Here is a 57671-nt window from a genome sequence, read left to right as displayed (position 1 = left end):
TGAGGAGGAGAATATTATTGGAGCAACTTCTCTTATTATTGATGAATATAACAAAAAAGGTAAAAAGGGTAGGTTTAGAATATTTCATAGCATAACAAATAATGTAGAAGGTTATAGAAAAATGCTAGGAGAAATATTAAAACATACAGAAGAAATAAATAAGATATTTGTTTTTGTTAAAGAAGAGGATAAAGAGATTATAAATATTCTTAATAGTTTGAATTTTTATATTGAAAGATATTCCTTTTCACTTAAAAGAGATATAGGACCTATAGAAGCAGCAATATTTCCAGAGGCATTTAATCTAAAAACTTTTGAATTTAATAGAGATGAGGAGCATTGGTGTGAAGTTAGAAATGCAGGGTTTGCAAAACTTAAAGGCAGTGAAGCACCTAGAACTCCTGAAATGATAAGAGAAATGCAATATGATAGAGGCCTAATACCAGGAGGTATGAAAATTCTATATAACCTTGATGAGCCTGTTGGAATAGTAGGGGTGTGGAAGGAGATTGAAGAGGACATAGAATATGCATTCATATATTCTCTAGCAGTAAAGCCAGAGTTTCAAGGAAAAGCTCTTGGAAAAAACCTTCTAAGAGCAGCTCTACACTATGGAAAAACTCTTGGTATAGATAGGGGGATGCTTACTGTGAATGGAGAAAATGATAAGGCTTTAAGTTTATATCTTAAGGAAGGCTTTTATAAGGATGAGGTAGTAATTTGCTATAACTATGATATAAGGTAAATTGTTAGTGGATTAGAGATGTTTTTTAGGGCTCAGTAAAAAGAGTTAAATATGTATTGGAGGAACTGTAAATGAATCTAGAATTTAGAAAACCTACAGAAGCTGATTCAAGAGAGGTTGCTACTTGGAAGTTTGAAGGAGAATACTCCTTTTATGATAATGACAAAACAGAATTAAAAAAAGAATGGGCACTAAATCTTCATAAAGAAGAAAATACCTATGCTATATATAATGATGATAATGAATTAATAGGAAACTGTTGCTTTGAATTTGATGAGAAAGAAGTTTCATTTGGAGTTCAGATGAAGCCTTCATTAACAGGTAAAGGCATGGGCATAAAAGTAGTAACAGACATCTTGGAATTTGGAAGAGAAAAGTATAAGTTTGCTGAGATATCCTTACTGGTGGCTAAATTTAACCAAAGAGCCATAAAAGTTTATGAAAGATTAGGATTTACAGTTAGTGAAGAGTTTATGTGGCATGTAAATGGTGAGGACAAGGACTTTTATGAAATGAGAAAGATATTGTAAAAATAGGTGAAAGCTATAAGGAGTTTATTTGTAATAGGAGACAGTATATCAATTCATTATGGTCCATACCTTAAAGAAATGATAAAGGATAAATTTACCTATGATAGAAAAAGAGGATTAGAGCATGCTCTTATAGATTTAGACAAGCCAGTGGGAGCTAATGCAGGAGATAGTAATATGGTTTTAGAGTATCTGCAAGAGGAGCATAGATTAGGAAGTATATATGATGTTTTAATAATAAACTGCGGAATGCATGATCTTAGAAGAGACAGAGAATTTAATAGAGTTCAGATTGAAATAGACAAATATAAAAGTAATTTAGAGGAGATTATTAAACTTTCTAAAAAGATGGCAAAGGAAGTTATATGGATATCTTTAACACCTATCATTGATGAAATTCATAATGAAAGAAAAGCTGGATTTCTAAGATATAATAGTGATGTTGAAAAATATAATGAGATTTCAAGTTGGATTATGAAAGAGGAAAATGTTAAAATTGTAGATTTATATAATTTTACTAAAAATTTAGGTAGAGATATTTACTGTGATCATGTGCATTTCAAAGAAGAAGTTAGAAGATTACAAGGTGCTTTTATTGCAGGATACTTAAATTCAAACGGTAAAACTTGAGGGGCATCAGTAATGGAAAATGAAAAATACTCACAAGAAAAAATTGATATATTTTGGAAGACATTTTTAAGGGAAAGAGGCAGAGATGAAACAACAACATATTTAGATGTATTTCATTTTGAATTAACGGAAAAATGGGCAAATGAATTATTGCGTTTGGTGTTAATTGGGCAAAAGAAAGCTACATCAAGTAGTTTATGGAGCTATGAAATTGAAGGTGAGCGTGTACCTGAACCTGGTGATTTAAGTATTGTCACTGACTGGGAAGGTATACCACGATGTGTTATTGAAACAATTAAAGTAACAATTATTCCATTTTCAGATATTACTTATGATATTTGTAAACGAGAGGGGGAGGATGATACATTAGAATCTTGGCGTGCTGGACATATTCGTTTCTTTAAGGAAGAAGGAGATGAACTTGGATATGAGTTTAGAAATGATATGCCAGTGATTTTTGAAGATTTTGAAATAGTATATTATCAAGAGTAAATCTCCAAATCACGTGCTAAATAAATTAAACTAAACATAAATTTAAATATTAATGATAAATGGGGTATAAAAAATGATAAAAACAGTTTATAAATTTGAGGAAGTAATTGATTTTGCATGGGAATTAAGTCAAAATAATTTACATGCTAGTTATCCAATAAGAAAATCAATGAATGATATTAAAAAAAATATTGAAAGAGCTATCCATTCAAATAATAGAAATATAGTAGCTTGTTATAAGGAAGATGTATTATCAGGAGTTTGTGTTTATTTTTGGGAACATGATGAAAAATATGCACAAACAGAAATGTTTTTAATAAGAGAAAATTATGAACAAATCGCAGAAGAATTAATTAATTATATAAGTAAGCAATTACCAGGACATGAATTATTTATAGGTGTACCAGTTTCTAATGAAAATGCAAATCAATATTTTAAGAAAAAGAATATAGAATGTATCGATGCTAGTTTTGACACAAGATTATATAATTTAAGAATACATTCTATCCAAAGACATAATTGCATAGAAAAAATTACTGGAGATATTTTTGAAGAATATGCTATATTTCATGATAAACATGCTATTCCTTTAGGAATGTATTATAATAGCAAAAATTTGCAAAAGGATATAGATCGCTTTCAAGTATTTGTTTTTAGGCAAAATGAAGGGATTCACGGAAGTATTTTTGTTAAGGCATTACTAGACCCAAAAGAAAAAGAAGTTTTTGGATTATTTGTTGATGAAGAATATAAAAATAGTGGTATTGAAAGTATCTTAATCAATGAAATGTTGATGCAGTTATATAATGAATTTGGTACATTAAAGGAAATTGCATATTTTATTGATGAAGATTGTACTGATGAATTAGATTCAGCCTTAGCTGCAGGTTTTAAGATTAAAGATAAATATAGATGTTATAAATGTATACTTTAGTCTACTAAATTAATATTTAGCAAAAAGTCGCAATTTTCTTATTTTATAAATAAAAGTTATAAGCAAACTAATAAATCATATAGCATACAGATTATATGTATAAAATAAAATTAATCGGTGTATAGAAAGTACACTAGATATTATAAAAAGGGTACAATATATGGATAAAAATTATGAGAAGTATGTCAATAATGCAATTGAGTGGGCTAAAAATCATTTGAATTCTAGAGAATATTGTTATCATTGTTTGGCTTTTGTAGAGGATGCATTAGAGAGAAGTAATGATATTGAAATCTTTGGTGGAGATACTGCAAAGGAATCTGCTGATTTATATGAAGCATATAAGCATACGATATACCTCCAAAAGGAACCTTTATTTTTTATGACTGCTCAGGAGTAATTAATGATGAATATAAAAATTGGGGACATGTTGGTTTGTCTATGGGCAATGGAGAGGTTATCCATGCTTGGGATAAAGTAAGGATTGATAATTACCTTGATATAGAAAAGTTAGTAGCTGCTCCAGGATGGGAAAAACCAAAGTTCATTGGATGGGTGCCACTTGAACGGATTATGCTTGAGTTTCAAAGAAAAACTTATTAGATATAAAATTATCACTATTTATGTAATAGGAGATTATGAATATGGTTGATTTACAGGTATATTGTCTTAGTGATTTACATGAAACAAAAAAACGCGAAACTGTTGAATTATTTGTTGATGGATTTAGAAACATATTCTTATTTACAGAAAATAAGTTCGAATTAATTGAACTTTTTTTACCGTCTTTAGATACTTCAATGATTTATGTTTGTTGTTATAAGGAAAAAATTGTTGGAGTTCTTGGTATTGGCACAAATAAAAAAAGAGTATTTTGTTTTGATATCCAAGTATGCCAAAAAATATTTGGAAAAATTAAAGGAATGATAATATATAAACAGCTTAAGTTGATTGCAGAAACTCCAGCAGTAAAGAAGGATTCTGATTTATATATTGATTACTTAACTACTGATGCAGGTATGCGCGGAAAAGGAATAGCTACAAAGTTGTTAGATTTTGTATACCAATTACCAGAATACGATGAATGTTATTTAGAAGTACTATCAAAAAACACCAATGCAAAACGACTATATGAGAAATTGGGATTTAAGGTGTACAAAAAGAGCTTTAATTTTTTTACTGTTATTCAGGGATTTGGATATCCAATAAAAATGAAAAAGCGAATAAAATGAGTATTTTCTTTTAATTAATATATGGCAATTAAAAAAAGTTTTATAGAATATGTTTGTAAGAGGTAAAAGAGGTGTAATATGTACTTACCAAAAGATATAAAAGACATAGTAGTATTGATGCAGTCTGAAGAATGTAAGGAAGGTATGTCTAGAGCAAATGTGATTCGTTACTATGATACCTGTAAAGAATTCTTTTTAAAAATTGAAAAGATAAATGATGAGGTTATAAGAGAATATGATATGTATCAGTGGCTTATAGGGAAACTACCAGTACCGAAAATTGTTTATAGAGTTGTAGAGGATAATGTTTCATATATGTTAATTAAAGCTGCGAGAGGTAAGATGCTAGAAGATGATACTTATCGCAGTAGGCCAGAAAAGTTAGTAGCATTAGCTGCTAAGGGGATTAAATTATTACAAAGTGTGGATGTTCATGAGTGTCCTTTTGATAGTAGAATAGATGCAAAACTAGAGAAGGCAAGAAAAAGAATTGAAAGTGGCTTAGCAGGAAGAATAGATAAAAATGTATATACAGAGGGACTATATACTCCTGAAGATGTATATAGATACCTTATAGAGAATAAGCCAGAAGAAAAACTGATTTTTTCCCATGGAGACTATTGTTTTAATAATTATTTTACGAATGGAACGGAGATTACAGACTTTATAGATATGGGACGAGCTGGTATAAGTGATTTTTATCAAGATATTGCATTATGTGTTCGCTAACTAATGGATTTTGAACCAAAATACACAGAGATGTTCATAAAAGAGTTGGAGATAGAACCAAATTGGGAAAAGATAAAATATTATATTTTATTAGATGAGTTGTTCTAAGTTTGAGCATGATCTGTAGTTGCTTAATTCATAATATTAGATTTTAAAATCACAAGTAAAAAAGTGAATAATTTATAAAAATACCTTATTATTTAGAAGCTATTATGTTATGTTATGTTATAATCTATTTACAGTATACAGATAAATTTAGAACTTATAAGATGTAAAGGAGAATAATTTATGATTGAATATAAATTTGATACACAGCTATTGATTGAAGGAGAAAGTCTTTCAGAAGATAAAATAAATGAGTATATTACAAAAAATATTGAAGGTGATTGCTTACTTGTGGTAGGTGATGAGGAATTGATTAAAATTCATTTTCACACAAATACCCCATGGAAAGTGCTTGAGTATTGCGCTTCACTAGGTGATATTCATGATATTGTTATAGAAAATATGGAAAGGCAGTCCAAGGGCCTTCAAGGTTAAACATTAAAATATAAATTTTTGCGACTAATTTAATTTTGCTTTAAAATCTATAATTTTGTTATAGACCCCAGGGATGGAAGTTAATGCTGAAAGTTATCATCTACCTCTGAGGAATTTAACCAATTGAGAATTGAGAATGGAAGATTGACAACTGTGGTTGAAATTAATTTTTACAAATTAATTCCTTAAAATGGACTTTTTAATGAAAGTGACTGTGTCACTTCAAAAACAAATCAATTTAAAACTTCTCTTATAAAAGAGAAGTATCCATAATTGTTCATTGTCAATCGTTAATTCTTAATTGTATAAGAGTTCCACTGAGGTGCAGCATAATTTGGAACAAAATTAATGAGTTTAAATTAGAATTATAGAGATATGCAAAAAAATCATTGCAAATTTTAATTTACCTAATTAGAAATATGTAGATTTATATAAACAATTTTAAATAAATTATGAAATAACCTTAATTAATTATAGCAATAAGTCTGTAAATTAGGCTTTTCTTAATATAGATTAGAGGGTTTTTATGGAAAGTAATATTATAAATGATAAATCATTATTTAACATTGGATTAATGCAAGAAGTTAGTGTTAGAGGATTTAAAGAAAGTGATTTTTCTTCTATTTAAAACTTGTATAAAGAAGAAGGATGGATGACATTTATAAATAGAGATAAGGATAGCTTAGAGTCATGGAAAAATTCTAGTATTGCCATTGTAGCTGTTGAAGCAGAGAATATAGAGGAAAAGGTATGGGGAAAGCTTTATTAGATATTTGTCATCAGTTATATCCTAAAACAAGAATAGAATTACTTGCGGACGAAGAGGTCTATGAATTTTATATAAGAAGCAAATTTAGAAAGATTATGGGTTTTAGAAAAAGTTATGAAGTATAAATAAAAAACTATTTAAACTTCATATTACTAATTGGATAAAAAATAATAAAAGGAATTTAGAGCTATACATATAATTATATGTATAGGGTAAAAAGGAGTGATGTTTTATGAGAAATTATAACATATTTAATTGTACTGTAAATGATATGCTTCAAGCAAAGACCATAATGACTCAGTTAGCTATGCTTTGCTTGGAGCCTAATGTATCTATTAGCTAAAAGGCATCTTTAATTAAATATTTTTCTTGAGATGCTAAAAACTAGGCTCCCATAATACATGAGCTTACTTTTTCATAGGTCTTTGCCTTAATTTACAAAAATTAAGGAGGGGCAAAAATATGAAATATGTTAAAGCACACAATGTGTTACCAGAGGAGATAATAGAATTAATTCAAGAATATATAGATGGGGAGTACTTATATATCCCTAGAAAAAGTGAAAATGAAAAAGCTTGGGGCGAAAAAAATGGAACAAGAGACAGCCTTAAGAAAAGAAATAATGAAATTTTTGAAAAATATACTTGTGGAACTAAAGTTTCAGAACTTGCAAGTGAATACTTTCTTTCTGAACAAAGTATAAGAAAAATTATAAGCAGGGAAAGAAAATTAATTTCCTAAATGTAAAATTAAAATCAATAAAAAACGTCTTATTATCAATAAAACTTTGGTAATAAGGCGTTTTTTTGCTCAACTTTAATATAGAACTGTTTTGGCCATATAATATAACTTTATTAAATAGTAAAATTTTAGTAGGTAAATTTATAGCAGTACGAGTTTTTTATAAAAATAATAAACAAAATAATAAGAAGATTTTAGAAAGCGTTACGATTATCTAAATTTTATGACAAAGTAGTGTAAAGTAATAAAGGAGGATTTTAAACATGAATAAATTTGGAATACAATATTTAGATAATAAATCTTTAAGAAAGTTTTCAGGGAAAAAAGATGCATTTAATGATTCAACTGAGAATCATAGAGGCATTAGAGAGGCTCTTAGAAAATTTCAGGTTGGATACACTGAACGTGATATAGAAAAAGTTGATGCTTTTATGGATGAACTTTTTATCATTGAAGAAGAAACCTGCGCTCTTGGAACTTCAACGGAAGAGTTGTTTTTAGGCAGCGAGGAAGTAAAAACGTTGATTAGAGATGACTGGGAATATTGGGGTGATTTCAATATGGATTGGGAAAGGGCACATATTTCTGTTGAAGATGAAGTTGCCTGGTTTGCTACTACAGCTTCTGTGAAATACATTTTTGAAGATACACTAGAAAGACATGATAGCTATGTTAACTTTATAAAAAATAAGGCTGAAGAAACAGAACTTACATTTAAAGAGAAAATTGCTTTTATCAATTGGGTTTTGGCTCTAACTTACCATCAGCGACCAGATGAGAAGAGAGAATATTTATGGCCTGTATGTTTAAGCGGAACTCTATTAAAACGAGAGAGCAAGTGGAAATTTGCTCATCTCCAATTTTCAATACCAAAGTCTAATTTTCCAGATCAACGTTTTGAAGGTTCTAAAGAATATGTGGAAAGTTATAATAAGCTCAATGCTATGGCTTATAAATATAAAAATAATCAAGTGAATATGGAGATAAAATCTCTCTTAAAGAGTCTAGAGACAGAGTTTGTGGGGCAAGAAAATATTTCAAAAGAATTGTTAAGTAAATGTTTTACAACTTATAGTATTGCCTATGTTATGGGACCGGATAACCAATGGTATTATGGGGTGGATCAGATCAAAGAATTCTTTGAAAAGTGCAGCGCTTCAAGTCTTTCTATAGACTTAGAACATGCCATAGCTGCAAAGTCAGGTGAAATGGCTTGGGTCACAGTTTCAGGTACATTGAAACAAGAATTGACATCTGATGAACTTGCTGAAGGCGCCTTAGTAGAACTGGACAACCTATTTAAGTCTAATCTTACCTCAAAAGAAAAACTATTTGCGGCTCACAGAAGTGTATCTTATGCACTAAAAGAGAGTGCAATAGGTACAAACTATACTTGTTCTATCAGATTAACAGCATTAGTTTCAAATTGTGGAGATAAACCTGTATTTAACTATATACATTTTTCATTTCCATTCTATTGGATATTTGAAGGAAAGATAGATAGCATTTAAAGTAAATAAATTTGAGATAAATTTTAAAGTATGATAGTGTAAAAAATTTTATACTAACTAATAAAGTGGGAGGATGGATATGAAAAATAACTCAAAAATAATTAGTCCAAGAATACAGAAATTATACGAGGAGCTAAAAAGTTATAAAGACAAAACTTTAGAAGAATTTTGGAATGAAATTAGAAAAAATGGCTCACCTATCATTGAAAAAACAGAAGAAGCTGATGAAAATTATTTAGTTACATTAATTTGGAGAGAGGATGATCATATAGACACACTAGCTGTATATGGGGAAATGTTTGGTATGAATAGTCAGGATACACAACTTGAAAAGTTAGTAGATACAGATTTGTGGTATAGAACATGGACTGTGAGAGGAGATGGTCATTCTTTATATATTTTCGCAGTTAATGAAAGGCAAGATCAAGAATGGGATGATGTTGATTTTAGGTTAGATCCTTTTAACCTCAAAAAATATGTATGTACAGAGGACGAAAAGAATCCTGGTGATTATTATTTAATTTGTAAAGAAGAATCCTATGTTTGTTTACCTGAATTTAAAGAAAAAAGTTGGACTATTGAAAAAGAGAATGTGCCTAAAGGAAAAGTTGAATTGTTTGAAGACTTTGGAAGTAAGATTTTAAATAATAAAAGAAGGATATGGGTTTATACACCAGCAGGATATAATAAGAACTCTGAACCTCTTGGATTAGCTATTTTTACTGATGGATGGGAGTATATTAATATTACAAAAGTTATTACAACTTTTGATAACTTAATTGCAGAGAAAAAAATTCCAGCTATATGTGCAGTATTTATTGAGTCTAATGACGACAGAATAAAAGAACTGACATGTTCAGAAAAATTTAGTTCCTTTGTTATAAGTGAATTATTACCATGGATGAAGGAAAAGTATAATATTGAAAATAAGGGAGCAAAAAATTTAATTGCAGGTTTTAGTTATGGTGGACTTACGGCAGCTTTTATAGCATTTAAATATCCTGAATTATTCCCAAAGGTATTATGTCAATCAGGTGGTCTATATTGGAATGAAGAAAATGACGACAATAAACAAGGTCTAATATTAACAATGTATGAAAATGGATTAAAGTTACCATTAGATTTTTATATGACCTTTGGAGAATTTGAAAAAGAGGCACAAAAGCACTATAAGGCTAATCTAGATTTTGCAAAGATATTAAGAGATAAGGGATATAATCTTCATTATAAAGAGTTTTATGGTGGACATACCTTTACGGATATTGATATAGAGCTTGGAAATGCAATTGTATATCTTTTGGGCAAAGTAGAATAGTTTTAAATTGATTAAAGTATATATATCGTTAAGTATGATTTGAAGAAGTGATTTTATAGTACTTCCTACTTTGTAATAAATAAGAATTGTAAAGTTGAACTATGAAAAAATATCTTTTAAAAAGGTAATTTAAGAAATTAATGCTGTGGTGAGTATAATGTTTATCACAGCTATTTTTTGTTCAACTTTAATATAGAACTATTTTGGATATATAAGAATTATAAAGAAAATAGTACAATTTTTTTAGTAACAAATGTAGTGGCATCAATATTTTTTATACTGTAAGGAAAATGTAGGGGGAATTTTTTATAAGAGAAATTGTGTATGATAATTATTATTGGCAAAATGATTTAGTGAGATTAAGACCTTGGAGAGAAAAGGATTGGGAATGGATTTATTATACTGGCTTTGATAGTTTCTTAAACAGATTAGCAGGATATAAAGTTGATTTACCACCACCAATTTCAGCTGCAAAAGAATATTGTAAGGGAGTAGAGAATAGTACTGCAAATAATTCTAGTATAGTCTTTGCTATAGACACATTAGATGGTATACATGTTGGAAGAATAACTTTAGGAATAGATAACGAGAGGCATGGAACCTTTGGTGTTGGTGTCAGAATTGCAGTAGAGTACCAAGGCAGAGGATATGGAATAAGTGCTGTAAAAATACTTATAAAATATGGATTTATGGAAAGACGATTAAATAAATGTTCTTCAACTGTTTTAGAGGGAAATGAAGCATCTATTAAAATGCATAAAAAACTTGGATATGAGCAGGAAGGTGTACTCAAACAAAACATTTATATGAATGGAAGATATTAAGATGAAATATGTTTTGGATTGACAAAAGACATGTATTTGAAAAATATAGTAGATAAATAAATTTAGAATTTATTTACATCTAAATTTTGGTATAGAGGGGGAAAAATCATGAGCATTTCTTTTAGATATTATACAGATGAAGACTTTCTAAAATTAGAAAAACTTGTTTTAAATAGTTATGCATGGAGTAATCCTCCATGGGGAGTCAGTCGTCATGAGTTTAGTCGTGGAGTTCATAGTGCATGGGCAAATGTAAAAGATAATTGGAGACATATAGTAGGTATATGGGAAGAAAAGGGTAATATTATTTCAGCAGTTATATGCGAAGGAGTATGGCATGGAGATGCCTTCTTCCTATTTGATTCTTTAGAATGACAAAGAGACAGAGAACTACTAGAGAGAATGTTTCATCATGCAGAAACACATCTCTCTTGTTTTAAAAAAGACTATGAAAATAATATAAGATACTTACATGTAGTCATTCCACCAAAATATGGCTTGGTAAAAAAGATGGCAAAAGAGAAAGGATATGAGTTATCTCAAAAAGTGGAGAGATCTTTAATACTTCCGTTTTCAGAAAAGAAGTTTGACATTATACTTCCAAATGGATATAAGATAGTTGATGGAAACCAAACACCAGACTTTTTTCTTTCCAATACTCATATGTTTTCTTTTAACTATACACTTCCTATAGCGGAAACAGGAGAAAGAGGATTTCACGATTTAAGAAAAATGCCAGGATATAAACCAGAACTTGATTTATGAGTATTGGATGGTGAAGGAAAACCAGTGGGATTTGCTATCATTTGGTACAATGAAAAAATGCCTTATTGTGAATTAGAGCCCCTTGGAGTTATATGGTGGTGTAGAAGAAAGAGAATAGGAAGGGCATTGATATATGAGGCAGCTAATCGAGTTATGAAGATGTCATCACATTGTAGGGGAATGCTTGGAGGAGATCAACAATTTTATTGGGATTTAGGTTTTAAAGTTAAGACAATTAATGAAATTTGGGATTGGAGAAAAAAATTTTAATAGTACTCAATTTTCATATAGAGATAATTAATGACTTGTTAAACATTAAAAATGCATACTTAAAAATTATGACTTTATGCAATTTATAAATTTTCCGATTTAGATGTTAGATTTTTAGTCATATCATTTCTGTGGATCGGAGCACAATATATATATATAGAACATATGATAATGTTATAATCATATGAAAGGAAAGGAAAAAATGCATAACTATTACAAAAACTATTCGTACTCTTATTATGGGGATACCACAGACTTTTCTAATCAGTTTGATAATCAATATACTTATTTTACTGATGATATGGAGTATGATTCACTAGTTAATTCTTTGCGATTTGCAAGGAGCGATTATTTAACTGAATTAAAGGATTATGGACCAGAACCTTTTGTAGTTAATATTGATGAGGCTACTAAGCAAAACAATACTTTTCGTACCGTTTTATGGACAGGAAACTATTTGCAACTTACATTGATGAGTATTGATGTTGGAGATGATATAGGTTTAGAAATTCATCCACATGTTGAGCAATTCATACGTATTGAAGAAGGAGAAGGAATTGTTAAAATGGGTGATAGTAAATATGATTTAAATTTTCTAAGAAAAGTCTATGATGATTTTGCAATCATTATACCAGCTGGTAAATGGCACAATATAATAAACACTGGTAATAAACCACTTAAATTGTATTCTATTTATGCACCACCTCATCATCCGCATGGTACAATTCATGAAACTAAAGCAGATGCAGAAGCTGCTGAATGAGACCGCATACATTTATTAAAATAGGCTGTGAAAAATATGTAAAGATAGCTTTTCACAGCAGAATTAAATTATAATATAAGTTATTTTATGGCAAGAATAAATAATTTAATAAGTGAAGGAAAAAATACCCCTATAGATGGGAAGGCAAATCATAGGATATTAAAAAATCTATATATTAATTTTTGTAGGTCAAGCATATTAAATTATGCTGGGTATTAGAGAAGATCTTATTATCTTGATAATAAGATCTTCTTTTTGCTCAACTTTAATATAGAATTGTTTTGGATATATAAGAACTATGGGATAAATAGTATAATTTTTCTGAGAAAGAAATTTGAAAGTAATGAAAAGGAATTTAAAGAGATGATTCTTAAAAAATATAAAAAACAGTTTGAATACTCTTATACCTTTGGAACATTTGCAACCATTGAATTAATTAATACAAGACCAGATAAGGTTATAGGAGTTGTTGTAAAGTCAAGTTATATAGAGAATGATAATGAAATAAATTTATATGAATTATGCAAAAGTAAAAATATAAGTGTACAAGTAAATGATAAGATATTTCATAGAATTTCAGATAAAGAAAACTATTATGTTATAGGAGTTTTTAAAAAATATAGTTTAGATTTAGATAGGAATAAGTCTCATATAGTTTTAGTTAATCCAAGTAATATGGGGAATATGGGAACTATTATTAGAACTATGGTTGGATTTGGAATGGATAATTTAGCAATTATAAACCCTGGAGTAGATGTATTTGATCCAAAGGTTATAAGAGCATCAATGGGGGCATTTTTTAAAATTAACTTTAGCTATTATAGTAATTTTAATGAGTATATAAGAGAATTCGGTAATCATAGTATTTATACCTTTATGATAAATGGAGAGAAGTCTATTAAAAACATAGAAGATGCTAAAGGTAATTTAGTTTCTTTAGTTTTTGGGAATGAAGCTACTGGTCTTGACGACGAGTTTTTAAATGTAGGAACAAGTATTGCAATAGCACATTCAAAGGAAATTGATTCATTAAATTTATCCATAGCAGTAGGCATTGCATCTTATGAGTTTTCTAATAACTAAAGTGAAGATTAACCTAATTATTAAAAAGAAGAGTTAATTTAAACAAGAATTTTATTATTTAGAGAATTAAATGGTAAAAAACCTGGGAGGAGCATAAATGATATTAGAAAATTATTCAAAGGAAATAGATATATATAATTTAGGAGATGATTATGAACTTCAAAGGGCAGAGCATGAAATCTTCTCTAAATATTATGCAACTTACTATGGATTACAAAAGGCAAATAGGTGGTTTAAGAAGAATTATGATATAATGCGTTCAATCATAGATGAGGAAGAGGATTGTTTTTGGATACTTAAGGATGGTAGAAAGATTGGAGGAGCACTTATTAAGCCTAATTTTATAGAGGGAGTATTTCTCATTCCACCTTATTCAGATGAATATGAAGCACTGAAGAAACTTAAAGAAATATTAGTTTATTGGTCAGATTTTAATAAACCTATTGAGGCGTCTACAGTTGATTCATCTCAAGTCGAACTATATGAAAAACTAGGTTTTATAAAAGTAGAAAGTGGCCGTTGGGTGGTAAGGTCAACTGAAACTTTTAATATTAACTGGGAAGATAACTATTATGTTACTTCTCCTAAAAGAGAAGATGAATTAGAAATGGGAAAGCTACTCCATGAATCCTTCCAAAACAATGAAGGATTGAATTTTAATTATAGTGTAGATGAGTATACTAAATGGGTTAAGGAGTATTTTGATAGTACTTTAGATGTAGAACTTCTAAATAGAGCATCTACTCTAGTATATGATAAATCTACTAGAGAATTAGTAGGAATTTGTTATATATCTATGTGGCAAGAATGGCCCTTGGTATCTCAAATAGCTGTAAAGCCTAGCTATGCTGGAAAGGGCATTGGAAGTAAAATGCTAAAAAGTGCACTTGCAGTTTTAAATGAAGAATATCCGGTAGTTAGATTATATGTACACATAGGAAATAAAGCAGAAGAATTATATCATAATTTAGGTTTCTTAAAGGGGCTTCAGTTAACGGATATGAAACTTGAAATAATAGAGAAGTAGTTTACTATATCTATAGGTTTTTAATTGATTAATATGATTTATATAATAATCATATTTTATATCTATTTAATCTGTAACTAATTTTATTTATATACTATAAAAAATAGAATAAATTTTAAATTATTTATGAACTTAGATTTAATATTTCAATTGTAATATATTGATGTATAAATCTAAGTTTTTGTTTTTTAAGTCTTAAATTTCAATAAAATGCTCAAAATGGGTAGACTTCTCCTAGAAATTAAAAATTACCTTCCTAATGTTATATTGGATAATGTAATGTATATTCTAAATTGATAAAATTTTTATAGACACTTTGTGTCAGGTAAGTATCTCTATTTCTCATCATCAATTAAAGTTAGAGTATACTTCAAAAGTATATTCACAAAAAATTAATATTTTTTGAAGCTCAAAGATTAACTTTATCTTATCTCAATATTCAACTTCTATTAATCTTATTATCCTAGTATACTGTATTTTACAATAAAATGAATGATACATTTCAAATTTATTCTTTTTACCATGATTTTACTAGTTTACAATATGTTTTTAATTAATTTATGAAACATTTAAATGTTTTTATTGCAATTTTGTCATAAATACTATATTATATTTTCAAATGTAATTTTAATAAATAACTAGAGATAAAGGGAGGAATTCGTAATATATGATATTTTTAAACGATGTAATTTCAAAGTTTAATGATTTTTTATGGACTTATATATTGATTGCCATGCTTATAGCAATTGGTGTGTATTTTACTTTTAAAACCAAGTTTGTTCAATTTAGAAATTTTAAAGAGATGTTTAGACTTTTAGGAGATGGTGCCACAGGGGATAAAGAAGAGAATTCTGTATCTTCCTTTGAAGCCTTTTGTATAAGTACGGCTTCTAGAGTTGGTACTGGGAATTTAGCCGGTGTAGCAACTGCAATTGCTGTTGGTGGACCTGGAGCAGTATTTTGGATGTGGCTTATAGCACTTATAGGTGGTGCCTCTAGTTTTATAGAATCTACTTTGGCACAAATTTATAAAGTTAAGGATAGAGATAGCTTTAGAGGTGGACCTGCTTACTATATAGAAAAAGGACTTAAAAAAAGATGGATGGGAATGCTTTTTGCCATTTTGATAACCATTTGTTTTGGACTAGTATTCAATTCAGTTCAAGCCAATACCATAACTCTTTCTTTATACCGTTCTTTTGGATTTAATAAAACTGTTGTAGGAGCTATCTTAACAATACTTACTATTACCATTATTTTTGGAGGAGTCAATAGAATTGCAAAAGTTTCAAGTGTTTTAGTTCCTGTTATGGCTATTTTTTATATAATAGTTGCATTATTTATAGTTGTTAAAAACTTTTCGGCAATTCCTTCCGTATTATCAATGATTTTTGAAAATGCCTTTGGTATTAATGAAGTTGTTGGTGGTGGAATTGGAGCAGCCTTAATGCAAGGTATAAAGAGAGGGTTGTTTTCAAATGAAGCTGGTATGGGTTCTGCGCCTAATGCTGCTGCAGCTGCTACAGTATCCCATCCAGTTAAGCAAGGTTTTATACAAACCCTTGGAGTTTTTACTGATACTATAATAATCTGCAGTTGTACAGCATTTATGATATTATTGTCAGGTGCTCCACTTGATGGCTCAGTTAAAGGTATAGAACTTACTCAAGTAGCCCTTAATAATCAAGTAGGATCTTGGGGAGGAATATTTATTTCCGCATGTATATTACTATTTGCTTTTAGTTCTATAGTTGGAAATTATTATTATGGTGAAACCAATATTCAATTTATAACAGATAAGAAAATTTATTTACAGCTTTATAGAGTTTTTGTTGGTGCAATGGTGTTCTTTGGATCTATTGTCAGCATGGATATAGTTTGGAATTTAGCTGATGTATTCATGGGACTCATGGCTATAGTAAACTTAATTGCTATTGTACTATTAAGCAAAATTGCATTAAAAGCTCTAGAAGATTACAAAAATCAGAAGAGAGCAGGTATAAAAGATCCTATATTTACTAGTAATTCTATATCTGAACTTAAAGATGAAGCAACGGAATGGTCTTAAAAGGATAAGGAAATAGTTAGTAAAAAAAGACCTTTAAAATAAAGCATAACCTTTGTCAAAGAAAAATTAAAAGCTTAAAATAGGTTAAGAAGATGATTTCTGTATTGAACAGGAGTCATCTTTTTAAATTTAACTTATATTTTCACGACTAAATTAGTTAGATTAAATTTTTGTTAGACAGATAGACTTGTTTTTTTGAATAATTATCATTTTTAGCATATGGAATTTTTTAAGAGTTCCTTCTCAGCTTTCAGTAAATTATTTTTGTCTTAGGCAATCATATTTTTCTTATATAGAAAATCTTTCTCCCTAAATTTTTCAGAATTTTTTTGTTAGAATCGATTTTTACAAGATATCATTGTATAATATATTATGAAGTAAATTTTACTTAAAATATATAATTATGTATTAGGTGGAAATAAAAATGAAACAAATATTTAAATATTTAAAACCATATGCTTTTCGTATGAGTATTGGACTTGCCATAAAATTTACAGGTACTATTGTAGAACTGGCACTTCCTTGGATATTATCCTATATGATTGATGAGATTATCCCATTAAAACAGGTACAACCAATTCTTATTTGGGGTGGACTTATGCTTTTATGCTCTATTATTGCAGTGGCATTTAATATTGTAGCCAATAGGATGGCATCTAAAGTTGCAAGAGATACAACGGAACGTGTCAGAAATGATTTATTTTCTAAGATAATTTATCTTTCTAATAATCAAGTAGATTACTTTACATTACCTTCTTTAATTTCAAGAGTTACCTCTGATACATATAACATTCACCAGATGCTAGGTATGATGCAAAGAATTGGGGTAAGAGCACCTATCTTACTCATAGGTGGTATAATTATTACTTTTACACTAGATCCAATACTTACCTTAGTTATGATTTCAGTGATGCCTATTATATTTTTAGCAGTTACATATGTTTCAAAAGTAGGAATTCCAATGTATTCTATTGTCCAAAAAAAGATAGATGATTTTGTAAGGGTTGTACGGGAAGATGTGACAGGAATACGAGTTATTAAAGCCTTATCAAAGGAAGATTATGAAAGAGAAAAATTTGATTATCGTAATAAAGCTGCTGTAGAGCAAGAAAAAAAGACTGGAATGGTGATGGCTGTATTAAACCCAGTTATGAATCTATGCTTAAATCTTGGGACAGTATTGGTTATTTTGGCAGGAGCCTATAGGGTAAACAGCGGAGTTATGAAGCCAGGAGTAATTGTTGCATTTTTAACCTATGTTACATTAATTTTAAATGCTCTTTTATTTATTTCCAGGGTTTTCACCAATTATTCAAAGGCAAGCGCTTCAGCAAAACGTATAAATGAGATTTTAAATGCTGAAGAGGAGCTTGTAATTAAAGATATACCAAAGATAGATAATGGATATGCCATAGAATTTGATAATGTATCTTTTTCTTATAATCATAAGGAAAACAATTTAAGTAATATAAGCTTTGGTATTAAAAAAGGAGAGACCTTGGGCATTATTGGAGCTACAGGCTCCGGAAAGTCTACTATAGTTAAACTATTAATGAGATTTTATGATGTGAATCAGGGAGCAATTAGAATTAATGGACAAGATGTACGATCAATTGACATGAAGATATTAAGAAAAAAATTTGGTGTTGTATTTCAAAATGACTTTATTAGCACAGATACCCTATTTGAAAATATTCGATTTGGAAGAGATATAAGTGAAACTGAAATAAAAGCAGCAGCAGACTATGCAATGGCTACTGAGTTCATAGAAGGAAAGACAGAGGGATTTCAAACCAAGGTAGCAGTAAGAGGTGCAGATTTAAGTGGTGGACAAAAGCAAAGATTACTAATCTCAAGAGCACTTGCAGCACATCCCGAGATCTTAATCCTAGATGACTCTTCTAGTGCATTAGACTATAAAACAGATGCATCATTACGAAAGGAACTTCAAAATCATTTTAAAGAAACCACAACTATAATGATTGCTCAAAGAATTAGCTCTATTATGTCTGCTGACCATATTTGTGTTTTGGAGGATGGAGAGATAGTAGGTTATGGAACCCACGAGGAACTTATAGAAAGTTGTGATATATACAGAGAAATTAGTGAGTCACAACTAGAGGAGTAAATTCATTTAAGTAAGAAAATAACTTAAAGCAATCTATATGAAACAAGGAGGGCATGTTGCAATTATGAAAAAAAAGAAGATTCATACCTTAAAAAGAATAATGTCCTATCTTTTAGAATATAAAGCATTAATAATTATTGCGATTCTACTGTCTATTGGAGGTAATTTATTTGCATTAATGGGTCCTATGCTATCAGGGTATGCCATAGATAGCATTGAACTGGGAAATGGTGCGGTAAACTTTAGTAAAGTATATTATTACTGTGGACTTATGATTATATTTTATATAATATCCTCTATTTTAACCTATATTTTATCAGTGATTATGCTGGAGGTCAGTAAGAGGATATCCTACAAATTAAGGAAGGACTTATTTGATCATTTACTTTCACTTCCTGTAGGGTATTTTGATACTCATGCCACAGGAGATATCATAAGTAAAATTTCCTATGATATTGATACCCTAAATGCATCGTTAACATCAGATTTAGTTACCATTTGTGGAAGTATTATTACAGTAGTTATATCATTTATTTCTATGGTTATGATATCCCCAAAGCTAGTATTAGTTTTTGTATTTACAGTTCCATTATCTATTATACTCACAAAGAGGATGACAAAAATTACAAGACCTATGTTTCGTAATCGTTCGAGAAAGCTTGGAGAACTAAATGGAATGGTTGAGGAATTTGTATCAGGACAGAAGACATTAAGGGCATATAATCAAGAGGAGAATACCAAAGATAAATTTAGAAGAAAGAATGAAGAGGCAGTGAATGCTTATTATCGTGCAGATTATTATGGTGCCATGGTTGGACCATCAGTTAATTTTATGAACAATTTATCTTTAACCTTAATTAGTATATTTGGTGCAATTATGTATTTACATAATCAAATGAGCCTAGGAAATATTTCTTCCTTTGTATTATATTCTAGGAAATTCTCTGGACCTATCAATGAATCTGCAAATATTGTGGGAGAGTTTCAATCTTCACTAGCAGCAGCAGAAAGAATTTTTCAGCTTATGGATGAGTTAGCAGAAGAGAGAGATAAAGAAGATGCCAAGGAACTTTTACATGTTCATGGTGATGTAAAAGTTGATAATATATCCTTTGGATATACAGCAGATAAAATAATTCTTAAAAATCTTAGTATGAAGGCACCATCCGGAAATATGGTTGCCATTGTTGGACCTACTGGGGCAGGAAAAACTACATTGATTAACCTCCTTATGAGATTTTATGATGTAAACCATGGAAGTATTTATGTAGATGAGATGGAGATAAGAGACATAACAAGGGCAAGCCTTAGAAAGTCCTATGCTATGGTACTACAGGATACTTGGTTATTTCAAGGAACTATCTTTGAAAATATTGCTTACGGTAGTGAAAATGCTACCTTAGAAGATGTAATAAATGCAGCTAAGGCAGCCAAAATTCACTCCTATATAAAAAGACTTCCAAATGGTTATGATACAATTCTTACAGATGATGGAACTAATATATCCAAAGGTCAAAAGCAGTTACTAACAATAGCCAGGGCCATGCTTTTAGATTCTAAAATGCTTATTTTAGATGAGGCAACCTCCAACGTTGACACGAGAACGGAAATTCAAATTCAGCAGGCTATGAGAAATCTGATGAAAGGTAAAACTTGTTTTGTTATAGCACATAGACTTTCTACTATAAAAAGTGCTGACCATATATTAGTAGTAAAGGATGGTAACATAATAGAGCAGGGGAATCATAAAGAATTAATAAGAGGAAAGGGCTTTTATAGCCAATTATATTATTCACAGTTTGAGTAAAAGTCATTTAAATAATAACCTATAAACGTAAAGAAGATACTACGTTTATAGGTTTTTCTATTTTAAATTAAGATATTGTTTGAAGCAATACTAATTCTTAGAGCAAAATGTTAAAGTAAACTTCTCTGTTCAAATTTAGTACAGAATTATTTCGGATATATAAGATTAGAGCGATAAGTGGTAATATTTTCATAGAAGTAGATAGTGGAGGGGGAGAGTCATGAAGGTTGAAAGGTTAAGAGATGAAATGATTGAAGATTTTATTGAGTATTGTAAGAAGTATAGAGAAAATGCTAATGATGAAGGGTTAAGTGATATAGATTTAGAGAATTTTGAAATTAATAAAGAAAATCTAACTTATGTATTAATGGATGATAATAATATTAAAGGAGCAGTGTCCCTGATTTTAGATGACTTTTATAAATAAGAAATAATAGGAAGATTAAGGATATTTCATAGCATTGAAAATGAAGTAGATAATTATAAGATTATACTTAGAGCAATATTAGAAGAAATAGAAGGCATAGATGAAATATTTATATATATAGACCAGAAGAATGAGGGTATGGCTGAAATATTAACATCACTACAATTTAAGTTAGGTGTATATAGTTTTACTATGATTAGAGAGGATAGAGAAGTTCCTAAAGCTACTTTTCCAGAGGGATTTGAGTTAAGGACTTTTAAAGAAAATAGGGATGAAGTGGATTGGTGTAAGGTTAGAAATATTGGATTTCCAGAGGATCCTCCAAGAACACTAGAAAATGTTTGTTTATATTGGAAGAGCGAGCCACAGTGCCATTTAGAAGATGGAATGATGTTACTTTATTATAATGAGGAACCTATAGGAACTATACGTGCTTCAGTGGAATTTGAAGCAGGAGAAGCATATACACACATATCTGTTGTGTATGTAAATCCAGAGCATAGAGGAAAAGAGCTAGGTGGAAATTTATTAAGAGCAGCAATAGATTATGGAAGAAGTAAAGGAATGCCTAAGGCTATGCTCTGTGTAGATACAGAAAATGAGAGTGCGTTAAGTTTATATCTTAGAGAAGGTTTCATTAAGTATAAAGCAAGTGTAGCGTATGAATATAATTGTAGGAGAGAAGATGAAATATAAGTTTATTTCAATGAACAAAGAGTATGCAACAGAGATGATTAACAATTGGAAATATAAAGGTGAATATTTCGTATATGATTACTGTAATGAAAAAGAAGCATTATTAGAAGAAGAGAGCTGGGGTTTTGGAAAATTTGCAGCTTTAGATGAGAATAATAATTTAATAGGGGAGCTTACCATAGAATTTTTTGAAGAGGTTGATGAAAGTTCTGAGGACGATGGATATGTAGACATAAAAACAGTAAAAGATAATCCAAATAAAATTTATGAAATGTGGATAGGCTTTGGATTAAGATCTGATTTAACTGGACAATGATTGGGTAGTGAATATGTATCAGAATGTGTAGATTTTGCAGTAAATCATCATAATTATAAAGGAAATTATGTTAAATTAGGGGTAACAGAATTTAATAAGAGAGCAATAAAATCATATAAAAAAGCAGGATTTAAACAATTTAATACTTATGAGGGAGATATAGAAGGCAAGAAATTTAAGATTTTGTGGATGAGAAAGGCTTTAAGAGCAAGAAAAGATTAGATACCTTTATTAGAATGACTAAACATTTAAATATTTATGATTTAAGTACAAAGAACCTCTATAAAGTAAAGATTGAAATATACTTTTCAAAATATTAAGTGTAGATGGCTTAAAAACTGCTAAAGATATAATTAAAATCTTTAGCAGTTTTTAATTATATAATTTTATTCCTAAGTGTTATAATTATAAAAAGAGAATTAGGCACATGAAAATAAATAATAAGTCAAAGATACGACGGATATTTTGTGTCAGACAAGGAAGCAGGTTCCGTTGCTAAGAGCTATCAGCGGGTTCTGCTGACGCAGTATTACACAAAATAGACTAGCATACTGACTTATTATTTATTTGAATGTGCCTTATGCAAATATTATTTATATATTAATAAAATGAGGAGACAATACTATGGAATTATGGGATATCTTAAATAAAGATGGAAATAGAACAGGAAAAGTAGCTCCCAGAGGCAGTAAGATGGGTGAGGGTGAATATCATCTTGTTGTATTTGTATGGATAGAAAATGTAGATGGAAATTTTATAATATCAAGAAGAAGTCCAAATAAAACTAATGCAAACAAATGGGAAACAGTAGGTGGTTCAGTTATTGCAGGAGAAGAAAGTTTAGAAGCTGCTTTAAGAGAGGTTAAAGAAGAGTTAGGAATAGAATTAAAAACAAGAAATGGAGGATTACTTAGAAGGATTAGATTTGATACTAAAAATCCTTGGATCGCGGATATTTATCATTTTAGGCAGGAGATTGATATTAATGAAGTTATTCCTCAGCAGGGAGAGGTGAGTGAAGCTAAATTAATGACTAAAGAAGATATATTAGAAATTATAGAAAGTGGAAATTTTTTCTATGGGGATATGTATCTAGAATATGTAGGAGACTATTTATTTAAGTAATTTTATTATATTAGGGTAATGTGAAGAAAATTTTTATTATACGGAAAGATTGAGATTTTTAAAGTGAGATAAGAAAGATATAGTTAATGAATTTATGTTATGGATAAAAGTAAGAAAGTCTTAGAAAATATTATTATTAATATGAATAATTGAGGTGAAGTATGAATAAAAATTTTTTAAAGAAATATTTAGAAACTCTTGGAGCATCTTTAGTTGGATTTGCAGATTTGAGAGATATTGATGTTGCAGCACGTAAGAGTATAGACTATGGCATATCCTTTGGAATTAAATTAAATACTAAAATTATAAGAGAAATTGAATATGGACCAACAAAAGAATATTGGGAGGAGTACAAGAGAATAAATAGTGCTTTAGATGAAATTGCTATAGCTTGTGTCAGCTATATAGAAAACTTGGGTTATGATGCAATAGGACAAACATCCACCTATGTCGCTAGTGATGATAATTTAGCCACATTATTACTACATAAAACTGTAGCTACAAGGGCAGGGTTAGGTTGGATAGGTAAAAATGCATTATTAATTACACCTGAATATGGATCAGCTATACGTATTTCTTCAGTTTTGACCAATATGTCACTTGAAACAAATAATCCAATTAATGAATCCAGATGTGGCGGCTGTGAGAAATGTAGATTATCATGTCCGGCGAAAACAATTAAGGGACAACTATGGAATATAAAATTAAAAAGAGAGGAATTAATAAATCCTTTTAAATGCAGACAAAAAGCTAGAGAATTATCAAAAGAACAAGTAGGATCTGAAATTTCATTATGTGGCAAATGTATAGAGATATGCCCATTTACACAAAGATATATAAATTGTAATTAATGAGAATATATTAAAGGAGATAAAAAGGTATATATTGAGAATTTAAGGAAGATAGTTGGATACAGACCACTAATTTTAGTTATTAAAATGAGCAGTTGTTTAAAAACAAAAAGGATATCCCAATATGAACATAATTTTCTGATAATAATAAATATTCATATAAATAAAATTATTTTATATGTAGTTAAAAAGATAAATGGAGGTGAATATCATTGGATTCTTAATAATTAATATAGATATTCCAATGAAAATAATATGCGTGTAGTAAGAAAATTAGAAGAATGTCATGCAGAAGGTTTTGTAGAAATAGTATCTAATGCATACCCTGCTAATGGAATATTTACAAAGGAAGATAAAGACAGGTTTAAAGATAATATTATCAAGATTCAAAATGAAAGACAAAACGTTAATTTCTATGGAGTATTTGAAGATTCAACACTTCTTGGAGGAATGAGATATCACGATTTCAATATGAATTTATTAAGCCAAAAAATTAAAGCTGGTGGAGTAGGGTGTATTGCTGTTGATTTAATTCATAAAAAAGAAAAGGTTGCAATAAATATTATTGAAGATTTTATCTATCATTACAAAAATCAAGGAATTTCCATGACATTATTATATCCTTTCAGACCAGATTTTTATAAAAAGATGGGTTTTGGATTTGGTACAAGCATTAATCAATTTAGGATAAAACCTTGCAATTTACCAAAGGGTACAAGTAAGACGCATATTCAATTTTTAAATATTGAGGATTTACATGAGCTTTGTAATTTTTATAATAAAATGGTAATGAAAACTAACGGACTAATTGAAAAGTATGATTATGAATTTAAAATTTTATTTGATAATGCTTCAAATAAAATTTTAGCATATAAAATTAAAGATGAAATAAAGGGGTATGTGGTTTTTGAATTTAAAAAAGGGGATACAGAGGCTTTTACAATTAATGATATAGTTATAAAAGAATTCCTTTATGAAGATCCAGAAGTATTCCTTGAATTTATGACCTTCTTTAATAGTCAAAATGACCAAATAAGATATATATTTTTTAATGCTCAAGATGAAAATTTTAGATTTGCTTTAGAAGATCCAAGAGATGGTACAGATATAATACTTACTGGTGTATATCATCAATGCAGTAAACAAGGCACGGGAATAATGTACAGAGTAATAGATGTATCTAAACTTTTCAAGGATTTAGAAAATCATAATTTTAAAAATCAAAATTGTAGACTTAAACTAACAATTACTGATACCCTTATAAAAGAAAATGATGGAAGTTATATAATTCATTTTAATGATGGAAAAGCCACTTTAAATAAAAATAAAGATTTTGATGTAGAACTTATGATGGATATTTCAGATTTTTCATCACTTATTATCTGTGCTGTAGATACTAATAGTCTTTATAGATGTGGAAAAGCTAAAATTTCAAATACAGAATATCTAAAAGTATTAAATGAAATATTTTCATCAGATGAAAAGCCAATTTGCATGACGCAGTTTTAAACTAAATTGTTTATAATATAAAATAAATAAAAATTTACTAGGTGATCTAAATATAAATTTTATAGCTCGTAATTGGCATTATATTAGTCTTACCTTAAATAATTTCTTTAAGAATTTTTAAGAAAAGTGGTTATGCACTTTTCTTTTCTTATTATAAGAATTTATAGATTGAACTTAAAAGAAATTATGATGAGATTATTGATGCTAGTGGAAAATAGATAATTCAAGGTGGTATCGGTGTTCACACCTATTTTAATTTAGATATAGGAATAGTAATAGCAAATAAGGATATCCTGTATTAACTATGGTAAGAGGAGAGATAATAGTAAAAGAGAATTAATTTATAGGTAAAAAGAGTTATGGAAAATTTATTAAAGGAAAATTACAGAATGTTAAAGAATTTTATTAAAGTTTTGTAAATATGTGTTAATATGAAATTATATTAAAATCTAAAATAATGACTATGTTTTAAAATACTGTTATTTTTTATAAGTATTATAACAATTGAATCATAATTAATAATAAAAATAAAAACATGGTCTAAATAATTAGGAGGGAACCATGAGCGAAGTAAAAAAGTTAAAAATTAGAGAAGAAGTTCCTGAAAAGTACACATGGAATGTTGAAAAAATGTATTTAAATGAGGAAGCTTGGGAATCAGACTTTATTAAAGCAAAAGAAATAGCACCTAAGTTAATGAACTATAAAGGAAAATTGAAGGATCCTAATATGCTTTTAGGATATTTAGAAAGTTACGTTAAGGTTTCAAACTTAGTAGAAGATTTATATGTATATGCTCATCTTAGAAGTGATGAAAATACAGCAAATACTAAGTATCAGGTTCTCTTAGATAGGATAAGAGCTTATCTTACAGAGGTAAATAGCATAACCTCTTTCTTTATACCAGAAATTCTAACTTTAAATGAAGAGGATATTAAAAGAGCTATAGATGAGTTAGAGCCACTAAAACTTTATGAAAAATATTTGAAGGATATATTAGAGCAAAAACCTCATATACTTAGTGAAGAAGGGGAAAAGTTATTAGCATCTGCAGAAAATTCACTATCAGCCCCAGGAAATATATTTAATATGCTAACCAATGCAGATATGACTTTCCCTGTAATACAAGATGAAAATAATTATTCAATTGAACTTACAGAAGGAAATTATTCTGTATTTATAAGATCAAAAAATAGAAGGGTTAGGCAAGAGGCTTTTAATGGTTTATTTGGCACATATAAAAAATATAAAAATACTTTAGCAACTACTTATACGTCTTCACATAAAAGTTTTATATTTAAGTCAAAAGCTAGAAAGTACAATTCTTCACTAGAAAGTTCATTGAAGCCAAATAAAATTCCTCTTCAGGTTTATCATAATGTAGTAGATACTATCAATAATAATTTAAAATCTCTTCATAGGTATGTGTCACTTAAAAAGAAATTATTAAAGTTGGATGAAATTCATATGTACGATTTATATGTACCTAATATAGAGACTCCTAAATTCGATATACCTTATGAAGAAGGAGTAAAAATTTGTATTGAAGCACTAAAACCAATGGGAGAGGAATATCTAAATATATTCAAAGAAGGCATAAAAGATAGATGGATTGACGTATATGAGAACAAAGGAAAAAGAGGTGGAGCTTATTCTAGTGGAAGTTATAATAGTATGCCATATGTACTTTTAAATTATAATAATCAAATAAATGATGTTTCAACGCTTGCTCATGAAATGGGTCATTCTATACACTCTTATTATTCAAAGAAAAATCAGCCATATATTTATGCAGACTATGTATTGTTTTGTGCTGAAGTTGCTTCTATAACTAATGAATGCATACTTATGGATTATTTAATAAAAAAAGAAGAAGATAAAATTAAAAAATTATATTTGATTAATGAACAACTGGAAAGCATAAGAACTACTGTTTTTAGACAAACAATGTTTGCTGAATTTGAACTTATTACTCATGAAAAAATGGAAGCAGGAGAAGCATTGTCTAGCGACGATTTGTGTAGTATATATCATGATTTAAATGTAAAATACTTTGGAAAAGATATGGTTGTAGATAGTGAAATTGATATGGAGTGGTCAAGAATTCCTCATTTCTATAGAGATTTCTATGTTTATCAATATGTAACAGGTTTTGCAGCAGCAAATTCATTTTCACAAATGATAATAAATGGAGGAGCCCAAGAGGTAGAAAAATTTAAGGGCTTTTTAAAAGCAGGAAGTAGTGATTATCCAATAAACATACTTAAAAATGCAGGAGTTGATATGACAACACCAAAACCACTAGAAGATACTATAAAAAGATTTGATATGTTATTAGATATGTTAGAAAAGGAAATATAGAATTATTTTAAAATCAAGGTTGCCAATATGAAGTTTATTGATAACCTTGATTTTTTAATAAGTAATATTAAGGAAATTTTTGTATAATAAAAATATAAAAATAAAATAGTATTATATTTTTTTGAGGAAATATTAGAAATAATAAATTTTATAGTAAAACTATAAGTTTTGTTAATGAATTTGTAAATAAAAATAGTATATAATTATTATAGAAATTTGAATATTTTCTTTAGGGGGATAAGGATGGATATTAATTGTGAAACCTGTTATTTGTACCAGATCGCAGACATTAATTTATCTAGCAGGACTTTAAAGGAAACTACAGAAATTAATAGTAGCTATAAGTTAATTGATGAAAGTTGTATTGATATTCTTAAACAAAGAATAATTAATACTAATCCTGTAGGAAATTTTAGCATGTTATATGAAAATGTTAGCATAGCTAGAAAAGGGGATATTATTTTTTCTTTAAAACAAAATTTTATTAAAGGAGAGCTGTGTGCTGCACTAATTGAAGAAGATAATATTTTGGTACCTAATAATTCCTTTGCACTTATTATACCAAAGGATAAGAATAAATCAGATGACTTGATGTTTTTACTTAAGGATGATTATGTTATATCTCAAATTAAACCATTAGACACAGGTAGCAATTATTTTAATATTACTGTAAAAGAATTAAACAACATATTAATGCCAACACAAACATAATTTATATATTTATGCTGATAGAATCTTCTATCAGCATTTATTTTGCAATAAATATAAAATTTAAAAAACGTATATAAACGATAATTTATCTAAAAAATTGTATATTTATATAATTTTTATAATATATAGTTTTAAATCAAGTTTTCAATGAGTATATTTTAGTATAAACATATTATATTTATTCAGCTGAGAATTGAAATAGACGATTGATAATTATGGTTGAAATTAGTTTTGGTCAAACTAATTTCTTTAATAGATTTCTTACTAGCAATATAATTGCTAGTTTCCATTCTGGGGAACAGTTTAATCAATTGAGAATTGTGAATGGAAGATTGGCAATTATAGTTGAAATTAATTTTTAAATTAATTTCTTCAAACAGGCTTTTTGATAAAAGTGACTGTATCACTTTAAAAAGAGATAAATTCAAACTTCTCTTATAAAAGAGAAGTATCGATAATTCTCCATTGTCAATAGTCAATTCTCAATTGTATAAGTACTAGGCAATGCAATGAAATTTTGGAGGATATTTATGAATTTACAGTTATATTTAGATAATTTAAGTGAAATATTTAGAAAGAACTTCGAACTTCACAAGGATGTAGTAATTTTTGATAAAAAGCTAAATTTATATGGAAAATATAAAGATATAGGCGGAAGAACCTTTCTGACTAAAAATGATGTTATAGATAAATTTGAGGTATATGAACATTGCTTAATACAGGTATATGATAATTTTAAATATGAAGATTTAGTAGAATTTTCACATTATCTAAAGGATATGACTGTAAAACTAGTAAATCCCAATGGAGAACATAAAAGTTCTATAATAACAGGAATTATAGTTAGTAAAACTAATACCTCTAAAGATATTTGGGATTATACAAAACAATTTAAATACAATAAGTATTATAAGTTTACACTTCACGGTTGGAGCACCGTAAAGCTTGTAGTTATAGATTTATCTAGTGGTAAGATTATAACTAACAAAGCTGCTAAAGAAGACTATAAGGTGTATTTACACACCTTAAGTAATAAATAAAGGAGGCTATAAATGAACGCACTGTTATTATTAGTTATTTCAATTATAGTATTTTTAATAGCTTATGTAACCTATGGTGCATGGTTAACTAAAAAATGGGGTATTGATGTTAATAGAAAAACACCAGCTCATACTAAGTTTGACAATATGGATTATGTGCCATCAAATTCTAAAGTGCTATTAGGACATCATTTTTCTTCAATTGCAGGTGCAGGACCTATAACTGGACCAATATTAGCAGCAGTTTTTGGATGGATTCCTGTATACTTATGGATATTAGTTGGAAGTATATTTGTAGGAGGTGTTCATGATTATAGTGCATTATTCGCATCTATAAGACATGATGGAAAAACTATAGGAGAAATAATTAAAACCAATTTAGGCAATAAAGGCAAAATACTGTACAATATTTTTGCATGGTCTACTATTGTATTGATAGTAGCTGCTTTCACTGATATTTGTGCTTCAACTTTTGCTTATGATCCTAATAATTTAATAGGAGCGCAAGCAGGAACAGCATCTATACTTTTTATATTTATATCAATGATTTTTGGATTTGCTGTTTATAGAAAAGGAGCCAAACTTGGAATTTCCACATTAATTGGAGTTATACTTTTATTTTTCTGTATATGGCTTGGATATATGTTTCCATTTATAAAATTAACAAAACTTCAATGGAATATAGTATTGATTATATATATAACCTTGGCATCTACTTTGCCAGTATGGATATTATTACAACCTAGAGATTATTTATGCTCATTTCTTTTATATGCAATGATTATAGGAGGGGTACTAGGAATATTCATTTATAGACCTTCAATGGCTATACCTGCTTTTAGTGGTTTTAAGATTAACAATCAGACACTATTTCCATTCTTATTTGTAACTGTTGCTTGTGGAGCAGTATCAGGATTTCATTCTCTTATAGGGTCAGGAACTTCATCAAAGCAAATTGATAAGGAATCTGATGCAAAATTAATAGGTTATGGTTCCATGCTCATTGAAGGTATTGTAGCAATTATAGCCTTAATAACTGTTGGATATTTAGCAAATTCCGAGGGAGCTCCTTCAGTAGTCTTTGCAAATGGACTATCTGTATTTATGAATAGTTTTGGATTACCACTTCAAATAGGTAAGGTATTTACTATGCTCACTTTTTCAGCTTTTGCATTAACTAGTCTTGATACAGCAACAAGGATTGGAAGGTATATATTCCAAGAATTTTTTGATAAAGAAAAAGAAAGTAAGAGTTTAGGTAGCAATAAATATTTTGCTACATTTGCCACTATAGGAGCATCAATTTTATTATTGGCTTATGGATACAGTAAAATTTGGCCTATATTCGGATCAGCAAATCAACTACTAGCGGCTCTTTCTTTATTAGCAGTTTCAGCTTGGCTATCTAGTATAGGAAAGAAATATACTATGGCTTTAATACCTATGATATTTATGTTTATAGTTACATTGACATCATTAACAATGTTAATACGTCAATATTTTACTGCAGCTACGTCAAATATAGTACTAGGAGTATTTGCTATAATATTACTAATTTTAGCACTAGTTTTATTAATAGAAACTTATAGAGTTATAATTAAAAAGAAAAAAGCATAGTTTTTTGGAGGCTGTCTCAAAAGGGACTGCCTCTTAATTTTTTAATTTACTGAAATAATATATTGTTTTAATACAATTTAATAGCTTAGGAAACATAAATTTCTAGTATTTTATAAATTCATTATATAGGAATTATTATATTTATTGTTTTTGTAATGAAATGTAAAAACATTGTTGGAAATTACAGAACTACATAGTAAGAATTTAATTTTATTTAAAGAAAAAGTATAATCATACGAAAAACAATATATGAGATAAAGGAGGACTTTAGATGAAGATTAAAACTAGAAAACAAAAAGAAAAGAAAAAATTGACTTTAGGATTAAATTTAAGTTTAAGAAATGAACTTTTAATTTTAATATTATTTATATCTTTAATTCCTATAATCATTTTAGGTGTAAGTACTACTAAGGCAGTTTATAATAGCGCAAATAATGAGTATATTCTAGCAACTGCTAATAAAATTGAGGATGTAGGAAAAGAAATAGAGAATATTATTAATTTTAATAGTAATCTAATAAATATTCTGTCAGAAGAAGAAAATATACAGAATGGATTTAAAGGTGAGAAAAATAAAAGTCTAGTTTTCAATACTTTTATGAATGTAAAAGCAAATAGTAATGATATATTATCCATATATTTTGCTAATGAAAAGAAGGAATTATATCTTTATCCTAAAGTGGAATTAGATTCGAATTATGATCCAAATTCTCGTGAATGGTATATTAATGCAAAGAGTGGAAAAAATTTAGTGATATCAAAACCATATATAGATGCTTTTACTGGCAAACAAGTCTTTACTATCTCAAAAAAAGTCGTAGATAAAAATGGAGATTTAATTGGTGTAATGGCAATGGATATCGATCTTACAAATTTATCAGAAAAGGTTACTTCTAGCTCAATTGGCAATGAAGGATTTATTTTAGTTACTTATAAAGATGAAAGTGTAGTTGCTAGTAGTAAAGAGGAACTTATAGGTAAAGAATTATCCAAGGAACAGTGGGCAAAAGATCTTATCACTTCTGAAAATTTAGATTTATTTAAATTTGAAAATAATAATTACTATATTCAAAAATATATAAATGGAGAATTAGGTTATACAACTTATGGATTTAGTTCTACTAATGAAATTAAAGGACAAATAAGTAAAGCTTTATGGATGTCTATAATATTAATAGTTTTTATACTTATATTTTCACTTACTATTGTCACTATTTTTTCTTCAAAATTTGTTAGAGTGATAAATAATTTAGTAAATACTTTAGCTCGTACTAGGAATGGAGACTTTACAGCTCGTATAACTACTAAAGGAATAGTGACCAAAGAGATTAAAGAAATTTCTAATGTGGTAAATAGTATGATGGATGATATGGTATCATTGCTTGAAAGCGTTAAGGATGCTTCCAAACATTTATCAGAAGCATCAAGTACATTAACAAATATAGTTGAAGATTCAAGAGTTGCTAATAGTGATATTTCAAGTGCTGTGTCACAAATGGCACAGGGGGCAAATGAACAATCAATAATGTTAGATGAAAATGTTTCTCTTACCATTAATTTAGGTGAAGATATCAGTAATATAGTATCATATTCAGAAGATGTAATGAATCAATGTGAAGAAGCAGAAAAACTCATTTTTAATGGAAAAGAAGTTATACAGGATTTTGATGAAATGTTTAAAGAAAATACTGAAGCAGTAATTGATACTGTAAATAAAGCAAAAACTTTACAGGAAAATTCTAAGAAGATTAATATTATTATAGATGCAATAAAGTCTATAACAAATAAAACTAATTTACTTGCACTAAATGCTAGTATAGAAGCTGCACGGGCAGGGGAGGCAGGACGTGGCTTTGCAGTAGTTGCTGACGAAGTAAGAAAATTAGCAGAACAATCTACAGTTTCTGCTGAAGAAATAGAAAAAGTAATAAAAGAAAATATTAATGATATAGATAAGGTTATTAAAGGAGTAACTATATCAAAAGAGATTACAGAGAAAACTTCAAGTAAAGTTGAAAATACTTTTAAAACCTTTGAAGAGATAAATTCTTCAATAAAGCTTCTTCAGAAAAATATAAATGGAGTTAATGAAACTTTAATAAATATAAATAGTACTAAAGATGGACTCATAGAAAGAATACAAAATATTTCAGCAGTAGCAGAAGAAGCAGCAGCATCTTCAGAAGAAGTAAGTGCGGCTAGCGAAGAACAAAAGAATAGATTTGGACAAGTAGTACTATCAGCAGAAAACTTAGAATTGTTATCAGAAAAACTTAAAGGGCTAATTAGTAAATTCAAAATAAGTTAAAAAAATAACTGCTGGTGATAATATCAGCAGTTATTTTCTATAAATCAACTCAATATAGCTTCAGAATTTAATGATTAAAATAGTATAATACCTTAATAATTTACAATATTCTCTAGAAAAAAATAGAAAAACAGTTTAAATGTAGAAAATAATTAATGTTATTAAAATTATGTATAAAAAACATATATTATGAAGTAAATATGTAATTATTTTTAATAAATTAAAGTTATAACATTTAGATATATGTAATTTGTTGAAAAATTATGTCAAATTAATTATACTTATTAAGTGATAGGCACATTAAACTAGGGGGAGAGAATTATGAAAAGGAAAAAAGCGAAGAAATTTAAATTAGTGAGTATTAAGAAGCAACTCTCACTGATGCTGGTAATTACATGTGTAATTCCTATTATTATTTTAGGAGTAGCTACAACAAAAACAATTTATGATAGTGTGATGAATGAATATATGATTGTTGCATCCGCTTCTGTGAGAGCAATAAATGACGAAATAGAGGAAATAATTGATTCTAATAGTAATTTTATTAAGTTATTATCAAGTGAACCTCATGTTAGGAATCTTTATACTAAACAAGGAAATGAGAGTAAGGCAGTTGAAACCTTCAAAAATATACAGGGAATTAAAGATAATATTTTTTCTGTTTATGCTTTTAATGAAAAGACAAAACTATATTGCTATCCACCAGATGAAGTAGATAGTAGTTTTAATTTAAATGAAAGACTATGGTATACAGAAGCTATGAAAGATGAGAATCTATTATACATAGATATCCCGTATAGGGATCACAGCTCTCGTCAAATGATAGTGACTTTGTCAAAGGCTTTAAAAGATGACAATAATAAATTAGCTGGGGTTGTGGCAATAGATATGGATTTAACTAAAGTTTCCGAAAAAGTTTCCAAAATGAAAATAGGAAAAGAAGGATTTAATATAGTTGCTTATAAAGATGGAAGTATAATTGCCAGTGATAATGAAGAATTGATAGGAAAAAATTTAAATGATGAAGAATGGAGCAAAGGAATACTTGATAACGATATCATAGATGTAACTTTTGATAATGCAAATTATCATGCGGTTAAGGTGGAAAATAAGGAGCTAGGATATACTTCTTTTGGATTCATAAGAAATTCGGAAATAAATAGTAAAATATTTAATAAATTAGCCATTCCTATACTGGCAGTAATAATAATTATAATTTTTTCATCAGGAGCACCTATGGTATATTCTACCAATTTATCTAAAAGTATGAAGCATTTAGTCAGTATTCTTAAATCTGCAAAGGATGGAGATTTTACTAAGAGAATTAGTTTAAATAAAGTTAAGACTATGGAAATTGTAGAAATAGGAAATGCCAGTAACGAACTTATGAATGATATGGAAAAGATAATAAATAACATTGTTAACACTTCAGGGCATTTATCTAAAGCATCAGTGGACTTAACCAATACTGTAGAATTTTCAGAAACAGTAGCTAGTGATATATCTAATGCAGTAGAACAGGTAGCGCAGGGAGCTAATGAACAATCTATAATGCTTGAAGAAAGTGTAGCTTTATCTATGGATTTAGGAAACAACATAAGTGAAATATTAAATTATTCTAATGATGTATTAGAAGAAAGCGAAGAAGTCGAAAGTTTTGTTAGTAGTGGTAAAGAAATGGTTGAAGGACTTACTTATTCCTTCAGTGAAAATAATAGAGCTATAATTAATGTAGCAGCTAAAGCTGAAGCACTAGGAGAGAATTCTAATAGAATTAGAGCAATAATTGATGCCATAAAAGAAATTACTAGTAAAACTAATTTATTAGCATTAAATGCAAGTATTGAAGCAGCTAGAGCAGGTGAAGCTGGACGTGGTTTTGCAGTAGTTGCAGAAGAAGTAAGAAAGTTAGCAGAGCAATCTTCAAGTTCTGCAGAAGAAGTTGAAAAAGTTATAAATACTAATTTAGAAGATATTAAGATGGTTATTAAAGAAATTACACTATCTAAAGATTTAAGTGAAAAGACATTAGAAAAAGTTGAAAATACTAATAGTACTTTTGATGAAATAAACAATGCAATTAAAGGCCTTCAAAATAATATAAATAGTGTAAATGATACTCTAACTAAAGTTAATGAAGCTAAAGATGGCTTTATTGATAAGATACAAGGAATATCAGCAGTTTCAGAAGAAGCAGCAGCTTCAACGGAAGAAGTAAGTGCATCTAGTGAAGAACAAAGAATTAAATTTAGAGAAGTAGTTACTGCTGCTGAAAATTTAGAAAAATTATCCTTAGATCTTAGAGAAACGATAAATAAATTTAATATTAATAAAGAAAATGGAAATAATTAATAAAGAGTAAAGCTAAGTTTAAACTTAGCTTTACTTTTTATTTAAATAAAAGTCATTGTAATAAAATTTTGGAAAAGTATAATTAAAGTGATACCATGTTAAAAATTGTGCTATGAAAATTAAAATAATGTACAAGATAAATGTTTACTAAGGAATTGTAGTAATAAAAAGGTAAGTTTTGTAGTGGTTTATTTGACAAAGTATTACAATAAATTTATTATATAGTATATATGAATACATATTCATATATACTATATAATTAAAATGCATATATAGGAGGAACAGTATGGATAATAATTTAGAATTCTGTAACTGTACAGAAGTTCATAAGGATATAGTTGATAGCGTAAAAAGTAATATACCTTCAGAAGAGGTTTTAGGTGATTTATCAGAGCTTTTTAAAGCTTTTGGAGATATAACTAGGATAAGAATACTATATGTTTTATTTCAAAAGGAAATGTGTGTTTGTGACATAGCAGAAACCTTAGGAATGAGCCAATCTGCAATATCACATCAATTAAGAGTATTAAAAAGTACAAGATTAGTAAAGTTTAGGAAAGAAGGTAAGGTAGTTTATTACTCTTTAGATGATGATCATGTTAAGTATATTTTTGATCAGGCTTTATTACACGTAAAAGAGTAAGGTTTAGTTCTGTATAAATTTACAATTTAAAAGATTCTAATTAAAAATATAAAGCAATTAACTGTTAAAGAGTTAATTGCTTTATATAAGTGGATATACATATAAATTTTTAATGTTCTATTTTAATTATTTAATTCAAAAATTTACATACTTTTATTGAAAATTTACTAGAATATTTATTATCAATTTCATGGCTGTTAATTAAAATGATCTGAATATAGATTTTAACAATGAACTTAAAATTTTATATTATTTATCAAATAAGTAACTTTTAATAACTGCAGGAACTTCTCTAACAAAGAAGTTTATTGCAAGAAATTTATGAGTTTTACCAGGATAGCCATAAGTTTTAAAGCCTAATTGTTCTGAAAGTGCTTTTGCTCTAAACATATGAAAATTATTAGTAATCACTGTTACTGATAGCATCTCTCTATTATCTAAACTATGTAGCTTATCTTTGGTATAGAGAAAGTTCTCATAGGTAGTTGTGGACTTATCTTCCATTATTATATTATCTTCTTTAACTCCTTTTTCTATAAGAAAGTTTTTCATTGCTGAGGCTTCACTAATTAATTCATCTGGACCTTGTCCACCGCTTACTACGATTTTTACATCAGGATAGAGGTTATGAAATTCAACTGCTGCCATAAGTCTATAATAAAGGGAAGCTGAAATTTTATCACCTATAAGTCCTGCACCTAATACAATTGCATAATCAGGCTTTGTAGTATCTTTGTAAAATCCATTAAATATTATTAATGATTGAAGTAAAATATAAATAATCGTTAATAAAACTAGTAGTATAAGAATTATATGTCTTATTAATTTTGGTAAGGAAGAAAAAAAATCAAGTATTTTATTTATGTTTAATCCTATCAAAATTAATATAGCTCCAATAATAGCCCAAAAGGTTGAAAAACTTGTATTATAAAATATAGCCTTAATACCAATAAAGTATAATAAGCAAAGGAACCTAATAGTAATAGAAATTTTGAAATATTGCTATGATTTAATTTAATCATAATTAACCTCCTTAATTTTAAAAATATGTGGTATTATCTAAATAATGTTGATTTTAATATCTAAAGGTATGTTTTATACTCTTATAAAAATTGATTAAATAATTCACAATATATATTTCTGTGCAGCTCTCTAATTACCCTTTTATTATAAAAAATAAAGCTGAGCACTTATATGGATATACTAGTTCTAAGATTAATATAGGTGAAAATAATTGTTGCTTTTAAAACTATTGAATTCACAATTTGCAATGCAAAATTCACAATTGTGGGTATTTCTTAGCGGAAGCTGAGAAATTTAAAATTGACTAATTGTAGTGGAGAACAGTGTTCTCCAGAAAAGCCAAATCATGCTAAAAATAAAAAATTTATAAATTTAATATAATTATTTATATAACTAATAATACTATAATACATAGAGCAATCATTAGTATTATTAGTTTTAAGAGGTGAATAATATGGAAGTTTATTTTGATAACAGTGCAACTACAGAACCTTACGAGGAAGTAATTGAAGAAGTAAGTAACACTATGAGAGAGTATTTTGCCAATCCATCTTCTGCTCATAGCTTAGGGTTTAAAGCGGAGCAAAAGCTTAGAAAATGCAGAGAGTTTATTGCTACTACAATTAAAGCTCATAGTGAAGAAATAATATTTACTTCTGGGGGAAGCGAAAGTAATAATTTTTTAATAAAAGGATTTTCTAAGGTAGGAACTCATATAATTACATCGAATATTGAACATCCTAGTGTATTAAATACTTTTAAGGCTCTAGAAAAAGAAGGTATAAAGGTAAGTTATATATCTTTAAAGGAAAATGGCCAAATAAATATAGATGAATTATTAGAGAATATAACTAAAGATACAGTACTTGTAAGCATAATGCATGTTAATAATGAAGTTGGAATAATTCAAGATATTGAAAAAATAGGAAATGCTATAAAAGAAAAGTCAACTAGAGTAAAATTTCACGTAGATGCAGTACAAAGTTACGGAAAAATACCTATAGATGTGGAAAAATGTAAAATTGACTTACTAAGCACTAGTGGACATAAATTACATGGACCTAGAGGAATAGGTTTTGCTTATATTAAAAAGGGATTAGTGGCAAATCCATTAATTTCTGGTGGAGGACAAGAGAGAAACTTCAGATCAGGAACGGAAAACTTACCAGCTATAGCTGGTTTCGCAATGGCAAGTAAAATAATGCATGAAAATTTACGAGAAAATTATGAAAAGGTATTAGAAGTTAAAAAATATTTTATTGAAAGATTAAAGGAAATAGAAGAAATCAAAGTTAATAGTAAAATAGAAGATAACTTTTTACCCCATATACTATCCGTTTCTTTTCCATCTATAAGAGGTGAGGTATTATTACATGCTCTGGAAGAAAAAAATATATATGTTTCAACAGGATCAGCTTGTTCTTCGAAAGCTGTAAAGACTTCTCAAGTATTAAATGCTTTTGGATTATCGCTAAAAGAGCAACAGGGAACTATAAGGTTTAGTTTCTGTGAGTATAATACTAAGGATGAAGTAGATTATGTTATTGAAGCTTTAAAAAGCAGTTTAAAGATTTTAAGGAGGATGAAAAGGTGAGAAAACTATTATTAGTTAAATATGCTTCAGAGATTTTTTTAAAAGGATTAAATAGAGGAAAATTTGAAAGAAGATTAAAGGATAATATTAAACATGTAATTGAAGACTTAAATTATGAATTTGTTGACGATACTGGTAGATGGTTCATATACTCTGAAGATTTAGAAGAAATTATAGAAAGAGTTAAAAAAGTTTTTGGTGTTATGGAAGTTTGTATAGTGGAAGAAACTACTGCTAATATGGAATCAATATCTAAGGTAGCATTAGAGGTTATGAAAAATGCTAAAGGCAGAACTTTTAAAGTTGACACTAATAGAGCTAATAAAGAATTTACACTAAACTCTATGGAAGTTAGTAGAGAAGTAGGAGCTTACATATTAGAAAATTTAGATGGAATTACTGTTGATGTAAAGAAACCTGAATTTTTATTAAATATAGAAATAAGAAAAAATGCTTATATTATCTCTAAAAAGATTAAAGCAGTAGGTGGACTTCCTTATGGAATTAATGGAAGTACTATGCTTATGTTATCTGGAGGGATAGATTCTCCTGTAGCAGGATATTTAATGGCACGTAGAGGTGTAGAACTTCATGCTGTTTATTATCATAGCCATCCTTATACAAGTGAAAGAGCTAAAGATAAGGTAAAGACTTTAGCAAACATATTAAAAAATTATACAGGTAAATTAAATCTATATGTGGTTCCTTTTACTGATATTCAATTAGAAATTATTGAAAAATGCAGAGAAGATGAATTAACCATAATAATGAGAAGATTTATGATGAGACTTGCGTGTAAATTAGCAGAGAAATATAATATTAATTCTGTAACCACTGGAGAAAGTGTTGGTCAGGTAGCTTCACAAACTATGGAGGCTTTGGTAGTAAGTGATAATTGCTCAGATAGACCAGTATTTAGACCATTAATTGCTATGGATAAAATAGATATTATGGATATTGCAAGAGACATAGATACCTATGAAACATCAATACTACCTTATGAAGATTGTTGTACAATTTTCGTACCTAAGCATCCTAAAACTAAACCTAGATTAGATGAAATTATAAAATCTGAATCTATACTTAACATAGATGAATTAGTAGAAAAAGCTATAGAAGGTATGGAAGTATATAGTTAATATAGAATTGACTATTGACAATGGACAATTATTGATACTTCTCTTTTATAAGAGAAGTTTTTAATAAATTTTGTAGCAGCGAACAGTGTTCGTCAATTTTTCACCTCTGGGGAACAGTAGTGAAGCCCCTGAGGTGCAGTATACTTCGGAACAATACCTAAAAGCTTCAATCAATATTAATGAAGATAATTAATGTAATTGAAATATCAGCTAATGTATTAAATATTGTTTGTTACCATACTGCATCCTAGAGGTCTAATTAAAAAACAGTTACATATTAAATTGGTGTAGCTGTTTTAATTTTACCTGAATTCTATAGTATTTTTATAGATGCAAGAGGTGAAAGTTAATACTGTGGAGATAATTCAAAAGTATATTTTAAGCTTTATATTACATTCATATATTAATTTTACCATTTACAAAAGTCTTGAGAAATATAAGATTTCTATATAAAATAAACTATAGGTACTTTGGGGAAAGGAATGAAAAGATTTATGAAGGATTATTTGCCGCTAATTTGTGGCACTTTTGCTTGCTTAATATGGATAAGATATTGTATTTATAAGTATAAAGAAAATAAGGATATAAAATATATAATAGTTATAGGCATACCAATTTGTGTAATTATAGGCTTAGTTCCTGCTGTAAGACAAAATAATGAATTAAGAAATTTAATGGTTTCATTAGTAGCTGTAGATTTTATAATACTTTTTGTTTTATATTTTGTAAAAGATTTAAGAAAAATTTTAAAGAGGCATATAAAATTTATAAAGATAAAAAAGAAAAATAAATAATAACTTAAAGATTAATAGTTGTTTTTATAAGTTATTTAACATTTTAGCTTAAAAAGCGTGACTTTTAGTCACGCTTTTCTATTCTATGTTTTTACCTGATGCTACTTATAGTTCTTTATCAGCTAAAGATTCTCTGAATTAGCATTCTTAAATATAAAACTTAATTTAGTTTCAGTAGTGATTATTGCTATAAATATAAATATACAGCCAACAATCATAGAGAAAGTAAATTTATCTCCAAATATCAATACTGAAAATAATGATCCAAATAAACATTCTAAAGAGAGTATTATAGCAGCATGAGTAGAACTTGTATATTTTTGAGCTATATTTTGAATTATAAAACAAAGTGTAGTACTGAATATAACCATATATGCTATAGGTATTATTAATTTTGTTTCGAACTGAGGTACAGGTTCAAAGAAAATTGCCATAATAAAAGATAATATTGCAGCTACACCAAATTGAATAATAGTTAATATTATAGGATCTGTTTTTTTAGTGTATAGACCAATGGTAATAATTTGTCCAGCAAAACCTATACCACATAATATTGTAAGTATGTCACCACCATTAAAATTTAAACCTCCTTGAAGAGTTAAAAAGGAAATACCAATTAAACATAAAATTGCGCCAATAACTGAAAATTTATCTGGCTTTAATTTAAATATAGCCCAATTTAAAAAAGGAACAAGTACTACGTAAGTTGCAGTTAAAAAAGCACTTTTACTAGCGGTAGTATAAACAATTCCTACAGTTTGAAGTGCAAATCCTAAAAATAAAAAAATTCCTATTATAGTTCCCATTTTAAAATCTGCTTTAGTTGCTTTTCTTAAATTTTTATTAAAAATTATTGCCATTATAAGAGTTGAGAGAAAAAATCTTATAGTCATTTGGTAAAAGGGTGGTATTAAATTTACAGAATCTTTTACGGCGATAAAGCCTCCACCCCATATGATTGCTACTAATAAAAGAGCTAAATCTGCTAATAAACTTTTGTTCTTCAAAGCTTTCATCAAATCACTTCCTTTTTAATATTTCACAGTAAAAAACGCCATAATCTAATACATAAATTTTTAGATTATGACGTTATACATTATATATTCTAGACTTTTTAATAAATTCCTTTGGAAACTTAGCAAAATATTTTAAATTTTAAGGTAATTAATTAGCTATTTCATCTAAAATTTCATAGGTAGGAAGGTTTTTAAATTTATCTTCATTAAATATTCTATTATAACAATAGGATATTATATCGCTTCTCTTAATTATACCAATAAAGATATTAGAATCATCTACAACAGGTACAAAATTTTGAGACTTAGCAACTAGTATTAGACTCTCTATGTCAGAATTTATTGACACTGCTTTATTTCGAACATTTCTTGGTATATCTTTAATTAACACCTTTTCAGTATCTTTTAAAGTTATATCAGGATCATTTTTAAATTTCCATAAAATATCTCCTTCTGTTAATGTACCAACATATCTGCCTTTTTCGTCTACTAAAGGGATAGCCGTATATCTATGGTATTCCATACGTTCCATAGCTCTTCTCATTGTTGAATTTACCTTTTCATGTATTACCTCACTTTTTGGAGTAAGAAAAAAAGCAACATTCATAGGATCATCCTCCAATTAATCTTATATTACTTATTTTTAATTTGTTCTTATATATACTATTATATCATTCTATATGTCAATATGGTTACAAAATGATTTAAATTAGAAGTATTTACTAATTTATACTAAGGCATTATAATTAGTTTTATAAGACTTTCATAAATAGTAGATATAAGTTATATTTAAAATATATATTACTAGACGAATATTAGATTATAATAACATTAGGCATCTTCAAAAAAATAATAGATCAGTATGGTTAGCCTATTTTATATCATACTGCATTGCCATAACCAGCTCATAGCGTCACTATGAGCAGAACCTGACGTCTTGTCTGATATGAGGCATATTCAAAAAAATAACTAGTTAGTATGCTCATCTATTTTGTATCATACTGCGTCGTCAGAACTCCATGATAGTTAAACTATCATGAAAACCTGTCTTCTTGTCTGATGCAAAATATATGCCCCATCTTTAACTAGATATTTTATTTCATATGTCTAAAATATGCTAACATCTTTGGTCTATTATTTTCTTTCAGATGCCTTAAGATTAAATTTTATTAGGAGGTTTTTAATAATGGAATTTATAGCAGAGGCATCTTTAATAGAAGCCATATCTTTAGGAGAAGTTGAAGCTGTAAGGACAGCGTTAATTGAGTATATAAGAAAAGATCCAGGAAATGTAGGAGAAATATTAAGAGCTAAAAAATACGCTGAGGAATTTATTGATGGCTTAATGGATGAACATAATAACGAAGAATTAAAACCTATTAGTGAATGGGATAAGGAGTATTTTTTAAAATCTCTAAGTAGTCTTATTGATAATTTTTCTGAAATAAGATTTCAACATATTTGTATGATAGGAGCATATCTTTATCCACAAAGTACTTCAAAGGATGCAATAATTATAAATAATTTGGAGCCAGTAGAAAAAATAAATAAAAAAGAAGTAGCTACAAAGGTAATTGCTACTGCTGTGGCATGTGTAGCAATTAGTAAAATTTTATTAAGAAATAAAAAATATAAATAAAGCATCTATAATATAGATGCTTTATTTATATTTAATTAGGTTTTAATGCATTTTTAATGGGGAAAATATATAATTAATAAAAGAGTTGTAGGAGGAGTACTAAGTGATACGAATAGTAAAAGATACATTTAATAAGTATTTGTTTCATACAAAAGCCTTTAATGATCTTAAGAATAATTTAAAAGCTTTTACTATATTGTTTTTAGTAACTGTGATGTTTTTTGGTGCAATTATACCTTGGTTTAATAGAAATAGAGTAAAAACTTTTTATAATTATAAAGCTATACACAGAGATATTAAAAAAAATGAGTCAAATGAACGGTTAAAATTACATGTTAGAAAACTTGGAGAAAGCTTTAGCTCGATAAAAGATATTTTTATTTTAGATAATGAAAACAATATTACATATAGCTATAGCAATTCTAATTTGTCCAAGGATGGAAAGTTTATATTAGATAAAAGCTTAAATGCTAATTATGAAGAAGACCAATACAATGATTATCTTCATAGAGGATTTTTATATAGTAGCAATAACCCTGAAATAATTTATGTGAAATCTTACATAGAAGATATGCTTTTTCTAGGGGGAGATTTTTATGAAGAAGAATTTCAGCAATTCTTGAAAAGCTCAGAAGATAAAGGTAATATAGAAACAAAAAATTTTAAGCAATTATATTTATTGCATGAGATTAATGATGAAGTCAACAATAGAAAGATTGCAATAATAACATTTACTGGTGATATGAATTTTGGAATGATAATATGGATTATAGCAGCTATATTTTGTGTTTTAGGTATAGTACTAGTTATATCTTTCTTTATAATATTAATTTTTGTAATTCAGTTATATAAAGAAAATAAAAATACATTTTTAAATAGAAAAAAACATTTAACCTAGGAGGGAGAAGTTATGAAGGAATATAAAATATTGATCGTTGAGGATGAAAAACAAATTGCTAGATTTGTTCAATTAGAATTGATGCATGAAGGTTATGAAGTTGAAACTGTTTATGATGGTAGAGAAGGTTTAGAAAAAATAAAAAATAATGAATATAACTTAGTTATATTAGATGTAATGCTTCCAAGTTTGAATGGCATGGAGGTTTGTAGACGAGTAAGAACTTTTAGTGATATACCAATTATAATGCTTACAGCTAAAGATAGTGTTATAGATAAAGTAACAGGGTTAGACATTGGAGCTGATGACTACATGACAAAGCCTTTTGCAATTGAGGAGTTATTGGCTAGAATTAGAGCTATAAAGAGAAAAAATAGTAGTAAGAATAATGAAAATAAAAATGAGATTATGGTTAATGACTTAGTTATGAATTTAAGTACTCATGAAGTTAAGCGAGAAGATCGACTAATCGAATTGACTAAAAGAGAATATGATCTTCTAGAATATTTAATGAAGAATGTAGACGTTGTATTGAATAGAGAACAATTATTGGAAGTTGTTTGGGGATACAATTATATGGGAGATACTAATGTAGTTGATGTATATATTAGATATTTAAGAAGCAAAATTGATGAAGATTTTGATGTGAAGTTAATTCATACCGTTAGAGGAGTAGGATATGTTATTAAAAAACACAAAAATATCGACTAAATTAACTATACTTTATACAATATTACTTCTTAGTGTATTAATTGCATTAAATAGTGCTATATATTTAGGAATAACTTTTTATACAGAACATCAGGTTAGTGCAGAATTAAATTATGTATCTAGAATTATAGAACAAAGAATTATCAGTCCTAGAGGTGTGTACAATTACTCAAATATTTTTGATGGTGCACCTTCTAAGGAAAAGTATTATTGTCGTATATTAGATGATAAAGGAAATGTAATCGCAACTGCAGATAACTTTAAGTATGATATTCCTTTAAATACAGACTCTAATAATACTGCTGATAAGACTGATTATAGATATGAGAAAGAGCGAAAGTATATATATGTAAACAATAAAGTGAAAACTAATAATAACACTGTATATATTCAAGTTGTTAAGGATATAGAATACGAAAAAATCTTCTTGGAAGTATTAAAAGCTTTTATGATAACAGCTTGTTTTGGAGGAATTATAATTTCAATAGCCCTTGGAAGTGTGGTTAGTAAAGGTATGTTAGAGCCTATTGATAAAATAACTAAGGCAGCACAAAGCATAAGTATTAATAACTTAAAAGAAAGAATAGAAGTTGCTCCTAAAGAAGATGAATTATCCAGGCTAGCATCAACTTTTAATAGTATGATTGATAGACTTCAAGGATCTTTTGAAAAACAAAATCAATTTGTATCTGATGCTTCTCATGAACTTAGAACACCTATTGCAGTTATAAAAGGATATGTAAATTTATTAGACCGATGGGGAAAAGATGATAAAGAAATTTTAGAGGAATCAATTGAAGCTATTAAAAAAGAAACAGAAAATATGACCGTATTATTAGAAAAATTATTGTTTTTAGCAAGAAATGATAGTAATACGCAAAAGATTAATAAAGAAAAATTTTATTTAAATGAATTAATTGATGAGGTAATAAAAGAAAGTAAATTTATTTCTGATAAACATAATATATATAGTAAAATAAATGATGAAATAATTATAGATGCTGATTATAAGATGATTAAGCAAGCTTTAAGAATTTTTGTGGACAATAGTATTAAATTCACTAAAGAAGATGGAGAAATAGTAATTAATTTAATAAGAGAAAATAATTTTGCAAAAATCGTTATAAGAGACACAGGTATTGGTATACCTAAAGAGGATTTATCTAAAATATTTGATAGGTTTTACATGGTAGATAAAGCTAGACATAGAGAAAAAGGTGGAAGTGGTCTAGGGCTTGCTATTGCAAAATTAATTATTGAAAATCATAGTGGCAAAATATATGCTAGTAGTGAAATTTCAAAAGGAACAACTATAACAGTGGTGTTACCAATTGAAAATAAATAAAGCAATAAAGCATTAGCTATTTTGTAGCAAGTGCTTTATTGCTTTATTTAATGTATACTAGCATGTTTGCTTAAAGAATTCATGTGCCTTTGATAATCTTTTAATATGGAATTTAAAAGTATATAACTGTTATGATCTATTGATTTACTTTCTTGAATTAGTCTACTTCCCATTATGTAACCTGTATTTGATGCATTATGAGCTTCTTCAATAATATCTTGAGAAGAATTAAGGGTGATATTATTTGTTATTTGGGAATAAAAATCTATAGTTTTACCAACAAATCCTGAACTATTAACAGGAACACCACCTAAGTCTTGAATTCTTTCCGATACTTTAAGCGCGTGTAATCTATAATCCTTTTGTATTTCTTGCAGTCGATTTTTTATATTATAATCATTACATTTCTGAATATATTGTTCAAAGGTATCAATGCCCATATAAATACCTTGAAGGAATTTATTCAATTCGTTAATACACTCTTTATTCAAAGAAAACACTCCTTTTACATATACTATGATTATTATGTATTTAAAAGTTATAATATATGTAATTTATATCAATTAAAATAAAGATATTCTAAATTTTAACGTTTTTTATATAATAAAAAGGTGTAATATGGCGAAAAGCTCTATGATTATCATAGAGCTTTTTAATAATAGAAATTATAAATTTTCTAAAAATAATTGCTATAATTTTACATGTTTAAAGAAGAGCTTTTTTCAGATTTTACATCTTCAGATTTAATTTTTTCAATAGTTATACCTGTATATCCATAGAAGATAGCAACTAACGGATTTATTAAGTTAAGAAAAGCAAAGGGGAGATAAGAGAGAGTAGGGACACCTAAAGTGGAACTCATAAATGCTCCACAGTTGCTCCAAGGTATTAAGCAAGAGGTCATAGTACCAGCATCTTCAAGAGTTCTTGAAAGGTTTTTAGGAGCAAGACCTCTTTTAGCATATTCATCTTTATACATTCTACCTGGAATACCTATTGATAAATATTGATCTCCAGAGATAAGATTTGTAAATATACAAGATACTACAGTTACTAATATTAATGAACCAGTGTTTACTGCCAATTTTAATAAGCTTTCAGCTAATAATCCTAAACAACCTGATTTCTCCATAATTCCACCAAAAGTCATAGCACACATGATTAAGGAGACGGTAGACATCATACTTTGAAGTCCGCCTCGATTTAAAAGCTCATCAACCATTTCAACGCCGCTATTTCCAACATATCCTAAATTCATAACATTTATAATATCCCCAAAAGAAGAACTTTGAAATAATATTGCGAATAATCCACCTAATATTGCACCAGCAATTAATCCAGGAATAGCAGGAATTTTTTTAACAACTAAAACTATAACAACTACTGGAGGAATTAAAAGTAATGGAGTTATATTAAAACTTCTTTGCAAGCCATCTAAAATAGTATTTATTTGAGTAACATCTAATTCTTTACCAGCATATTTTAATCCTAGTATTCCATAGAGTACTAAAGCTATAATCATACTTGGGCCTGTAGTATAAATCATATGCTTTATGTGATCAAATAGTTCAGAACCAGCCATAGCAGGAGCTAAGTTGGTAGTATCAGAAAGAGGGGACATCTTATCACCAAAGTAGGCGCCAGATATAACAGCACCAGCAACTAAAGGAGTTGAAAAACCAAGACCTTGACCAATTCCTAGTATTGCAATACCTACAGTTCCAACAGTGGTCCAAGAACTACCAGTAGCAAGTGAAACGATTGAACACATTATACAAGTTGCTAATAAAAATATACCTGGAGATATAATTTTAAGACCATAATATATCATAGTGGGCACTGTGCCGCTAAGTATCCAAGAACCAATAATAATTCCTATTATCATTAAAATAATTATTGCCTGCATAGACATTTGAATAGAGCTTATAAATCCCTTCTCTAAATCTTGCCATTTAAATCCTAACCTAAGTGCAACTAAGGAAGCAATTATTGAGCCTATAACTAAAGGGATATGGGCACTTGCTTCATAAAATATAATACCAACACATAGGCAGATTGCTAGAATAATAATGGGCAGTAATGCTTCTAAGAGTTTTGGCTTTCTTATTTCATTACTCATGTTAATCCTCCTATTTCAATATATTGTTAATATATTACATTATATACAAAAAGTTTTCAACAAAGATTAAGAGTAATTAAAAATAACTATTAATAATTTGTTACCTAAATATATAAAATTTTTTCAGTAGTTATATTAAAAAGTTGGATTTTAGAAAAAATATTTAAAAGATAAATATAAAAAGTGAACTTTATGGGGAAATTTTTAAAAAAAATTATATATTTTATAAGAAAAAGATTTAAAAATAAAAGAAGTTATTCTAAATGTAAAAATGACATGATAATCATGAACCCTATGATTAACATAGAGTTCTTTAGATTTTAGTAATTATATAAATATTTAAAGGAGATTGGGTATAAGATTTTTTAGAATAGATTTTATTATAATGTATTTTAATTTTCAAATTGTATTTATATATTTAAAGAAGATCTTTTTTCAGGGTTTGCATTTTCAGGCTTAATTTTTTCAATAGTTATACCTGTGTATCCATAGATAATAGCAACGATTGGATTTATTAAGTTAAGAAAAGCATAAGACATATAAGCAAATGGGTGTACACCTAAAGTACTGCTCATAAATGCTCCACAGGTATTCCAAGGAACAAAGCAAGAGGTCATAGTACCAGCATCTTCAAGAGTTCTTGAAAGATTTTTGGCAGCAAGGCCTCGTTTTGCATATTCATCCTTATACATTCTACCTGGAATAACTATTGCTAAATATTGATCTCCAGCAATAATGTTAGTAAATATACAAGATACTATAGTTACTAGTATTAAAGAACCGGTGTTTACTGCTAATTTTAATAAACTTTCAGCAAGTAATCCGAGGCAACCTGACTTTTCCATAATTCCACCAAAAATCATAGCACACATAATTAAGGATACAGTGGGCATCATACTTTGAAGCCCGCCTCGATTTAAAAGTTCATCAACCATTTCAACACCACTATTTCCAATATATCCTGAATTCATAACATTTATAGCATCGCCAAAAGAAGAACTTTGGAATAGCATTGCAAACAATCCACCTAATATTGCACCAGCAATTAATCCAGGAATAGCAGGGATTTTTTTAACAACTAAAACTATAACAACTATTGGAGGAATTAAAAGCCATGGAGTTATATTGAAATTTGTTTGAAGACCACTTAATATAGTGTTAATTTGAGTTATATCTAATTCTTTACCAGAATATCTTAGTCCTAATATTCCATAGATTACTAAAGCTATAATCATACTTGGCGCCGTAGTATAAATCATGTGTTTTATATGCTCAAATAGTTCAGAACCAGCCATAGCAGGTGCCAAATTTGTAGTATCAGAAAGAGGTGACATTTTATCTCCAAAGTATGCGCCAGATATAATAGCACCAGCAATCATAGGAGTTGGAATACCAAGACCTTGACCAATTCCTAGTAGTGCAATACCAACAGTTCCAGCAGTAGTCCAAGAACTACCTGTAGCTAGAGAAACTATTGAGCACATAATACAGGAGGCAACTAAAAATATACTAGGAGAAATGATCTTAAGTCCGTAATATATCATAGTAGGAACTGTTCCACTAAGAATCCAAGAACCAATAATAATTCCAATTATCATCAAAATAATTATTGCCTGCATGGACATTTGAATAGAATTTATAAATGCTTCTTCTAAGTCTTTCCATTTAAATCCTAATCTAAGTGCAATGAAAGACGCAATTATTGAACCGATAATTAAAGGTATATGAGCACTTGATTCATATAATATTATTCCAACAGAGAGGCATACTGCTAAAAAAATAATTGGTAATAATGCTTCAAAAAGTTTAGGTTTTCTTATTTCATTACTCATGTTAATCCTCCTCTTTCAATATGTTGTTAATATTTTACCTTATAAATAGCAAGTTTTCAATTAAATTTAAGAATAATTAAAAAATTAACTATTAATAATTTATTACAATCATTTAATGCAAAAAAATAAGTAATATACATAAAAATTCATATTATACGGTATAATTATTTAATAAGTAGCTTTATAGTGCAAAAAATTCAAATTGATATTATATTTATAGATGATTTTTTGAATTCTTATATTAAAATTTAATATTTTTATTATAAAAAGTATTGAATAATAAAATAAAAAAAATTGCAATTATAAAAAACCAATATTACTAGAAAAAATGTTAAACAAATAACAAAATATCATAAAATATTATTAAAAAAACCTTTGAAATATTCAAAGGTTTTTACACAAAAAAAAATGTTAATAATTGTTTTGTTAAATTTTAGTTTTATTTATTAAATTTCAGCAATATATTATAAAGCTATTCTTAATTTAGGGAATAAAAAGTATACTTAACCTTAGTTGTAATAATTTTAAGATTAGAATAAATATTATTAAAATAATATTATAAATAAAAATATATCCATAATTTTTAACAGTTATAGTAAAATCAAAACTACTATAATAGTGATTTCCTCTATAGCATCTAGAGTTTAAGCCTTCTTTTATTTCATCCCATCTTTTCATGGTATTAAAGAATAATAAACCTAGCATTTTCCCTGTATTTATAACTTTTAATTTAAAGGTTGTAAAACCACTTCTAGATTTTATAGCATTGTATAGTAATCTTGCTTCATCATCGATCAATAATATGTATCTTTCCATATTTTTAGCTATATCACAAACTTCTCTAAGACTCTTACTTTTGGAGAATAGATATAAAATATGGTCTAATGGTGTAGTTAAAGAGAGATATGCAATGCAAAGTCCACCAGAAAAACTTTTTAATAATATTAATAAAATATAACTTAAATCGTAAGTAAATATAAAAGTAATTGATGATAATAAAGCAAATATAAAGGCACCAAAAGAAAATTTTGAAACCATATTTATTGGATTATTGACCTTTATATGAAGAAGAATAAAGATTATTATGTTTAATATAATTGGTATTATTGTATTGGAAAACCCTAAGATAATAATGGGAAAAATACATAGGCATAACTTTTCTAAAGGATGCCTATGTATTTGACTACTTATTTTAGAATAAGCTATTATCGTTTTGAGCACGAAGTCTTTTTACCTATATAGAAGCCTACAAATCCTGCACCTATTGCTGCTTGAAGAGAGAACAGTAAACTTTCTATTTCAGAAGAAGGTGGTTCCCAAATACTACTAAACCAAGGTTCATAATCTTTATTTATTTCTGAAATTACTTCTTCCATTTGATCATCTCCGCCTACAAACTCACTAGTAGAACCATAGTAGGCAAGGGGAGCGATTACAAGAAAAATACAAATCAATACAAGTACAATATTTTTTCTTTTCATTTATACCATCTCCTCCAAAGCTAGTAGTTCATTCTTAGAATGTTTCTCAATAAATTCAAATATTAATACAGTAATAATACCTTCAATTATAGCTAATGGTAATTGAGTTATTGCAAATATTGAAATGAATTTTGTGAAAGCATTTATAAAATTTCCTCCAGAGTGAGCAAGTCCCATCTGTACTGAAGTAATAACATAAGTAGATAAGTCACCTAAAACTGCTGCTAAAAAAATAGCTATTTTTTTATTTTTATTTTTTAATAATTTATATGTTAAGAATGCAACTATTGGCCCAATAATACCCATAGAAAATACATTTGCACCTAATGTTGTTAAACCACCATGAGCTAATAATAGAGCTTGAAACAGTAGTACTAGAGATGCTATTACTGTCATTGCAAAAGGTCCAAATAAAATTGCTCCAAGGGCAGTACCAGTAGCATGTGAACTACTTCCAGATACAGAAGGTAGTTTTAATGCAGATAAAACAAAGCAAAAGGCAGCGGTAAGTGCTAGAAGCATCTTTAAATCTTTATTATTATATGTTCTTTTATTAATTGCTCTAACTCCTAAGAAGAAGAATGGTGCGGATAAAGCAAAGTAAACTATACACCAAAATGGACTTAGGAATCCTTCTGCAATATGCATTGCAAAAGCGCTATAAGGCATAACTATTGAAAGTATTAAACCTAACAATAAAATATTTCTTTTTTTCATATTAAACCCTCCATCTTTTATAATAGCAATGCTTTAAAGATATTAGTTAAAATTTAATCTTAGTAAAAGATAAATATAATTACTTTAGTATATAATTATAAAATTAATAAGTTTTAAAGCATTGCTACAAATTGTAATAAAATAGATTAAAGGCCTTTAAAAATCTATATAAATCAATAGTTGATCAGACTATTGATTGGAATCAAAGTTTTTGAAAACATCTAAGAATTTGTCTATGTTTTCTTCAGTATGAGCTACTGATAAGAATAATGCCTCAAACTGAGATGGGGCAATATAGATACCATTTTTGAGCATATGCATATAAAATTTTGAAAATAATTTTGTATCGCAAGTTTTAGCATCTTCATAGTTCTTTACTTCTTTTAAATTTGTAAAGAATATAGTCATCATAGCTCCACATCTATTTATAGTTATAGGAATATTTTTTTCACTAGCTATTTTAATCATTCCATCCTGAAGTTTTTTACCTAACTTTTCAAGATGTTCATAGTATTCTGGATGAGAATGTAGTTTTTGAACAGTTGCAAGTCCTGCAGCCATAACTATAGGATTTCCAGACATAGTTCCTGCTTGATAAACAGGTCCCATAGGTGAAAGTTTTTCCATTATTTCTCTTTTGCCACCATAGGCGCCACAAGGAAGCCCACCACCCATTATTTTAGCGTAGGTAACTATATCAGGAGTTACATCATAAAGACTTTGAGCTCCTTTATAAGCAACCCTAAAGCCACACATTACTTCATCAAATATTAATAAAGCACCATATTTTCTACATAGTGACTCCAATTCTTTCATAAATTCTTTAGTAGCTTTTATTACACCCATATTACCAGCGATAGGTTCTATAATAACACCAGCTATATCATCACCGTATTTTTCAAAGATAATTTTTATGCTGTCAATATCGTTGTAAGAAGCTATTAATGTATTTTTTATACTTTCTTGAGGTACACCAGCGCTACCAGGAATACCTTCTGTCATTACTCCTGAACCAGCACTTACTAAAAATCCATCAAAATGTCCATGATAACATCCAGCAAATTTTATAATTTTATTTTTATTAGTGTATCCTCTTGCTAGTTTTACTGCACTCATAGTAGCTTCTGTACCAGAGTTAACCATTCTTATTAAATCTATATTATCTAAAGTTTCACATAGATGTTTTGCAAGTTGTAATTCTAAGTTTGTTGGTGCGCCAAAGGCTATAGATTCTTCACAAGTTTCTTTTATTGCATCAATAACATCAGTGTCATTATGGCCTAGTATCATAGGACCCCAAGCACCAATGAAATCAATATACTTGTTTCCATCTTCATCGAATATGTATACACCATCACCTTTTTTTATCACAGGAGGTGTTATACCCATATCTTTTAAAGCTCTAACAGGACTATTAACTCCACCTGGTATGTATTTTTTTGATTCTTCAAAAATTTTAAAACTTCTTTCTGAATTCATTTTCTTCCTCCTTATTTAATTTATATCACAAAAGATTTTTTGTATTAATTTTAATGTTTCATCTCCATTACCTTTTAAAGTTTCCTCTTTTAAAACTTCAATAGCTCTATTTACATAAGCATTACTAGTACTTTTAATTAAAGTTTCAACTAATTTATCATTATCTTTTGTGTATTTTTTTTGAGTATAGGTTTTAAACCTGTTTTTATAAATGGAATTACCTTTATTTATCATATTAATGATATGAGGAGATAAGCTCCTAAGAGTTCTCCATTCATTATATTCTTCTATATACTTTTCAATTATATATTGGTGATTATCCATTATAACTTTTCTTAATTTTTTATTTTCCTCATCAATTATATGAACTTTATCTATATCATATACTGTGACATTTTTAAGTAGTTCTACATTTTTTTCAACATCCTTAGGAACTGCCAAATCAAATATTAATAATTCTTTATCACTTGGAATTTCATCTTTGGTTATAATAGCCTTAGGTGATGAAGTACAGCTTATTATGGTATCAACTAAATCATAATACTGATTTCTACATTCCATAGAAATTATTTTTACTTTATCATTATAGGTTAATAATTCATCTTTTTTAATCTTTTCTACATTTCTTCCTACAATGTATATATTATCGAAATTATTATCATTTCCTATTAATGTTTTATAGCAAAGTTTTCCCATTACCCCAAAGCCTATAATCATATAATTTCTTTTATTTCTCTTTATAGCTTCTTTCACAGCAATTGAAGATGCAGAAACAGGAATTTTATATAGAGTTGTAGCAGTTTTAAATTCCTTACCGCAAGCTATAGCATTAGTAAAAAGCCTTTCTAAAATGCCCTTTAAACTATTTGCTTTAACAGCAGCAAAATAAGCATCTTTAACTTGACCTAATATTTGATCTTCACCTAGAATTTTAGAATGAAAGCCACAACATAACTCCATTAAGTGTTTTATAGCAGCTTCACTTGTTGAGTGGAATATATATTTTTTATTATCTATATCCCAATTTAATATTGTAAAAATATTATTTATAATGTTTTCATCTACATTTTCAGAGGTAAAATAAACTTCTGTTCTATTACAGGTAGAAAGTATAACTACTTCATCGCAAATTCCTCTTAATTTTAATAAGCTTTCTTCTAATACATTGCTAGCAATGCTAAAGCAACTTCTTGTTTCTATATCAACTTCTCTATTTAGCCCTATTAGTTGAATCATCCATTAATCATCTCCTAGCTTATGTACCTTTACCTAGTATATTTACACAAATATTACGCAAATAAAAAAACTCACAATAAGTGAGCTTACATACTAAATCCTAATAGGTTACTTAAGTATCAACGCCACTTTCCTTCCCACCGAAGGCACAGCAAGTTGTTTATGGCAGGTCTCCTGACTTACGCATCAATCTCCTCTCACCTTCCCAAGCATAAGCTCAGTGGTCGAGATTCGTCTTCGTTACAGTAGCGGGGGCTGTAGTGGATTTTCACCACTTTCCCTATTATACTAATAATAGTACCATAAACTTAACATATTTCGTTGAGTCTAGTATATCATAAATACATTAGATTTTAAAGAATTTATTTTTAAAAAAGTCTAATTATTTAATTTTATCTTTAAATTATTGGTGTATATAAAGCTATAGATAACTTTTCTAATAAAGTTTTTAATTTGCGATTAAGCCAATTTCTTTAAAGATTTAGTAAAACTATTATTTTCTCAATTAGCATATTTTATAGATGTACTACTCCTAATTTTAATCTATCTCTGAGAATAATTAACACTTATTGGTATTGGAATTAAAACTACTAAATTCAAAATTCACAGTTCACAATTCACAATTTCGGATATTTCTCAGTGGTAACTGAGAAATTTAGAATTGATTAACTGTAGCGACGAACAGTGTTCGCCATATATTATTGAATAAATATTAAACTATAAGACGTATTAAAAAGAACTGACGAACACCGTTCACATCTACAATAAAACACTAGCAATTGTATTGCTAGTTAAAAAATCCATTAAAGAAATTATTTTAATCAAAAATAATTTCCACCTTAATTGTGCATTTTGCATTGTGAATTGTGAATTAAAATGTCATAGAGATATACATTAAATTTTAAGGTAGTTTATCTATAGAGTAATTTTAGAGGGATTTTTCATATATAGTTGAATAAATTTTAATAAAAGAATTTTAAGGAGAAAATAATTATGAAAACTTTAAAAAAGATAGTGGTAGTTACTTTACTTATGTTAATTTTCTTATACTTGGAAAATAATTCGATTGTTAAAAGTTATATAGAAATTGAACATAGTAAAATGGAAAATAATAATAAAATTAAAATAATACATTTATCTGATTTGCATTGTAAGAGCTTTGGTGAAAATCAAAAATATATTATAAATAAAATTAAAAAAGAGAAGCCGGATATTATAGCATTTACAGGTGATTTAATAGATAGTAGAAGATATGATGAAATACCTAGCTTAGAATTAATGAAAGAATTAGTTAAGATTTCACCAGTTTATTATGTAACTGGAAACCACGAATGGAGATACGGTAATGTAGATTATTTACAAAATAAATTAGAAGCTTTAGGAGTAAAGGTTTTAAGAAATAATAAGGAGCTAATAAAGATAAATAATCAAAGTATAGAAATTATAGGAATAGAAGATCCGTTAAGTAGTTATGGACAAGATAATGAAGCCAATATTGTAGAAAATTATCTTATGCATTTAATAAAAGAAGATAAGAATTTTAAACTGCTTTTAAGTCATAGACCAGAAAAATTTAATATATACAGTAGTTTAAATATAGATTTAACTTTAACTGGTCATGCTCATGGAGGACAAATTAGACTCCCGATAGTAGGCGGATTATTTGCTCCAATGCAAGGAATATTGCCTAAATATACTAAAGGACTTTATAAAGAAAAGGATTCTTATATGATAGTAAATAGAGGGTTAGGTAATAGTTTATTTCCTCAACGCATATTTAATAGACCAG

General features: G+C 28.1%; 59 protein-coding genes and 1 riboswitch (1 of these 60 running past the window's edge). Of the genes, 48 read left to right on the top strand and 11 right to left on the bottom strand.

What is annotated here, in order from left to right; all coding sequences use genetic code 11:
* From ACY1IQ_RS15235 to ACY1IQ_RS15040, 40 genes are all read left to right on the top strand, one after another.
* A protein-coding gene (locus tag ACY1IQ_RS15235) for a GNAT family N-acetyltransferase (RefSeq protein ID WP_461614762.1) crosses the window boundary here: on the top strand, positions 1 to 745 show its 3' portion. Its footprint begins 152 nt before the window's first position; 745 of the gene's 897 nt are visible here — the last part of the coding sequence; the start codon falls outside the window, past its left edge; it ends in the stop codon at positions 743 to 745.
* Positions 746 to 816: 71 nt separating this feature from the next.
* The gene (locus ACY1IQ_RS15230) at positions 817 to 1275 is read left to right on the top strand and encodes a GNAT family N-acetyltransferase (RefSeq protein WP_461614761.1); all 459 of its coding nucleotides are present in this window, start codon (positions 817 to 819) and stop codon (positions 1273 to 1275) included.
* 6 nt (positions 1276 to 1281) lie between these two features.
* A complete protein-coding gene (locus ACY1IQ_RS15225) occupies positions 1282 to 1905 on the top strand; it encodes an SGNH/GDSL hydrolase family protein (protein WP_461614760.1) in 624 nt (207 codons plus the stop codon).
* 12 nt (positions 1906 to 1917) lie between these two features.
* The gene (locus ACY1IQ_RS15220; protein ID WP_461614759.1) at positions 1918 to 2397 is read left to right on the top strand and encodes an ASCH domain-containing protein; all 480 of its coding nucleotides are present in this window, start codon (positions 1918 to 1920) and stop codon (positions 2395 to 2397) included.
* Between the two features lie 73 nt (positions 2398 to 2470).
* Positions 2471 to 3331 (top strand): hypothetical protein, encoded by an 861-nt coding sequence (locus ACY1IQ_RS15215; RefSeq protein ID WP_461614758.1) that lies wholly within the window; start codon positions 2471 to 2473, stop codon positions 3329 to 3331.
* Between the two features lie 160 nt (positions 3332 to 3491).
* Entirely contained in the window at positions 3492 to 3731 is a 240-nt protein-coding gene (locus ACY1IQ_RS15210; RefSeq protein WP_461614757.1) for a hypothetical protein, read from the top strand.
* A 41-nt stretch (positions 3732 to 3772) separates the two neighbouring features.
* The gene (locus ACY1IQ_RS15205; protein WP_461614756.1) at positions 3773 to 3934 is read left to right on the top strand and encodes a hypothetical protein; all 162 of its coding nucleotides are present in this window, start codon (positions 3773 to 3775) and stop codon (positions 3932 to 3934) included.
* Between the two features lie 41 nt (positions 3935 to 3975).
* On the top strand, positions 3976 to 4563 hold the full coding sequence (locus ACY1IQ_RS15200) for a GNAT family N-acetyltransferase (protein ID WP_461614755.1): 588 nt from the start codon (positions 3976 to 3978) through the stop codon (positions 4561 to 4563).
* Between the two features lie 78 nt (positions 4564 to 4641).
* Positions 4642 to 5292 carry an aminoglycoside 3'-phosphotransferase gene (locus ACY1IQ_RS15195; RefSeq protein ID WP_461614754.1) on the top strand — a complete coding sequence of 217 codons (651 nt, stop codon included), beginning with the start codon at positions 4642 to 4644 and terminating at the stop codon, positions 5290 to 5292.
* 288 nt (positions 5293 to 5580) lie between these two features.
* A complete protein-coding gene (locus tag ACY1IQ_RS15190; RefSeq protein WP_291563498.1) occupies positions 5581 to 5832 on the top strand; it encodes a kinase to dihydroxyacetone kinase in 252 nt (83 codons plus the stop codon).
* 631 nt (positions 5833 to 6463) lie between these two features.
* A complete protein-coding gene (locus tag ACY1IQ_RS15185) occupies positions 6464 to 6601 on the top strand; it encodes a hypothetical protein (RefSeq protein WP_461614753.1) in 138 nt (45 codons plus the stop codon).
* Positions 6583 to 6726: a hypothetical protein gene (locus ACY1IQ_RS15180; RefSeq protein WP_461614752.1), complete on the top strand. Its 144-nt coding sequence runs from the start codon at positions 6583 to 6585 to the stop codon at positions 6724 to 6726. The genes ACY1IQ_RS15185 and ACY1IQ_RS15180 overlap by 19 nt, the downstream gene beginning before the upstream one ends.
* Before the next feature lie 337 nt (positions 6727 to 7063).
* Positions 7064 to 7342 (top strand): CD3324 family protein, encoded by a 279-nt coding sequence (locus ACY1IQ_RS15175; protein WP_461614751.1) that lies wholly within the window; start codon positions 7064 to 7066, stop codon positions 7340 to 7342.
* A 263-nt stretch (positions 7343 to 7605) separates the two neighbouring features.
* Entirely contained in the window at positions 7606 to 8853 is a 1248-nt protein-coding gene (locus ACY1IQ_RS15170; RefSeq protein WP_461614750.1) for a nuclear transport factor 2 family protein, read from the top strand.
* 79 nt (positions 8854 to 8932) lie between these two features.
* Entirely contained in the window at positions 8933 to 10168 is a 1236-nt protein-coding gene (locus ACY1IQ_RS15165; protein WP_461614749.1) for an alpha/beta hydrolase-fold protein, read from the top strand.
* Positions 10169 to 10488: 320 nt separating this feature from the next.
* Positions 10489 to 10992 (top strand): GNAT family N-acetyltransferase, encoded by a 504-nt coding sequence (locus ACY1IQ_RS15160; protein ID WP_461614748.1) that lies wholly within the window; start codon positions 10489 to 10491, stop codon positions 10990 to 10992.
* A gap of 108 nt (positions 10993 to 11100) precedes the next feature.
* Positions 11101 to 11367: a hypothetical protein gene (locus tag ACY1IQ_RS15155; RefSeq protein WP_461614747.1), complete on the top strand. Its 267-nt coding sequence runs from the start codon at positions 11101 to 11103 to the stop codon at positions 11365 to 11367.
* Between the two features lie 27 nt (positions 11368 to 11394).
* Positions 11395 to 11757 (top strand): hypothetical protein, encoded by a 363-nt coding sequence (locus ACY1IQ_RS15150; protein WP_461614746.1) that lies wholly within the window; start codon positions 11395 to 11397, stop codon positions 11755 to 11757.
* 24 nt (positions 11758 to 11781) lie between these two features.
* Positions 11782 to 12027, top strand: a complete 246-nt coding sequence (locus ACY1IQ_RS15145) for a hypothetical protein (RefSeq protein WP_461614745.1) — start codon at positions 11782 to 11784, stop codon at positions 12025 to 12027.
* Positions 12028 to 12229: 202 nt separating this feature from the next.
* Positions 12230 to 12790, top strand: coding sequence for a cupin domain-containing protein (locus tag ACY1IQ_RS15140; RefSeq protein WP_461614786.1), 561 nt, complete (start codon positions 12230 to 12232; stop codon positions 12788 to 12790).
* Positions 12791 to 13153: 363 nt separating this feature from the next.
* The gene (locus ACY1IQ_RS15135) at positions 13154 to 13873 is read left to right on the top strand and encodes a TrmH family RNA methyltransferase (RefSeq protein WP_461614744.1); all 720 of its coding nucleotides are present in this window, start codon (positions 13154 to 13156) and stop codon (positions 13871 to 13873) included.
* A gap of 97 nt (positions 13874 to 13970) precedes the next feature.
* On the top strand, positions 13971 to 14900 hold the full coding sequence (locus tag ACY1IQ_RS15130) for a GNAT family N-acetyltransferase (RefSeq protein WP_461614743.1): 930 nt from the start codon (positions 13971 to 13973) through the stop codon (positions 14898 to 14900).
* A 667-nt stretch (positions 14901 to 15567) separates the two neighbouring features.
* On the top strand, positions 15568 to 16968 hold the full coding sequence (locus tag ACY1IQ_RS15125) for an alanine/glycine:cation symporter family protein (protein WP_461614742.1): 1401 nt from the start codon (positions 15568 to 15570) through the stop codon (positions 16966 to 16968).
* A 424-nt stretch (positions 16969 to 17392) separates the two neighbouring features.
* A complete protein-coding gene (locus tag ACY1IQ_RS15120) occupies positions 17393 to 19096 on the top strand; it encodes an ABC transporter ATP-binding protein (protein WP_461614741.1) in 1704 nt (567 codons plus the stop codon).
* Positions 19097 to 19160: 64 nt separating this feature from the next.
* Complete coding sequence (locus ACY1IQ_RS15115) at positions 19161 to 20903, top strand: ABC transporter ATP-binding protein (protein ID WP_461614740.1); 1743 nt, start codon at positions 19161 to 19163, stop codon at positions 20901 to 20903.
* A gap of 220 nt (positions 20904 to 21123) precedes the next feature.
* Complete coding sequence (locus ACY1IQ_RS15110) at positions 21124 to 21330, top strand: hypothetical protein (protein ID WP_461614739.1); 207 nt, start codon at positions 21124 to 21126, stop codon at positions 21328 to 21330.
* A gap of 138 nt (positions 21331 to 21468) precedes the next feature.
* A complete protein-coding gene (locus ACY1IQ_RS15105; RefSeq protein ID WP_461614738.1) occupies positions 21469 to 22026 on the top strand; it encodes a GNAT family N-acetyltransferase in 558 nt (185 codons plus the stop codon).
* The gene (locus ACY1IQ_RS15100; RefSeq protein ID WP_461614737.1) at positions 22016 to 22342 is read left to right on the top strand and encodes a hypothetical protein; all 327 of its coding nucleotides are present in this window, start codon (positions 22016 to 22018) and stop codon (positions 22340 to 22342) included. The genes ACY1IQ_RS15105 and ACY1IQ_RS15100 overlap by 11 nt, the downstream gene beginning before the upstream one ends.
* Positions 22343 to 22564, top strand: coding sequence for a hypothetical protein (locus ACY1IQ_RS15095; protein WP_461614736.1), 222 nt, complete (start codon positions 22343 to 22345; stop codon positions 22562 to 22564).
* Between the two features lie 402 nt (positions 22565 to 22966).
* A complete protein-coding gene (locus tag ACY1IQ_RS15090; protein WP_461614735.1) occupies positions 22967 to 23467 on the top strand; it encodes an NUDIX hydrolase in 501 nt (166 codons plus the stop codon).
* Positions 23468 to 23628: 161 nt separating this feature from the next.
* On the top strand, positions 23629 to 24318 hold the full coding sequence (locus ACY1IQ_RS15085) for a 4Fe-4S double cluster binding domain-containing protein (protein ID WP_461614734.1): 690 nt from the start codon (positions 23629 to 23631) through the stop codon (positions 24316 to 24318).
* Between the two features lie 255 nt (positions 24319 to 24573).
* Positions 24574 to 25827 (top strand): GNAT family N-acetyltransferase, encoded by a 1254-nt coding sequence (locus ACY1IQ_RS15080; protein ID WP_461614733.1) that lies wholly within the window; start codon positions 24574 to 24576, stop codon positions 25825 to 25827.
* Positions 25828 to 26388: 561 nt separating this feature from the next.
* The gene (gene pepF / locus ACY1IQ_RS15075) at positions 26389 to 28188 is read left to right on the top strand and encodes an oligoendopeptidase F (protein WP_461614732.1); all 1800 of its coding nucleotides are present in this window, start codon (positions 26389 to 26391) and stop codon (positions 28186 to 28188) included.
* A gap of 243 nt (positions 28189 to 28431) precedes the next feature.
* A complete protein-coding gene (locus tag ACY1IQ_RS15070; RefSeq protein ID WP_461614731.1) occupies positions 28432 to 28899 on the top strand; it encodes a restriction endonuclease subunit S domain-containing protein in 468 nt (155 codons plus the stop codon).
* Positions 28900 to 29114: 215 nt separating this feature from the next.
* On the top strand, positions 29115 to 29261 hold the full coding sequence (locus ACY1IQ_RS15065; protein WP_461614730.1) for a hypothetical protein: 147 nt from the start codon (positions 29115 to 29117) through the stop codon (positions 29259 to 29261).
* A 168-nt stretch (positions 29262 to 29429) separates the two neighbouring features.
* Positions 29430 to 29939, top strand: coding sequence for a hypothetical protein (locus ACY1IQ_RS15060; RefSeq protein WP_461614729.1), 510 nt, complete (start codon positions 29430 to 29432; stop codon positions 29937 to 29939).
* 12 nt (positions 29940 to 29951) lie between these two features.
* Positions 29952 to 31556, top strand: a complete 1605-nt coding sequence (locus ACY1IQ_RS15055; protein ID WP_461614728.1) for a carbon starvation CstA family protein — start codon at positions 29952 to 29954, stop codon at positions 31554 to 31556.
* Positions 31557 to 31827: 271 nt separating this feature from the next.
* A complete protein-coding gene (locus ACY1IQ_RS15050; RefSeq protein ID WP_461614727.1) occupies positions 31828 to 33864 on the top strand; it encodes a methyl-accepting chemotaxis protein in 2037 nt (678 codons plus the stop codon).
* 321 nt (positions 33865 to 34185) lie between these two features.
* On the top strand, positions 34186 to 36216 hold the full coding sequence (locus tag ACY1IQ_RS15045) for a methyl-accepting chemotaxis protein (protein ID WP_461614726.1): 2031 nt from the start codon (positions 34186 to 34188) through the stop codon (positions 36214 to 36216).
* A gap of 286 nt (positions 36217 to 36502) precedes the next feature.
* Positions 36503 to 36859, top strand: coding sequence for an ArsR/SmtB family transcription factor (locus ACY1IQ_RS15040; RefSeq protein WP_291581652.1), 357 nt, complete (start codon positions 36503 to 36505; stop codon positions 36857 to 36859).
* Positions 36860 to 37108: 249 nt separating this feature from the next.
* On the opposite strand, the gene ACY1IQ_RS15035 is transcribed toward ACY1IQ_RS15040, so the two are convergent.
* Positions 37109 to 37738 carry a YdcF family protein gene (locus ACY1IQ_RS15035; protein ID WP_461614725.1) on the bottom strand — a complete coding sequence of 210 codons (630 nt, stop codon included), beginning with the start codon at positions 37736 to 37738 and terminating at the stop codon, positions 37109 to 37111.
* Positions 37739 to 38336: 598 nt separating this feature from the next.
* Between ACY1IQ_RS15035 and ACY1IQ_RS15030 the strand changes: the two genes are divergently transcribed.
* From ACY1IQ_RS15030 to ACY1IQ_RS15020, 3 genes are all read left to right on the top strand, one after another.
* The gene (locus ACY1IQ_RS15030; RefSeq protein WP_461614724.1) at positions 38337 to 39476 is read left to right on the top strand and encodes a cysteine desulfurase family protein; all 1140 of its coding nucleotides are present in this window, start codon (positions 38337 to 38339) and stop codon (positions 39474 to 39476) included.
* The gene (gene thiI / locus ACY1IQ_RS15025; RefSeq protein WP_461614723.1) at positions 39473 to 40615 is read left to right on the top strand and encodes a tRNA uracil 4-sulfurtransferase ThiI; all 1143 of its coding nucleotides are present in this window, start codon (positions 39473 to 39475) and stop codon (positions 40613 to 40615) included. The genes ACY1IQ_RS15030 and thiI overlap by 4 nt, the downstream gene beginning before the upstream one ends.
* A gap of 482 nt (positions 40616 to 41097) precedes the next feature.
* Positions 41098 to 41409 carry a hypothetical protein gene (locus ACY1IQ_RS15020; protein ID WP_461614722.1) on the top strand — a complete coding sequence of 104 codons (312 nt, stop codon included), beginning with the start codon at positions 41098 to 41100 and terminating at the stop codon, positions 41407 to 41409.
* A gap of 122 nt (positions 41410 to 41531) precedes the next feature.
* On the opposite strand, the gene ACY1IQ_RS15015 is transcribed toward ACY1IQ_RS15020, so the two are convergent.
* Positions 41532 to 42425 carry a DMT family transporter gene (locus ACY1IQ_RS15015; RefSeq protein ID WP_461614721.1) on the bottom strand — a complete coding sequence of 298 codons (894 nt, stop codon included), beginning with the start codon at positions 42423 to 42425 and terminating at the stop codon, positions 41532 to 41534.
* Positions 42426 to 42573: 148 nt separating this feature from the next.
* A complete protein-coding gene (locus ACY1IQ_RS15010) occupies positions 42574 to 43032 on the bottom strand; it encodes a CBS domain-containing protein (RefSeq protein ID WP_461614720.1) in 459 nt (152 codons plus the stop codon).
* Positions 43033 to 43611: 579 nt separating this feature from the next.
* On the opposite strand from ACY1IQ_RS15010, the gene ACY1IQ_RS15005 reads away from it, so the two are divergent.
* The 4 genes from ACY1IQ_RS15005 (at position 43612) to ACY1IQ_RS14990 (ending at position 47018) form a co-directional block, all read left to right on the top strand.
* Positions 43612 to 44064: a hypothetical protein gene (locus tag ACY1IQ_RS15005; protein ID WP_461614719.1), complete on the top strand. Its 453-nt coding sequence runs from the start codon at positions 43612 to 43614 to the stop codon at positions 44062 to 44064.
* A gap of 103 nt (positions 44065 to 44167) precedes the next feature.
* Positions 44168 to 44962 (top strand): hypothetical protein, encoded by a 795-nt coding sequence (locus tag ACY1IQ_RS15000; protein WP_461614718.1) that lies wholly within the window; start codon positions 44168 to 44170, stop codon positions 44960 to 44962.
* A gap of 12 nt (positions 44963 to 44974) precedes the next feature.
* Complete coding sequence (locus tag ACY1IQ_RS14995) at positions 44975 to 45673, top strand: response regulator transcription factor (RefSeq protein WP_461614717.1); 699 nt, start codon at positions 44975 to 44977, stop codon at positions 45671 to 45673.
* Complete coding sequence (locus ACY1IQ_RS14990; RefSeq protein ID WP_461614716.1) at positions 45642 to 47018, top strand: sensor histidine kinase; 1377 nt, start codon at positions 45642 to 45644, stop codon at positions 47016 to 47018. Before ACY1IQ_RS14995 ends, ACY1IQ_RS14990 begins: the two co-directional genes overlap by 32 nt.
* 47 nt (positions 47019 to 47065) lie before the next feature.
* Here ACY1IQ_RS14990 and ACY1IQ_RS14985 read toward each other — a convergent pair whose 3' ends face one another.
* From ACY1IQ_RS14985 to hemA, 8 genes are all read right to left on the bottom strand, one after another.
* On the bottom strand, positions 47066 to 47509 hold the full coding sequence (locus tag ACY1IQ_RS14985; protein WP_461614715.1) for a DUF2383 domain-containing protein: 444 nt from the start codon (positions 47507 to 47509) through the stop codon (positions 47066 to 47068).
* A gap of 206 nt (positions 47510 to 47715) precedes the next feature.
* Positions 47716 to 49137: a Na+/H+ antiporter NhaC gene (gene nhaC, locus ACY1IQ_RS14980; RefSeq protein ID WP_461614714.1), complete on the bottom strand. Its 1422-nt coding sequence runs from the start codon at positions 49135 to 49137 to the stop codon at positions 47716 to 47718.
* A 410-nt stretch (positions 49138 to 49547) separates the two neighbouring features.
* Complete coding sequence (nhaC, locus tag ACY1IQ_RS14975) at positions 49548 to 50969, bottom strand: Na+/H+ antiporter NhaC (protein WP_461614713.1); 1422 nt, start codon at positions 50967 to 50969, stop codon at positions 49548 to 49550.
* A 483-nt stretch (positions 50970 to 51452) separates the two neighbouring features.
* Positions 51453 to 52190, bottom strand: a complete 738-nt coding sequence (locus tag ACY1IQ_RS14970; RefSeq protein WP_461614712.1) for a CbiQ family ECF transporter T component — start codon at positions 52188 to 52190, stop codon at positions 51453 to 51455.
* On the bottom strand, positions 52175 to 52450 hold the full coding sequence (locus ACY1IQ_RS14965) for an energy-coupling factor ABC transporter substrate-binding protein (RefSeq protein WP_461614711.1): 276 nt from the start codon (positions 52448 to 52450) through the stop codon (positions 52175 to 52177). The genes ACY1IQ_RS14970 and ACY1IQ_RS14965 overlap by 16 nt, the downstream gene beginning before the upstream one ends.
* A complete protein-coding gene (locus tag ACY1IQ_RS14960) occupies positions 52451 to 53167 on the bottom strand; it encodes an energy-coupling factor ABC transporter permease (RefSeq protein ID WP_461614710.1) in 717 nt (238 codons plus the stop codon).
* Positions 53168 to 53356: 189 nt separating this feature from the next.
* A complete protein-coding gene (gene hemL, locus ACY1IQ_RS14955; protein WP_461614709.1) occupies positions 53357 to 54646 on the bottom strand; it encodes a glutamate-1-semialdehyde 2,1-aminomutase in 1290 nt (429 codons plus the stop codon).
* A 15-nt stretch (positions 54647 to 54661) separates the two neighbouring features.
* Positions 54662 to 55882, bottom strand: a complete 1221-nt coding sequence (hemA, locus tag ACY1IQ_RS14950; RefSeq protein WP_461614708.1) for a glutamyl-tRNA reductase — start codon at positions 55880 to 55882, stop codon at positions 54662 to 54664.
* A gap of 147 nt (positions 55883 to 56029) precedes the next feature.
* A riboswitch (cobalamin riboswitch) is annotated at positions 56030 to 56202 on the bottom strand.
* A 673-nt stretch (positions 56203 to 56875) separates the two neighbouring features.
* On the opposite strand from hemA, the gene ACY1IQ_RS14945 reads away from it, so the two are divergent.
* Positions 56876 to 57671 (top strand): metallophosphoesterase (locus tag ACY1IQ_RS14945; RefSeq protein WP_461614707.1); only part of this gene is annotated, 796 nt, incomplete at its 3' end.

The organism is Clostridium sp. Marseille-QA1073, from assembly GCF_054863625.1.
Note: the sequence above shows the minus strand (reverse complement) of the source record. Positions and strands in the feature narration are given on the sequence as shown.

Bases quoted from the DNA above. Each gene is read 5' to 3' on its own strand.
- ACY1IQ_RS15005 (WP_461614719.1), top strand. From the start codon at position 43,612: ATGGAATTTATAGCAGAGGCATCTTTAATAGAAGCCATATCTTTAGGA.
- ACY1IQ_RS15215 (WP_461614758.1), top strand. From the start codon at position 2,471: ATGATAAAAACAGTTTATAAATTTGAGGAAGTAATTGATTTTGCATGG.
- ACY1IQ_RS15125 (WP_461614742.1), top strand. From the start codon at position 15,568: ATGATATTTTTAAACGATGTAATTTCAAAGTTTAATGATTTTTTATGG.
- ACY1IQ_RS15115 (WP_461614740.1), top strand. From the start codon at position 19,161: ATGAAAAAAAAGAAGATTCATACCTTAAAAAGAATAATGTCCTATCTT.
- ACY1IQ_RS15105 (WP_461614738.1), top strand. From the start codon at position 21,469: ATGGCTGAAATATTAACATCACTACAATTTAAGTTAGGTGTATATAGT.
- ACY1IQ_RS15020 (WP_461614722.1), top strand. From the start codon at position 41,098: ATGAAAAGATTTATGAAGGATTATTTGCCGCTAATTTGTGGCACTTTT.
- ACY1IQ_RS15085 (WP_461614734.1), top strand. From the start codon at position 23,629: ATGAATAAAAATTTTTTAAAGAAATATTTAGAAACTCTTGGAGCATCT.
- hemL (WP_461614709.1), bottom strand. From the start codon at position 54,646: ATGAATTCAGAAAGAAGTTTTAAAATTTTTGAAGAATCAAAAAAATAC.
- ACY1IQ_RS15015 (WP_461614721.1), bottom strand. From the start codon at position 42,425: ATGAAAGCTTTGAAGAACAAAAGTTTATTAGCAGATTTAGCTCTTTTA.
- ACY1IQ_RS14990 (WP_461614716.1), top strand. From the start codon at position 45,642: ATGTTATTAAAAAACACAAAAATATCGACTAAATTAACTATACTTTAT.
- ACY1IQ_RS15030 (WP_461614724.1), top strand. From the start codon at position 38,337: ATGGAAGTTTATTTTGATAACAGTGCAACTACAGAACCTTACGAGGAA.
- ACY1IQ_RS15010 (WP_461614720.1), bottom strand. From the start codon at position 43,032: ATGAATGTTGCTTTTTTTCTTACTCCAAAAAGTGAGGTAATACATGAA.
- nhaC (WP_461614713.1), bottom strand. From the start codon at position 50,969: ATGAGTAATGAAATAAGAAAACCTAAACTTTTTGAAGCATTATTACCA.
- ACY1IQ_RS15070 (WP_461614731.1), top strand. From the start codon at position 28,432: ATGGATATTAATTGTGAAACCTGTTATTTGTACCAGATCGCAGACATT.
- ACY1IQ_RS15155 (WP_461614747.1), top strand. From the start codon at position 11,101: ATGAGCATTTCTTTTAGATATTATACAGATGAAGACTTTCTAAAATTA.
- ACY1IQ_RS15170 (WP_461614750.1), top strand. From the start codon at position 7,606: ATGAATAAATTTGGAATACAATATTTAGATAATAAATCTTTAAGAAAG.
- ACY1IQ_RS15090 (WP_461614735.1), top strand. From the start codon at position 22,967: ATGGAATTATGGGATATCTTAAATAAAGATGGAAATAGAACAGGAAAA.
- ACY1IQ_RS15080 (WP_461614733.1), top strand. From the start codon at position 24,574: ATGCGTGTAGTAAGAAAATTAGAAGAATGTCATGCAGAAGGTTTTGTA.
- ACY1IQ_RS15060 (WP_461614729.1), top strand. From the start codon at position 29,430: ATGAATTTACAGTTATATTTAGATAATTTAAGTGAAATATTTAGAAAG.
- pepF (WP_461614732.1), top strand. From the start codon at position 26,389: ATGAGCGAAGTAAAAAAGTTAAAAATTAGAGAAGAAGTTCCTGAAAAG.
- ACY1IQ_RS15220 (WP_461614759.1), top strand. From the start codon at position 1,918: ATGGAAAATGAAAAATACTCACAAGAAAAAATTGATATATTTTGGAAG.
- ACY1IQ_RS15190 (WP_291563498.1), top strand. From the start codon at position 5,581: ATGATTGAATATAAATTTGATACACAGCTATTGATTGAAGGAGAAAGT.
- ACY1IQ_RS15040 (WP_291581652.1), top strand. From the start codon at position 36,503: ATGGATAATAATTTAGAATTCTGTAACTGTACAGAAGTTCATAAGGAT.
- ACY1IQ_RS15050 (WP_461614727.1), top strand. From the start codon at position 31,828: ATGAAGATTAAAACTAGAAAACAAAAAGAAAAGAAAAAATTGACTTTA.
- ACY1IQ_RS15165 (WP_461614749.1), top strand. From the start codon at position 8,933: ATGAAAAATAACTCAAAAATAATTAGTCCAAGAATACAGAAATTATAC.
- ACY1IQ_RS15065 (WP_461614730.1), top strand. From the start codon at position 29,115: ATGGTTGAAATTAGTTTTGGTCAAACTAATTTCTTTAATAGATTTCTT.
- ACY1IQ_RS15175 (WP_461614751.1), top strand. From the start codon at position 7,064: ATGAAATATGTTAAAGCACACAATGTGTTACCAGAGGAGATAATAGAA.
- ACY1IQ_RS15195 (WP_461614754.1), top strand. From the start codon at position 4,642: ATGTACTTACCAAAAGATATAAAAGACATAGTAGTATTGATGCAGTCT.
- nhaC (WP_461614714.1), bottom strand. From the start codon at position 49,137: ATGAGTAATGAAATAAGAAAGCCAAAACTCTTAGAAGCATTACTGCCC.
- ACY1IQ_RS15120 (WP_461614741.1), top strand. From the start codon at position 17,393: ATGAAACAAATATTTAAATATTTAAAACCATATGCTTTTCGTATGAGT.
- ACY1IQ_RS14995 (WP_461614717.1), top strand. From the start codon at position 44,975: ATGAAGGAATATAAAATATTGATCGTTGAGGATGAAAAACAAATTGCT.
- ACY1IQ_RS15055 (WP_461614728.1), top strand. From the start codon at position 29,952: ATGAACGCACTGTTATTATTAGTTATTTCAATTATAGTATTTTTAATA.
- ACY1IQ_RS15140 (WP_461614786.1), top strand. From the start codon at position 12,230: ATGCATAACTATTACAAAAACTATTCGTACTCTTATTATGGGGATACC.
- ACY1IQ_RS15130 (WP_461614743.1), top strand. From the start codon at position 13,971: ATGATATTAGAAAATTATTCAAAGGAAATAGATATATATAATTTAGGA.
- hemA (WP_461614708.1), bottom strand. From the start codon at position 55,882: ATGATTCAACTAATAGGGCTAAATAGAGAAGTTGATATAGAAACAAGA.
- ACY1IQ_RS15180 (WP_461614752.1), top strand. From the start codon at position 6,583: ATGGGGAAAGCTTTATTAGATATTTGTCATCAGTTATATCCTAAAACA.
- ACY1IQ_RS15150 (WP_461614746.1), top strand. From the start codon at position 11,395: ATGTTTCATCATGCAGAAACACATCTCTCTTGTTTTAAAAAAGACTAT.
- ACY1IQ_RS15110 (WP_461614739.1), top strand. From the start codon at position 21,124: ATGAAGGTTGAAAGGTTAAGAGATGAAATGATTGAAGATTTTATTGAG.
- ACY1IQ_RS15045 (WP_461614726.1), top strand. From the start codon at position 34,186: ATGAAAAGGAAAAAAGCGAAGAAATTTAAATTAGTGAGTATTAAGAAG.
- ACY1IQ_RS15100 (WP_461614737.1), top strand. From the start codon at position 22,016: ATGAAATATAAGTTTATTTCAATGAACAAAGAGTATGCAACAGAGATG.
- ACY1IQ_RS15200 (WP_461614755.1), top strand. From the start codon at position 3,976: ATGGTTGATTTACAGGTATATTGTCTTAGTGATTTACATGAAACAAAA.
- ACY1IQ_RS14965 (WP_461614711.1), bottom strand. From the start codon at position 52,450: ATGAAAAGAAAAAATATTGTACTTGTATTGATTTGTATTTTTCTTGTA.
- ACY1IQ_RS15230 (WP_461614761.1), top strand. From the start codon at position 817: ATGAATCTAGAATTTAGAAAACCTACAGAAGCTGATTCAAGAGAGGTT.
- ACY1IQ_RS15135 (WP_461614744.1), top strand. From the start codon at position 13,154: ATGATTCTTAAAAAATATAAAAAACAGTTTGAATACTCTTATACCTTT.
- ACY1IQ_RS14960 (WP_461614710.1), bottom strand. From the start codon at position 53,167: ATGAAAAAAAGAAATATTTTATTGTTAGGTTTAATACTTTCAATAGTT.
- ACY1IQ_RS15210 (WP_461614757.1), top strand. From the start codon at position 3,492: ATGGATAAAAATTATGAGAAGTATGTCAATAATGCAATTGAGTGGGCT.
- ACY1IQ_RS15205 (WP_461614756.1), top strand. From the start codon at position 3,773: ATGGGCAATGGAGAGGTTATCCATGCTTGGGATAAAGTAAGGATTGAT.